Below are 56,057 nucleotides of genomic sequence, written 5' to 3'. Positions count from 1 at the left end.
CAAGGCGGCCGGCGAGCAGGCGGTGCGCGAAACGATTGCCGATGCTACCATCATCCGGCCCTCGATCGTGTTCGGGGCGGAAGACCAGTTCTTCAACCGCTTCGCCCAGATGGCGCGATTCTCGCCGGTCCTGCCGCTGATCGGCGGTGGCCGCACCCGCTTTCAGCCGGTCTATGTCGGCGACGTCGCCGAGGCGATCGCCGCGACGGTGGACGGCAAGGTGGCGGGTGGCCGCGTCTATGAACTCGGCGGGCCGGAGATCCTCACCTTCCGCGAGCTGATGGAAGAGATGCTCGCAGTGATCGCCCGCAAGCGCCGTTTCGTCACGATCCCGTTCGGCGCAGCCGCTTCGATGGCGCGGGTCATGCGGTTTCTGCCCGGCGCGCCGTTGACCGAGGACCAGGTCCGCCAGTTGCGGCACGACAATGTGGTCTCCGAGGAAGCCATCGCTGAGGGCCGCGACCTCGCCGCCTTCGGGCTGAAGGGGCATACGATCGACGCGATCCTGCCGACCTATCTCGTCCGGTTTCGCCCGGAGGGCCAGTTCACCACGCCGCAACCGCAGGCCGGCGGCCTGACGCCGGACGAAAGAGAATTCGTCTGAGCGGATCGCGCAAGGCCTGGACGCCAGCCGGCGTCCAGGCTCTTAATTCGCGCTCGATTACGATGAAATAGGATCGATTCCAGCAGGTCAGCGGGGAATGCGGGCGGAAAACCGGTTCTCACTTTTCCTCATTCCTCATTCCTCATTCCTCATTCCTCATTCCGCGTTAGCCGATCGCCACAATCGCCACGATACCGGCCAGACCCACCGCGATGCGCCACCAGGCGAAGGGCGCAAAGCCGTGCCGCGAGACGAAGTCGAGCAGGCCGCGGACGACGACGAGCGCCGACAGGAACGCCATGACGAAGCCGATGGCGATCAGCCCGAAATCGTCGAGCGACAGAAGGTCCCGGTTCTTGATCAGATCGTAGGTGAATGCGCCGACCATGGTCGGCATGGCCAGGAAGAACGAGAATTCGGCCGCCGAGCGCTTGTCGGTGCCCATTAAAAGCGCGCCGGCGATGGTGGCGCCCGAGCGCGACGTGCCGGGGATCAGCGCCAAAGTCTGGAACAGGCCGATCTTCAGGCAGAGCGAGAGCGGATAGTCCATGACGTCGTGATAGCGCACGGTGAGCGGCATCCGGTCGACGACAAGCAGCAGGATGCCGCCGACGACGAGCGCCACGCAAATGACGATCGGCGTCTCGAACAGCACCGTCTTGATGAAGTCGTGCGCCAGGACGCCGGCGAAGGCCGCCGGCAGGAAGGCCAGCACGATACCGGCGACGAAGCGGCGGCTTCTCGGGCTCGACGGCAGCGTGATGAACAGCTGCCACAGCCGGGCGAAATAGACGGCGAGGATTGCCAGGATCGCGCCGAGCTGGATAAGCACCTCGAAGCTCCGGGCGGTCGACTGGAAGCCGAGGAAATGGCCGAGCAAAAGGATATGCCCGGTCGAGGAGACCGGAATGAACTCGGTGAGACCCTCGGTAATGCCGAGGATGACCGCATCAATGATGGTCCCGATTTCCATGAAAGCGTCGTCCTTGATGAATCTCTGATCTGCGCGGGAAGGCCGATGCGAAGCGTTCGATGCCGGTCCCGGTGAGAGACGCGCCTGGGCATCGAAACGCGACGCGGAACATGGCCCGCAGCGCTTTGACTCCGTTCGGCCGAGGATTGCAACATCTTGCAAGCCACACGGATGCTGCTATGTGGCCCGGAAACACCGAGGCGAGGTTGTTCAGGGTTCGTTGACGCGGACCTGCGACAATTCTGGTCAACGCGACCGTCCGATCTTCCGGCCGTGTGCTTCGATATCATCACGGTCCGGCGCCGCCAGCCGTGCCCGGCGACCCCACGTAAGAGCCCGACCCGTTTTCATGCTGAAGCTTCACCATCATCCGATGTCCGCCGCCTCGCGCTTCGTGCGGCTGGTGCTCGGCGAATACGGCGAGCGGGCCGAACTTCTGCCGGAGCGGACCTGGGAAAAGCGGCCGGAATTCCTCGCCCTCAATCCGGCGGCGACGCTTCCGGTGATGATCGAGGACAACGGCCCGCCGATCGTCGGCGCGACGGTGGTGGGCGAATATCTCGACGAGACGCGCGGCGTCTTCCAGCGCGATCGGCGGCTGTTGCCGGAAAAGCCGATCGAGCGGGCCGAGGCGCGCCGGCTGACCGAATGGTTCCTGTCCAAACTCGACGGCGAGGTGACGCGCTATCTGGTGCGCGAGCGGGTGCTCAAGCTGGAAATGAAGCCGCAAGAGGGCGGCGGTGCGCCCGACGCCGCGGCGATCCGCGCCGCGCGGGCCAATCTCAAGCACCATCTGCGCTATCTCGGCTGGCTGGCCGAAAGCCGTGACTGGCTGGCCGGGCCGAAGCTGTCCTACGCCGATCTGGCAGCGGCCGCCGCCCTGTCGATCCTCGACTATCTCGGCGAAGTCGCTTGGGATCAGGAGCCGGCGGCCAAGGACTGGTACATGCGGGTGAAATCCCGGCCGTCCTTCCGCCCGCTGCTCACAGAACGGGTGCGCGGCCTGCCGCCGGTACATCATTACGGCGAACTGGATTTCTGAGCCGCGCGGCGGTTTCCGCTGGCCGCAGGCTTTCGCTATAACTGACGCATGGTGGCCCCACCCCACAATTTGCCTGACCGCCTGAAATCCTTCATCCGGGACGACGCGCGCCGTCTCGGCTTCGACGCCGTCGGCATCGCGCCGGGCACCGGCGACGTTGCGGCCGGTCCGCGGCTCGACGACTTCCTCGCCCAGGGCCGCCACGGCACCATGGACTGGATGCCGGAGACGGCGGAACGGCGCCGCTCGGCGAGGGCGCTGTGGCCACAGGTGCGCTCGATTATCGTTCTGGGCCTGAGCTATGCGCCGGACGAGGACCCGCTGGCGATCCTGTCGCGGCCCGATCGCGGCGGGATTTCGGTCTATGCCCGCCACCGCGACTATCACGAACTGATCAAGGGTCGGCTGAAGGAACTGGCGTCACGGCTGATCGCCAAGGCCGGAGGCGCCGCCAGCGGCCACGACGCCAAGGTCTTCGTCGACACTGCGCCGGTGATGGAAAAGCCGCTCGGCGAGATCGCCGGACTCGGCTGGCAGGGCAAGCACACCAATCTGGTCAGCCGGGAACATGGCTCCTGGCTGTTCCTCGGATCGATCTTCACCACGCTCGAGCTTCCCGCCGACGCGCCGGGTCGAGACCTGTGCGGCTCGTGCCGCGCCTGCCAGGACGTCTGTCCGACCGACGCGTTCCCCACGCCCTATCAACTCGACGCGCGGCGCTGCATCTCCTACCTCACCATCGAAACCAAGGCGGTGATCCCGCGCGAGTTCCGCGCCGCGATGGGCAACCGCATCTATGGTTGCGACGACTGCCTCGCCGTCTGTCCCTGGAACAAGTTCGCGGCGAACGCCCGCGAGGCCAAGCTGATCGCGCGCGACGAATTGCGGGCGCCGCGCCTTGCGGAACTGCTCGCCCTCGACGATCCTGGCTTCCGGGCGCTGTTTTCCGGTTCGCCGGTGAAGCGGATCGGTCGCGACAAGTTCGTCTCCAACTGCCTGATCGCGGCCGGAAATTCCGGGAATCCGAATTTGGCTCCCATGGTCGGGGGACTGCTGCGGGACCCAGCGCCGCTGGTTCGGGCGATGGCGATCTGGGCGCTGGACCGTCTCGATCGTGCCGACGCCTTGCGTGAACGCGTCGGGGCGCTCGATAGCGAAGACAATCCGAACGTCAGGAGCGAATGGCATGCGCTGGGGCAGGAAGACGAGGCAGTCGGCCGAGACGGTGCGTGATGCCGCCGTTACGGCCGGCGAAACCGCGGTCAAGGCTGGCAGAATGAGCGTCGAGCAGGCCAGGCACTCGCTGCAATGGGCCGGCGACAGCCTGCCCGACGCGCTGCGCCGCCGCCAGGCGATCGGCGCTGGGGCGGTCGGGGCGCTGGCGATCTGCGCGCTCGCCGTCGGAGCGATCGCGGTCGGCGCCTTCGCGATCGGTCGGCTGTCGATCGGTCGGGCAAAGGTCGGGTCCGCCGATATCGGCCGTCTCAGGATCGGTCGGCTCGAGGTCGACGAGATCGTTCCGGCCGGCCGGCGTCATTCGCGTGTCAAAGGTCGAGCGGCATGACGGACATATCCGATCTATCTCGGATGCGGCTCTTCGTCTTCGGCCACGGCTATTCGGCTTCGCGCTTCGTCGAGACGTTCGACGCCAAGGCCTTCGACAGGAACACGGTCACCGGCGTTACAGTCCGCTCCAGGGACAAGGCGGCAAGCTTGGCCGCGCATGGCCTGAAGCCCTTCGTTTTCGACGGCGAGCATCCGGCGGACGGCATCGCCTCGACGCTCTATCGCGCCACCCACCTCCTGGTCTCGATCCCGCCCGGCCATGCCGCCCCGGCCGGCGCCTGCGTCGGCGGCGCCAACGCCCGGGCCGGCGATCCGGTGCTGCGCTGGTATGCCGACGAGATCGCCCATGGCAGCCCGAATTTGCAATGGATCGGCTATCTGTCGACGGTCGGCGTCTATGGCGACCATGACGGCGACTTGGTCGACGAGGACAGCGAGACCCGGCCGGTCTCCGAGCGCTCCAAGGCGCGGGTCGCGGCGGAGGATGCCTGGCGGGAGGTCGCGGAAACGCGCGGCGTGCCGTTGGCGATCCTCAGGCTTTCCGGCATTTACGGGCCGGGCCGCAACGGTTTCGTCAATCTGGCCAGGGGGACGGCCAAGCGGCTGGTGAAGCCCGGCCAGGTGTTCAACCGCATCCATGTCGACGATATCGCCGGGGCGTTGGCGCTGCTTGCCGGCCAGCGCCTCGGCGGTGTGTTCAACGTCAGCGACGACGAGCCGGCGCCACCACAGGACGTCGTCGCGCACGCCGCCGAACTCGCAGGCGTCGCGCCGCCGCCGGAAACCGGGTTCGACGAGGCCGAGTTGTCGCCGATGGCGCGCAGTTTCTACGGCGAGAACAAGCGGATTTCCAACGCCAAGATCAAGGCGGCGGGCTACGCCTTCCGCTATCCGACCTATCGCGAGGGCCTGGCGGGGTTGGTTGGGGATTACAAACAGGAAAAGGGCGGGTAAGGCGCTCGCCCGCGCCCGGTTTGATCCGCATCAAGGCGACGGTTGCTGGAAGGTTCATGGTTTGCGGATGGTACGGCGGAGCGCGCGCGTGCGAGCCGCCCGAGCCGGAAACACGGAGCAGCACAATGAGCAGGTACACAATCATTCCGGCGGCGGTCGCGGCCGTCGCCCTGATGCCGGGTATGGCCCTGGCGCAGCAGACGGAACCCTATCGATACGCCTATGGCCCGCATATGGGCTGGGATGGAGGCTGGTCCGGCATGATCTTCGGTCCTTTTTTCATGATCTTGTTCCTGGCCATCGTGATCGGCCTCATTGTCCTCCTGGTGCGCTGGCTCGGCGGCGGGGCGTGGCCGGCAATGCAGGCGCCCAATCAACAGGGCGGACGCTCGCCGCACGATATCCTCAAGGAGCGCTATGCGCGCGGCGAGATCGACAAGGACGATTTCGAGGAACGCAAGCGCACCCTCGGCGAGTGACCGAAGGCGCGCGGTCGACGGCGAACCGGCTCGGCGACGGCGGTCAGGCCGTTGTCGCGGGTTCTGGCGCCGCGCCCGGCTTCAGCGCGAACACGTCGGACGGCGAAAAATAGAGGTCGACGAGCGCGCCGCGCAGCGGCGGCGGCGCGGTCGGCCGGTTGAAGGTATCGGCGAGGATGATGCCGCCGGCGACCGACAGTTTCAGCCGCACCACCGAGCCGAGAAATTGCGTGTCCTCCACTCGTGCGCTCAGCCGGTTGATCCGTTCGGGCGAGGGTTCGAGCTTCACTGCCTCGGGCCGCAGCGCCAGCGTCACTGGGGCTCCCGCCGCGCCTTGCGGCGGTTCGGCCAGCGTCACCGACGTGCCGTTGACCGCGACCGTCGAACCGCTTTCCCTGACGCCGTCGAGAAGGCTGAGCGTGCCGACGAAACTCGCCACGAAACGGCTGGTCGGCCGATTGTAGATCTCGAAGGGCGCGCCGCATTGTTCGATGCGGCCGTCGCTCATCACGACGATCCGGTCGGAGATCGACAAGGCCTCTTCCTGATCGTGCGTGACGAAAATCGTGGTGATACCGAGCTCGCGCTGCAGCGCCCGGATTTCCTCGCGCAGCGACAGGCGGATTTGCGCGTCGAGCGCCGAAAGCGGCTCGTCGAGCAGCAAGACGCGCGGGCTCGGCGCCAGGGCACGTGCGAGCGCGACGCGCTGCTGCTGTCCGCCGGAGAGCTGGTAGGGATAGCGCTCGGCCAGATGCGGCAGCTTGATCAGCGCCAGCATTTCCGCGACACGGGGGCCGATCTCGGATTTCGGGCGGCCGGCGACCTTGAGGCCGAAGGCGACGTTGTCGGCGACCGAGAGGTTCGGAAACAGCGCATAGGCCTGGAACACCATGCCGATCCGCCGGCGGTTGGGCCGGGTGTCGGTCACGTCTTCGCCGTCGATCACGATGTTGCCGGCCGATGGCGTCTCGAAGCCGGCGATCATCCGCAGCATCGTCGTCTTGCCGCAACCGGACGGTCCGAGAAACGAGACGAACTCGCCGCGCTCGACGCCAAGGTCGAAATCGCGGACCACCGTAGTCGCTCCGAAGCGCTTCGAGACGTTCGAGATCTGGAGAAAGCTCATCGGGCGGCGCGCCTTCCCAATTTGAACAGCGATCGTCCCGAACGGGAGCGGCCGGGAGCCTGGCTGCCGACAACCTGGAGCATGGCCATGCACGCCCAGGTGACCGCGAAGGCGATCACCGCGAGCGCCGCCGGCTCATAGGCGCGGTTGGCTCCCATCAACGCGAGATAGGGGCCAAAGGCGGGCCGGTTGAGAAGGCTTGCCAGCACGAACTCGCCGATGACGATCGCGAAGGTCAGGAACGCGCCGGACAGGACCGCCGCGCGGACATTCGGCAGGATCACCTTGAACAGGATCGTCGGGCGCTTGGCGCCGAGGCTTTCGGCGGCCTCGGTCAGGGTCCGGATGTCGATCGCCGCCATGCCGGTATCGACCGCGCGGAACATGTAGGGCAGCGACAGGATGACATAGCCGAAGACAAGCAGGATGTTGGTGCCGAGGGCGCTGCCGGTGAAGGGCAGGAAGGACGACGAGTTGTAGAGCCGCAGATAGCCGAAGACGAGAACGATCGGCGGGATCACCAGCGGCAGCAGCGTGATGAACTCCACGAGAGGCCTCAGCCTGGGAAATTTCAGCCGCACCCAGTAGGCCGTCGGCACGACGAGAAGCGCGCCGAGGACGATCGTCGCCAGCGCCGCCACGACGGAGAAGACGAAGGTCTCGCGAAAACGCGGATCGTCGAAAACGACACGGTAGGCCTCGAAACTCCAGATTCCGCGCAGCATCGACAGCGAGAATTCGAACGTGGCGACCAGCGGCAGGAAGAAATACAGCGCGCCGACGGCGACGATGGCGAAGGGGGCGATCCGCGAATTTGTCATTGCCGCCACCGCTCGGCACGGGCGCGCAGCCACAGATAGAGAACATTGGAGCAGCCGGTGATGACGATCATGCCGAAGGCGAGCGCGTAGCCGAGATTGGGGTTGTAGAGGACATCGCCGCGGATCTGCGCGTAGAGCAGGATCGGCACGATGTTGAGCGAGGATCCGGTGAGTGCATAGGCGGTCGCGATCGCGCCGAAGGAATTGGCGAAGAGCAACAGGAAGCAGCCGAGGATCGAGGGCGCCAGCACGGGCAGCCCGACCATCCGCCAATATTGCCAGCGCGATGCCCCGAGTATCTCGGAGGCCTCGCTCCATTCCTTCTTCAACCCGTCGAGCGCCGGGGTGATGATCAGCACCATCAGCGGAATCTGAAAATACAGATAGGTGATGGTCAGGCCCCAGAACGACAACAGGTTGAAGCCCAGCGTGTAGATGTTGATACCGAACGTATCCTTGAGGAACAGTGTGACCAGGCCGAGCCGGCCGAGCGTCGCCAGGAAGGCGAAGGCGAGCGGGATGCCGGCGAAATTAGAGGCGACGCCCGCGAAGGTGACTACGGTCGGCCGGATCCCGCCCGGAAGGCCGCCGTGGACGATCGCGTAGGCGATGAAGAAGCCGACCAGCGCGCCGAACGCCGCCGAGGCCAGGCTGACCTGGATCGAGATCGCATAGGCCGCCATGATCTGCGGGGTGAACAGGCCGATGATATTGTCGAAGGTCAGCGCGCCGCTCGGGGTCTGAAAGGCGCCGAAGACCAGATAGACCGTCGGCCCGATCAGGAACAACAGCGCGAAGGCGAAGAATGGAACGATGCCGAGCCAGGCCAGCGAGCGCGGCGGTCGTCTGCGCGGCGGTCCCGCGGCGGGCGCCGTTCGCGAACCGGTCGTCCCTGCATCGACGATAGACGCCATGATCCCCCGCTGTCGTCCGTGTCGCGACCGGACGGACCGCCGGCGTCGCCGGCGATCCGAACATCGAGCGTGCTACTGGACGGTGGCGCCGACGACACTGTCCCACTCGCCGGTGATCGCCGCCTTGGCGGCGTTCTGGTCGTCGAGGCTCGGGAACTTCGCGGTATCGTAGGCCTCAGCCGGCGGCAGCTTGTCGAGGAGTTCCTGCGGGATCTTGCCGGCTTTCGACATCGCGTTGAACCGGATCGGATGACAATAGCCCTTCAGGTAGGTCAACTGGCCTTCGTCTGAGTAGAGATATTCCATCCACAGCTTGGCGGCGTTCGGATGCGGCGCGAAGGCGCTGATCGCCTGGACGTAGACGCCGGCGACGACGCCCGACTTCGGCACCACGACTTCCGTCGCGGGATTGCCCTTCAGCGTATCGCGCGAGGCGAGCGCGTTGTAATCCCAATGGATGAGCACAGGAGTCGTCCCCTGCGCCAGCGTCGCGGTCGAGCCGACGACCGGGACGAAATTGCCCGCTTCGTTCAGCTTCTTGAAGAAGTCGAGGCCGGCCTTGCCGACCGCCTCGCCGCCGCCGTCGGGCGTGGCCACGAGCCCGGCCGCGTAGACCGACTGGATCGCCTGGGCCGAGCTGCGCGGATCACCCGCCAGCGAGACCGCGTTGGCATATTCCGGCTTCATCAGATCGGCCCAGTCGGTGGGCACATTGTCGATGATGTCCTTGTTCACCTGGAAGGCGAGGACGCCGTAGTAGTCGCCGTACCAATGGCCGTCGGCATCCTTGGCGTCGTCCGGAATTTCGTCCCAGGTCGAGACCTTGTAGGGAGCCAGCAGGCCTTCGGCCATCGCGGACGGCCCGAACGACAGTCCGACATCGATGACGTCGGGCGCCTGCGGGCCGGTGTTGCCCTTGTTGGCCTTGATCGCCTCGATCTCGTCACCGGAGCCGGCATTGGGATTGAGCTCGTTGACCTCGAGGCCGTATTTGGCCTTGAAGCCTTCGATCATCTCGCCGTAATTGCACCAGTCGTGCGGCAGCGCGATGGTGGTGAGCTGGCCTTCCTTCTTGGCGGCCGCCACGAGCTCGTCCATCGACATCGCGGCGTCGCCGGACTGCGCGAGAGCCAGGCTGGTCGACAGCGACAGGACGGTGGCGAGCGCGGTGGTGCATGTTCGGGACGTCATCATGGGTAACCCTCTCAGAGAGCGTCGACACGGGCGTCGACGAAAACCAGTCGCTTCCCCAATGGGAGCGCCGGTGCGGTAACATCCGTCGATGACAGTCCGATGTCGCTGCACGGCAGGCTTCAGAAAGGCTCGACCGGTGATATTAGGCACGTCCTCGCCTCGCCATCAATCCGATTTGAAAATGGGGTCCGCGCCGCGGCAATGGTGCATGGCGGTCCGAGTGAGCGAACCGGCGGTCGTTTCGGCACGGCTAGGCGTTCTCGGCTCTGCTATCCGCACACCCATCGCGCTGTCCCGCCAGTGCTTGCGGTCCGCCATCGGATCGTCTGCCCAAGCTATCGCGATGGGTTGAGATCGTCGGTTCCGCCGGCCTCGGAGCGGATCCACTCGACCACGGCGTCCCTGGCGGGGTTCGGTTTCGCCGCGGCCGGATGGACGATGTGGTAGCCGCTTTGATCTTCGCTTTCGTCCCGCCACAGCATGACGAGTCGGCCCCGCGCGATCTCCTCCGCAACAAGCAGGAGCGGCGCCAGCGCGATGCCCTGTCCGTTCGCCGCCGCGTCCATGGCGAGCGATGTCTGATTGAATTGCATGATGCGATGGCGGGCCGTCGTCCCGCTCTGCTCGAACAGCGTTTCCCAGAAAATATGGCTGTCCTGGATCAGCCGATGCGCGGCAAAATCCTCGAACCGCTCGATCGGCGCGGCTGACTCCGCGTATCCGGGGCTACAGACCGCGCAGAGATCGAGCGGAGCCAGAAGCGTGCTGTGCGTGCCGCGTTCGAACGGGGGGTGCCCGTGACGGATGGAGATGTCGACGCCGTCGGGCTGGAAATCGGCGATCCGTTCGCTGGCGACGGTCCGCAGATCGATCTCGGGGTAGGCTTCTTCGAAGCGGCTCAGTCGCGGCACCAGCCATTTCGCCGCGAAGGAGGGCGTGACGCTCAGCGTAATGCGGGCGGTCTCGGGCCGCAGCTTCCCGGTGGCGTCATCGATGATCGCCAACGCCCGGAAGATGGGGCGATGATAGCTTTCTCCCGTCTCGGTCAGCGCGAGGCCGCGTGCCTTGCGGTGGAAGAGCGCCTGCCCGAGATCGGCCTCGAGCCGGCGCACCTGTTGCGCCACGGCTCCTTGCGTCAGGTTCAGTTCCTCCGCCGCGAGCCGGAAGTTCAGATGCCGCGCGGCGGCGTCGAACATCCGCAACGTGTTCAAATTCGGTGTTCGCACGGGGAGCGCCTCAGTTCAGGCAGTAGATTTTCTACAGTCTCGCGCGACGAGACATGATTGGTCAAGCCCCCGCCGGAGGTCCATTCTGGCGCCGGATAAAGACAACGGAGAACGGTCATGACCTCGAAAGTAGCCCTCATCACAGCCGGCGGCAGCGGCATGGGCGCCGACGCCGCGAAGCGCCTGGCCGCCGACGGCTACACCGTCGCGATCCTGTCGTCCTCGGGCAAAGGCGAGGCTCTCGCCGCCGACCTCGGCGGTGGCGGCGTTACCGGCTCGAACCGGTCGGTCGCGGATCTGCAACGGCTGGTGGATCTGGCGATGGACCGCTGGGGCCGCGTCGACGTGCTGGTCAACTCGGCCGGACACGGGCCGAAGGGGCCGGTGCTGGAGATCAGCGACGAGGACTGGCACACCGGCATGGAGGTCTATCTGCTCAATGTCGTGCGGCCGACCCGTCTCGTCGCGCCGATCATGGTGGCCCAGGGCGGGGGTTCGATCGTCAACATCTCGACCTTCGCAACTTTCGAGCCGGACCCGCTGTTTCCGACCTCGGGCGTGTTCCGGGCGGGGCTTGCCGCCTTCACCAAGCTGTTTGCCGACAAATACGCCGCCGACAATGTGCGGATGAACAATGTTCTGCCCGGCTTTATCGACAGCCTGCCCGAAACCGAGGACCGCCGCGCCCGCATTCCCATGGGCCGCTACGGCAAAGCGGGCGAGGTCTCGTCGCTGATCGCCTATCTCGCCTCCGAGGACGCCGCCTACATGACCGGCCAGAACATTCGCGTCGATGGCGGGCTGACCCGTGCTGTCTGACGCCGTCGCGGAACCGGCACCGCGCAACAACGGCCAGATCGCCTTTACGATCAAATGGGTTGCGTCGATCATCCAGATCATGGGCTATGCGGCGACGGCCTTCGGGTGGACGCCTTGGAACATCTATCTGTTTGTGGTCGGGCTCATCGGCTGGTTCGCGGTCGGTGTGCTGTGGAACGATCGGGCACTCATCCTGATCCACCTCGTCGCTCTCGGCGCGATGCTGGTGGGGCTTGCGAGCAGCTGAAAGTCGCCTGAAATCGGCTGATCGTCGCTCCGTCGCATCGACCTGACAAAAGCATGATCGCCGAATCAGGTTCGGCGACGGGGACGATGCGCAATTGCCGGCTCCCGCGCGTCTGGACATCGGGGGCATCGGCACGTTGTCATTGCCGCCCCGGCGATTATAGACTTCCCCGCGAGGAGAAAGCGCGCCGGGAGGAGCTTGGCGCGCTCCGGTATCAAGATGTTCGACGGGCACAATCCCTATCTGGTCGCCCTCTCGGTGGCGGTCGCGATTCTGGGCGGCTACACCGGCTTTAGCCTCGCGGCCCGGGTTCGTGGCGCGCCGGGGCTGACCCGCCGGCTGCTGCTGGCTGGCGCGGCCGTGTTCCTTGCCGTCGGCATCTGGACCATGCATTTCATCGGCATGCTGGCCGCGCCGCTTCCGCAGGCCGCCGGCTATCTCGTCCTGCCGACGATCGTCTCGTTTCTGATCTGCGCGCTGGTCGTCGGCGTTTCGCTGTTCTTCGTCAGCGTCGGTGAGCCGTCCGAAGGGCGGGTCATCGCCTCGGCGCTGTTGCTCGGCGCCGGTATCGTCTCGATGCACTATGTCGGGATTCACGGACTGGCGGGCGATTTCACCATCGAGCACGACCCCGTCATGGTCGGCCTCGCGGCGCTCATCGCGGTCGGCGCGGCCTATGGCGGCTTGCGGATCCTGATCGCCCGGCATGATGGCCGGCGGCTGGCGCTGAGTGCCGTCGCCTTCGGCCTCGCCGTCTCCGGCATGCACTATACGGCGATGTACGGGATGCGATTGCAGCCGCTCGATTCCCTGGACGGCGCGAGCCCCGTCGGACTGGTCGCCTCGGCCGAAGTTCTGGCGCTGATCGTCGCGCTGCTCTGTTTCGTCATCGCCGCGGGCTTCCTGCTGCTGCTGGTTCCCGAACCGCGCCAGCGCGCTGTCCATGCCTTTGCCCCGGCGGGCATCGGCGACGCGGCGTTTGTCGCCGACGCCCTCGGCGCGGGCGCCGCACATCCGCCGGCCGACACGCGGCCGTTGTTGCCGCCGGTGACGCGGCTGCCGGTCGAAGGGCCCGACGGCACGCATTTCATCGACGTGGCGGAGGTGCGCGGCGTGAAGGCCGACGCGCATTATACGCTGGTGCATGACGGCACCCGCGAGCGGATGTGCCCGTGGTCGATCTCCACGACCGAGGCGCGGCTCGACCCGGCCCAGTTCCTGCGGGTACATCGCAGCCACATCGTCGCGATCCCGCACGTGACCTCGGTGCGCCGGGCGGGAGATGGCGGCATCGTCGAACTCGACGGGCTGACGCCGCACCAGGTTCCGGTTAGCCGAGCCCGGATCGCGGAACTGAAGACGCGTCTCGGCCTCGCCCGACACGATGCCAGGCCGCAGCAGGCCGGAAATAGGTCATAAACGCTGACGCAGTTCATGCGCCGAAAACGGCATTTCGTGCGCAATCCGGGCGTTCGTGACACGTTGAGGCCGGCCGTCTTGCCGACGCGCGAACCGCGGAACAGCCTCGCCCCAAATGTCCGCGCCTATCGCGAAAAAGGACAAGGGGGGAACGATGATAACGGGTCAGTTCGACTATCACCGGCCAGCGACCGTTGCCGAAGCGGTCAAGCTGATGGCCTCACTGGGCGAGGACGCGAACCTTCTTGCCGGCGGCCACAGCCTGATCCCCATGATGAAGCTGCGGCTCGCCGCGCCCGAGCACCTCGTCGACCTGCACGGCATCGGCGCCTTGAAGGGCATTCGCCGCGAGGGCGACACGGTGGTGATCGGCGCGATGACGACCCAGCACGAACTGCTCGCCAACGACACCATCGCCGCATCGCTGCCAATCCTTCGCGAGACGGCGCTTTTGATCGCCGACCCGCAGGTGCGCTATCGCGGCACGATCGGCGGCAATGTGGCGAATGGCGATCCGGGCAACGACATGCCGGCGCTGATGATGACGCTGGGCGCGCGCTACCGGATCGAAGGGCCGAGTGGCACCCGCGAGGTCGCGGCGGCGGAATTTTATCAGGGCGCCTATGTGACCGCGCTGGAGCCGGGGGAGATCGTCACGGCGATCGCCATTCCGGCGCCGGCGGACGGCCACGGCTACGCCTATGAAAAGCTGAAACGCAAGGTCGGCGACTACGCGACGGCGGCCGCCGCCGTCATGCTGACGATGGACGGCGGCACGGTGGCGAGTTGCGCGATCGGGCTGACCAATTTGTCGGACACGCCATTGCTCGCCGACGAGGCGGCCGGGATCGTCATCGGCACCAACCTCGATGACGCGACGCTGAAAAAGGCTGCCGCCGCCGCCGAGGCGATCATGTCGCCCGCCGCCGATACGCGCGGTCCGGTCGAATACCGCAAACATGTCGGCGGCATCATGGTCGCGCGCGCGCTGACCCGCGCCGCCGGCCGCGCCGGCTGAGGGGGAAACCATGGCGAAGACTCACATCACGATGACGGTGAACGGCGAAGCGGTCGAAGGCCTCGTCGAGCCGCGCATGCTGCTCGTCCATTTCATCCGCGAGAATTTACAGCTCACCGGCACGCATATCGGTTGCGAGACCACCCATTGCGGCGCCTGCACCATCGATATCGACGGCATGTCGGTGAAGAGCTGCACTATGTTCGCGGTCCAGGCGGAAGGCGCCGCGATCACCACGATCGAGGGCGTGGCCAATGCCGACGGTACGCTGTCGGCCTTGCAGGAGGGCTTTAGGCAGATGCACGGTCTGCAATGCGGGTTCTGTACGCCGGGCATGATCCTGCGCGCCCAACGTCTGCTGCAGGAGAACCCGACGCCGAGCGAGGAGGAAATCCGCTTCGGCATCGCCGGCAATCTTTGCCGCTGCACTGGCTACCAGAACATCGTCAAGGCAATCCAGTACGCGAGCGCCAAGATCAACGGCACCGAATTTCAGGAGGCCGCGCAATGAACGACATGGCACCCACGCGGGAACAACGCGAAGCCAAGCTCGAAGGCATGGGCTGCAAGCGCAAGCGCGTCGAGGATGTGCGCTTCACCCAGGGCAGGGGCAATTATGTTGACGACCTGAAGCTGCCGGGCATGCTGCACGGCGATTTCGTGCGCTCGCCCTATCCGCATGCGCGGGTGCTCTCGATCAACACGGAGGCGGCGCTGAAGGTGCCGGGCGTGTTGGCCGTGCTGACCGCCGAGGATCTCAAGGGCGTCAATCTCGCCTGGATGCCGACACTCGCCGGCGACGTGCAGATGGTGCTGGCCGACGGCAAGGTGCTCTACCAGAACCAGGAAGTGGCCTTCGTCGTCGCCATCGACCGCTATGCGGCCGACGACGGCATCAACGCCGTCGAGGTCGAATACGAGCAACTCGACGTCGTCATCGATCCATTCACGGCGATGGCGCCGGACGCCCCGGTGCTGCGCGAGGATCTGGCCGGCAAGACCGAGGGCGCGCACGGGCCGCGCAAGCATCACAACCACGTCTTCGAGTGGACTGTCGGCGACCGGGAGCTGACCGACGCCGCCTTTGCCAACGCCGACGTGACGATCAAGGAGATGCTCTCCTATCACCGCACCCATCCCTCGCCGCTGGAGACCTGCCAGTGCGTCTGCTCTTTCGACAAGATCACCGGCGAGCTGTCGATCTGGGGCACCTTCCAGGCGCCGCACGTCATCCGCACGGTGGTGGCGCTGATCGCCAAGATTCCCGAACACAAGATCCATGTGATCGCGCCGGATATCGGCGGCGGCTTCGGTAACAAGGTCGGCGCCTATCCGGGCTATATCTGCGCCGCGGTCGCCACCATCGTCACCGGCAAGCCGGTGAAATGGGTCGAGGATCGCATCGAGAACCTGACCACGACGTCGTTTGCCCGCGACTACCACATGACCACGGAGATCGCCGCGACCAAGGAGGGCAAGGTCACCGGGCTTCGCGTCCATGTCCTCGCCGATCACGGCGCCTTCGACGCCTGCGCCGACCCGTCCAAATGGCCGGCCGGCTTCTTCAACATCGTCACCGGGTCCTATGATTTCCCGACGGCGCATGTGGCGGTCGACGGCATCTACACCAACAAGGCCCCAGGGGGCGTCGCCTATCGCTGCTCGTTCCGGGTGACGGAGGCCGCCTATTGCATCGAGCGCGGGATGGACATTCTCGCCCAGAAGCTCGGCATGGACCCGGCCGAACTGCGGTTGAAGAACTTCATCAAGCCGGAGCAGTTTCCCTATCATTCGGCGCTCGGCTGGGAATATGATTCCGGCGACTACCACACCGCCATGAAGAAGATGATGGAGGCGGTCGACTACGCCGGCCTGCGCAAGGAGCAGGCGGAAAAGCGCGAGGCCTTCAAGCGCGGCGAGACGCGCGAGATCATGGGCCTCGGCGTTTCCTTCTTCACCGAGATCGTCGGCGCCGGCCCGTCGAAGAACTGCGACATCCTCGGCATCGCCATGTTCGACAGCTGCGAGATCCGGATGCACCCGACCGGCGCCGGCATCGCCCGCGTCGGCTCCAAGAGCCAGGGCCAGGGCCACGAGACCACCTGGGCCCAGATCATCGCGACGGAAATCGGCATTCCCGCCGACGACATCATGGTCGAGGAGGGCAACACCGACACCGCGCCCTACGGTCTCGGCACCTACGGCTCGCGCTCGACCCCGGTGGCCGGCGCGGCGATCGCCATGGCGGCGCGCAAGATCAAGGCCAAGGCGCAGATGATCGCGGCCTACAAGCTCGAGGTCCATGAAGGCGATCTGGAATGGGACATCGATGGTTTCCGGGTGAAGGGGCTGCCGGAAAAGACCATGTCGATGAAGGACATCTGCTGGGCGGCCTATAATTCGGTGCCGCCGGGCATGGAGCCGGGGCTGGAGGCGGTCAGCTATTACGATCCGCCCAACATGACCTATCCCTTCGGCGCCTATATCTGCGTGATGGAGATCGACGTCGACACCGGCGTCTACAAGATCCGCCGCTTCTATGCGCTGGACGATTGCGGCACGCGGATCAATCCGATGATCATCGAGGGGCAGGTCCATGGCGGTCTGACCGAAGCCTTCGCCATCGCGATGGGTCAGGAAATCCGTTACGACGAAACGGGCAACGTCATCACCGGCTCGTTCATGGATTTCTTCATGCCGACCGCCGTCGAGACCCCGCATTGGGAGACCGATTTCACGGTCACGCCCTCGCCGCATCACCCGATCGGCGCCAAGGGTGTGGGCGAAAGCCCGAATGTCGGCGGCGTGCCGGCCTTCTCCAACGCCGTCAACGACGCCTTTTCGTTTCTGGGCTCGACGCATATCCAGATGCCGCATGATTTCTGGCGCAACTGGAAGGCGGCGAAAGACCTCGGCGCGCTCGGTTGAGCCTGTCGTGAGAGGGCAAAGCATGGCGGCGTCGCGCGTCACGATCGGCGCGCGGCCGGCGCCGCGGGGGAGACCGGAGCACCGGCCATGAGTCTGTCCCGCGACCAGATCGCCGAGCGCCTCGCTGGGGCGGGCTACATCGCCGACGGCGAACTGGCGGTGGCGATCTCGCTGATGGACCTTCTGAAGCGCCCGCTGCTTCTCGAAGGCGAGGCCGGCGTCGGCAAGACCGAGGTCGCCAAGGCGCTGGCGGCCGTGCATTCGGCCGAGCTGATCCGGCTGCAATGCTACGAGGGCCTCGACCAGTCGGCGGCGCTCTACGAATGGAACTACCAGCGGCAATTGCTGGCGATCCAGGCGCACCAGGTTGAAGCAGGCGGCAAGGCGGGCGAGATCGAGGACCAGATCTTCTCGGAAAAATACCTCCTGGAGCGCCCGCTTCTCGCCGCGATCCGCCGGGAAAAGCCGCCGATCCTGTTGATCGACGAGGTCGACCGCGCCGACGAGGAGTTCGAGGCGTTTCTGCTCGAGCTGCTGTCGGACTTCCAGGTGTCGATCCCCGAGCTCGGCACCATCACCGCCGTCTCGATTCCGCATGTCGTGCTGACCTCGAACGGCACGCGCGAGCTGTCGGACGCGCTGCGCCGGCGCTGCCTCTATCACTATGTCGACTACCCCGACGTCGATCGCGAGGCCCGCATCATCATGGCGCGGGTTGAGGGCGCCGGCGCCTCGCTGGCGCTGCAGATCGCGCGGATGGTCGAAAGCATCCGCAAGGAGGATCTGCGCAAGGTTCCCGGTGTCGCCGAGACGCTGGACTGGGCGGCGGCGCTGGTCGGCCTCGACGTGCGCGATCTCGCCGACCGGCCGGAGACGGTGCATGAAACGCTGATGTGCCTGTTGAAGACCCAAGAGGACAAGGCGCGGCTGTCGCGGGAAGTGACGGAGCGCCTGCTGGGGAAGGTGGCGTGAGCGCCGCCGGCCCCGCGCCGGCCCTGGTGCCGGGGGAGCCCGAGGCGTTGTCGGCGCTTGTCGCCGACAAGCTCGCGGCGTTCCTGCGCACCTTGCGCGACAATGCCTTTGCCGTCGGCCTCAGCGAGGGCCAGGACGCGGCGATGCTGCTGGCGTCCGGCTATGGCGACCGGCCCGGCCTACTGCGGGCGGCCTTCAAACATCTGTTCGCCGCGCGCAAGGCCGACTGGGAGGTCTTCGACGGCCTGTTCGACGCCTTCTGGCTCGGCAAGCGGGTGCGCTCGCGCTCGGCGATCTCCGGATCGACCCGGGCCGCCAACAGCCCATCGCTCAAGAATCTGCGCAACGACGCCGCCCATTCAGGCGGCGACACGGCGCCGGACCAGATGCCTGCCGGCGACGAGCCCGGCGAGGACCGCGACGGCGTCGGCCGCATGGAAGGCGCGTCACGGGCTGACAATCTCGCCGAAACCGATTTTCGCAAGATCGCCGATCCGGCGCAGATCGCGGCGGCCCACGACATCGCCGCGCGCCTGGCGCGGACCATGCGCACGCGCCTCACCCGCCGCGATCTTGCCCGCCGCCGCGGCTACCGGCTCGACCTTCGCCGCACCATCCACCGCAATATCAGCCATGGCGGGGTGCCGATCACCCTGGTGAAGCGCCGCCGCAAGGAGAAGCCGCTGCGGCTGGTCATGCTGCTCGACGCGTCGGGCTCGATGAGCCTCTACACCGGCGTCTTTCTTCGCTTCATCCACGGCGTTTTGGACGAGTTTCGCGAGGCCGACGCCTTCCTGTTCCATACAAGGCTCGCCCATGTCTCCGACGCGATGAAGGAGAGGAACCCCGTCCGCGCGCTCGACCGGCTGTCGATGATGGCGCAAGGCGCCGGCGGTGGCACGCGGATCGGCGAGAGCCTTCAGACCTTCAACCGCTGGCACGCGGCGCGGGTGATCCATTCGCGGACCTGCGTCATGATCGTTTCCGACGGCTACGAGACCGGCGACGCGGCGCTGCTTGGCCGGGAGATGGCGCGGCTTTCCCGGCGCTGCCGCCGGATCGTCTGGCTGAACCCGATGATCGGCTGGAAGGGCTACGCGCCGGAGGCCGCCGGCATCAAGGCGGCGCTGCCCCATGTCGACCTCTATGCCCCGGCGCACACGCTGCAGAGCCTTGCCGACCTCGAACCCTATCTGGCGAAACTGTGACGGACCCCTTGCGATGACCGCCCATGTCAACGTGATCGACCTGATATCCCGGCTGAAGGCGGCCGAGGAAGCCTTCGTTCTGGCGACCGTCGTGCGGACCGTTTCGGTGACCGCGGCCAAGGCCGGCGCCAAGGCGGTGATCCGTGCGGACGGCACCATCGCGGCTGGCTGGATCGGCGGCGGCTGCGCCCGTGGCGCGGTGCTGAAGGCGGCGCGCGAGGCGCTCGCCGACGGGGTGGCGCGGCTGGTCTCGGTGCAGCCCGAAAACCTACTCGCCGAACTCGGCGTCAGCCCCGGCGAAAGCCGCGAGGGCGTGCGCTTCGCCAAGAACATGTGCCCGAGCGAGGGCACCATGGACATCTTCATCGAGCCCGTGCTGCCGCAGCCCTCGCTGGTGATCCTTGGCGCCAGTCCCGTCGCGATGGCGCTGGCGAGCCAGGCGCGGCCGCTCGGCTTCCACGTCACCCTCGCGGCCCCGGTGGAGGATCGGCCGGGCGCGCCGGACGCCGACCGCGTGGCAGACTGCTTTGCGGTCGATGGCCTGCAAGAGGCGCGGCGCTTCGTCGTCGTCTCGACGCAAGGTCGGGGCGACAAGGCGGCGCTGACAGCCGCGCTGGGGATCGCGGCCGACACCCACGCCTTCGTCGGCAGTCGGCGCAAGATGGCGGCGCTGCGCCAGACGCTGGCCGCCGAAGGCGCCGACCCGGCGGCGCTCGCTCGGGTCAAGGCGCCGGCGGGTCTCGATCTGGGCGCAATCACGCCGGAGGAGATCGCCCTGTCGATCCTCGCCGAGATCGTTCAGGCCCGCCGCCGTGGCCAACGCGAGGGCGGGGGATAGGGGCCGGCAGGGCGGCGTGGCCGCAGAGCCGGCGGCCTGATCTATTCGCCCCTCATGTGAACTTCTTGAACATCGCGGTTTCGTCGAGCAGGCCTTCGAGCTCGTTCATCCGCCGCCGCGCGGTGTCCCAGTGGATCGCCTGGATGCCGGCCAGCAGGGCCTCCACCATGTAGGTCAGGACGACGGTCGAATCCCAGGCCGACGGTACCTCGATCCGGGCATGAAAGCCGTGCGCCGCGTGGGTGGTGATCGGCGATCCCCACTGGTCGGTCATCAACACGATGGTCACGCCGCGCGCGCGGGCCATCTTGGCGAGACTCAGGAGTTCGCGCTCATAGCGCCTGATGTCGAAGATCAGGAGAACGTCGCCCTCCTTCATGCTCAACACGCTGTGCGGCCAGATATTGGCGTTGGGCGGCAACAGATGCGCGCCGTCGCGGATGACCTGGAGCAGGCTGAAGAAATAGTCGGCCAGCGAACGGGTGACACGGCCGCCGACGACGAACACCGCGCGATCGGGGTCCGCCAGAAGGGCCGTCGCGGCGTCGAAGGTTTCGACGTTCATCCGCTGCAGTGTCTTGCGCAGATTGTCGGATACCGCCTCGGCGAAGCGGTTGAGGATATGGGCGTGCGGCAGCTCGTCGGTCCAGTGCTCGCGCCTGGCGACGGGATCGGAAATCATCATCTTCAGTTCGCCGCGCAGGCTCGCCTGAAAATGCGTGAAGCCGTCGAAGCCGAGCTTGCGCGCCATGCGCAGCACCGTCGGCGTCGAAACGCCGGAGCTTTCCGATAGGGCGGTGATGCTGCCGAGCCCCGAAATCGGATAGTCCTCGAGGATGGCGTCGGCCAGCTGCCGCTCGGCGCGGGTCAGATCGGGAAACGCGGCGCGGATCAGCTCCGCGACCGTCCGGTCATCGCTCGTCGTCATAGAAAAGCTCCCCGTTCATCCGCGCCGGCCTCGTAACATGGCGCCAGCCCGCCGCCGAATTTCGCGGCCGGGCGCGCTTGACATGGTAGGTAACTCTGTAATGATCGTTTCAGAGCCAGTCGAGAGGTAACGCCTTGTCCGAAGGGAGTGCAACACCGAAGGAGCCGTCCGCCGGCTCGCGCGCTCAAACGGTCGAGGTGATCAATCCGGACGGGGCCGGCACCATTCTTCTGGTCTGCGAACATGCCTCGAACGCGATTCCCGCCGAGTTCGGCGATCTCGGCATCGGTGCGGCGACCAAAGCCAGCCACGCCGCCTGGGACCCGGGAGCATTGGCGGTGGCACGGCATCTGTCGGAGACGTTCGACGCACCGCTCGTCGCGCAAAAGGTGTCGCGGCTCGTCTATGACTGCAACCGGCCGCCGGAGGCCGAGGATTCGATTCCCGCGCGCAGTGAAGTCCACGAGATTCCCGGCAATACTGGGCTGATCGCGGCGGCGCGCTCCGACCGGGTCGAACGCTTCTATCGGCCGTTCGAGAGCGCATTGGCAAAGGCCGTCGCGCGGCATCGCGCCACCCATGCCAACCCCGTCCTTTTGACGATCCATTCCTTCACCCCGGTCTATGCCGGAGAGCGCCGGTCCGTGGAAATCGGCATCCTGCACGACAGCGACCAGCGCCTCGCCGATGCCATCCTGGAGGCGGCCGATGGCTCGCTCGACATGCGCCGCAACGAGCCATACGGTCCGGCTGACGGGGTCATGCATACGCTGGCGACCCACGCGGTTCCGCATGGGATGGCCAATGCGATGATCGAGATCCGCAACGACCTGATCGCCACGCCCGGGGACGTGGTCGAGATTGCCAGCAGCCTGGCAGCCTGGGTATCGCGCGCCCAAGCCTCGCTCTCGGCCGGCGCGTCGAAAGGGGCAGCGGCATGAAGCGGCTGGCCGCCTATGTCCGGTTCATCGACCGCGTGAACGGTTGGGTGGGTCTCGTCACGATGTATTCGATCTTCGGGATGATCGGCATCCTGTTTTATTCGACGATCACCAAGACCTTCTTCCTGCCATCGCTGTGGACGCTGGAGATGGCCCAGTTCGCGATGGTGGCCTATTTCCTGGTCGGCGGTGGATACTCGCTCAAGATGGGCGCCCATGTCCGCATGGACCTGGCTTACGGGCGCTGGAGCCCACGCGCACAGGCGGCGACCGACGCGGTCACGATCCTTCTCCTGATCTTCTACCTCGGCATCCTCCTCTACGGGGGCCTCTCATCCACGGCCTATGCGCTGGAATATGGCGAGCGGAGCTATTCGTCCTGGCGGCCCTACATGGCGCCGATCAAGATCGTCATGGTCTGCGGCATCGTGCTGATGCTGCTTCAAGCCATCGCCATGCTGATCCGCAACGTCGCCGAGGCACGGGGAATCGTGCTGCCCGGGGTCGAGCGGCTGCCGCGGGAAGACGAGGTCGACCACCCGCGCGACCGGGAACCGGACGAAGCCGAGCGGGGGGCATCCTCGTGAGCTACGAGATGATCGCCATCCTCATGTTCGCCAGCATGATGGTGATGCTGCTGACCGGCCAGCGCGTCTTCGGCGTCATCGGCGGCGTCGCGGTCGTGACCGCGCTGTTTCTCTATGGCGACGGCGGCTCGGAGATGGGTTTCTCGGCCGTGATGAAGCTGATGAAATGGTATCCGCTGCTCACGCTGCCGCTGTTCATCTTCATGGGCTACATGCTGTCGGAGAGCGGCATCGCCGACGATCTCTACCACATGTTCCACGTCTGGATGGGCGGCACGGCCGGCGGCCTCGCCATCGGGACGATCGGGCTGATGGTGATGATCTCGGCCATGAACGGGCTCTCCGTCGCCGGCATGGCGATCGGCGCGACGATCGCGCTGCCCGAACTGTTGCGGCGCGGCTACGACAAGGTCATGGTGACGGGGGTGATCCAGGCGGGATCGTCCCTGGGCATCCTGGTGCCGCCGAGCGTCGTCCTCGTCCTTTACGGCATGATCGCGCGCCAGCCGGTCGGCCAGCTCTGGCTCGCCGGCGTGTTTCCGGGGCTGATGATCGCGGCGATGTTCGTCGTCTATATCTACCTCCGCTGCCGGGTGAACCCGGAGCTGGGTCCCGCCCTGCCGCTGGAAGAGCGGGAGGGCATCACCCGCGCGGAAAAGATCGGTCTGCTCAAGGCCGGCATCCTGCCGCTGTTCATCTTCTTCGCCATGACCGGCCTTTTCGTCATGGGCGTCACCAGCCTGGTGGAAAGCTCCGCCGTCGGCGCGGTGGCGGCGATGATCGCGGCCCTGGTCAAGCGTCGGTTGACCCTCCATGTGCTGCACGAGACGGTGCGAAAGACGCTCCTCATCTCCTGCATGTTCTTCTGGATCATCATGGCGGCGCTCGCCTTCGGCAGCATCTTCGACGGTGTCGGCGCGTCTCGAGCGCTGGACAGCTTCTTCACCGAGGATCTGGGGCTTGGGCCCTGGCAGATCCTCATCATGATGCAGATCTCCTACATTCTGCTTGGCATGTTCCTCGACGACACGGCCATGCTGGTCATCGTCGCGCCGCTCTACATTCCGCTTGTCGGCGCCCTCGGTTTCGACCTCGTCTGGTACGGCGTCCTCTACACGATCACCTGCCAGATCGCCTATATGACGCCGCCCTTCGGCTACAATCTCTTCCTGATGCGGGCGATGGCGCCGCCCGAAATCACGCTGTCCGACATCTACCGCTCGGTCTGGCCGTTCGTCGGCATCATGATCGTCGGCCTCGGCATCGTCACCGCCTTTCCGCAGATCGCGCTGTGGCTGCCGGAATACGCCTATTCCAATGGTCGCTGACCAAGCTGGTCGGCAAAACAAGCGGGCGGCAAAGCCCGTGCAACCGGCCTGACCGGGCCGCAACAGAAGGAAGCGACGACATGACGAACAGACGCGATTTCCTCAAGAAGGCGGGCGTTGTCACGGCGGCGGCCGGTGCCTCGACCCTCGCCGCCCCGGCCGTTCATGCCCAAAGCGCGCCGATCCGCTGGCGGTTGCAGACCTATGCCGGCCCTGCGCTCGCCGAATTCGTCGTCAAGGGCATGGTCGACGACTTCAACAAGGCGGCCAATGGCCAGATGGAGATCGAGCTGTTCTTCGCCGATCAGCTCGTGCCGACGGGCGAACTGTTCCGCGCCATGCAGCGCGGCACCATCGACATGGTCCAGTCGGACGACGATTCGATCGCCGCGCCGGTCGATATCTCGGTGTTCGGCGGCTATTTTCCCTTCGGCACCCGCTACAGCCTCGACGTGCCGGTGCTGTTCGAGCAATACGGGCTGAAAGAGATCTGGGAAGAGGCCTATGGCGAGGTCGAGGGCGTCAAATGGCTCTCCGCCGGCTCCTGGGATCCCTGCAACTTCGCCACCAAGGAGCCGATCAACAGCCTCGCGGATCTGAAGGGCAAGCGGATCTTCACCTTCCCGACGGCCGGCCGCTTCCTTACCCGCTTCGGCATCGTGCCGGTGACGCTGCCCTGGGAAGACGTCGAGGTGGCGCTGCAGACCGGCGAACTCGACGGCATCGCCTGGTCCGGTATCACCGAGGACTACACCGTCGGCTGGGCCGACGTGACCGAATACTTCCTCACCAACAACATCTCCGGCGCCTGGTGCGGCTCGTTCTTCGCCAACCAGGAGAAGTATGATGAGCTGCCGGAGCACCTGAAGATGCTGTTGAAGCTGGCGATGGATTCCTCCCACTACTTCCGCCAGCAATGGTATTGGGGCGGCGAAGCCAAGCTGCGTGTCAACGGCGACAAACTGAAGCTGACCACCATCCCGGAAGAGGAATGGGCGACGGTGGAAGCCGAGGCGTTCAAGTTCTGGGACGAGATCGCCGCGACCAGCGAGCGCACGGCGCGTGTGGTGAAGATCTTCCGCGAGTACAACGACGTGATGGCGAAAGCCGGCAAGCCTTACCGCTACAGCTAGAATTGAGCTGATCGAACCTCACCCAGCCGCGGCGCCACGATCGGCGCCGCGGCTCCCTCACTCCAGCTGCGACGTGTCTCACCGATGCCCGGCAAACTGACCTTCGACGAACTGAAACAGGCCGTTCAGAGCGGCGAGATCGACACCGTCCTGGTGGTCCAGGTGGACATGCAGGGGCGGCTGATGGGCAAGCGTTTCCACGCCGCGTTCTTCGTCGAGAGCGCCTGGGAAGAGACCCATGGCTGCAACTATCTCCTCGCCACCGACATGGAGATGAACACGGTGGAGGGATACGAGGCAACGAGCTGGGCGGCGGGATATGGCGACTACGTCATGCGGCCGGACCTGTCGACGCTGCGCCGGGTGCCCTGGCTGGAAGCAACGGCGCTGGTCCTCTGCGACGTGGAGGATCATGACGCCGACGGGCCGGTCGCCCATTCGCCCCGTGCCGTCCTGAAGCGCCAGATCGCGCGGCTGGAGGCGATCGGGCTGCGGCCGACAATGGCCTCGGAGCTCGAATTCTTCCTGTTCGAGGACAGTTTCGCGGCCGCCGAGCGGGCCGGCTACCGCGATCTTTCCCTCGTCAGCGCCTATAACGAGGACTATCACATCCTCCAGACGACCAAGGAAGAGGAGGTGATGCGCGCCGTCCGCAACGGGCTCTACGGCGCCGGCATCCCGGTCGAATGCTCGAAGGGCGAGGCCTCGGCGGGCCAGGAAGAGATCAACGTCAAATACGATCACGCGCTGACCGCCGCCGACAATCACGTCATCGTCAAGAACGGCGTCAAGGAGATCGCCTGGGCCAAGGGCCGCGCGGCGACCTTCATGGCGAAGTGGAACGACAGCTCCGCCGGCTCGTCCAGCCATGTCCACCAGTCCCTGCAGACCTTGGGCGGCGAGCCCGCCTTTTATGACGCCGAGGCCGAGCACGGCATGTCGGAACTGATGCGGCACTATCTGGCCGGGCTGCTGAAATACGCCGACGACGTCACGCTGCTGCTCGCGCCGAACGTCAATTCCTACAAGCGCTTCGTCGCCGGCACCTTCGCGCCGACCATGGCCGTGTGGAGCCTCGACAACCGCACCGCCGGCTATCGCCTGTGCGGCGCTGGTACCAAGGGCGTCAGGGTCGAGTGCCGGGTCGGCGGCTCGGATCTCAATCCCTATCTCGCTTTCGCCGGCCAGATCGCCGCCGGCATCGCCGGGATCGAGGAAAAGCTGGCGCTGGAGCCGGCCTTCGAGGGTGATGCCTACGGCGCGCGGGAGGGGATGCGGCACGTCCCGTCGACGCTTCGCGCCGCCACCGAGGCTTTCGACCAATCCGCGATGCTGAGACAGGCCCTGGGCGACGACGTCGTCGCCCATTATGTGCATGCCGCCCGGTGGGAGCAGCGCGAATATGATTCCCATGTGACCGACTGGGAAGTCCGGCGCGGCTTCGAGCGCTCCTGAGAGGTTGTGATGAGCGAATTGACCTGTATCTCTCCGATCGACGGCAGCGTCTTGGTCCGTCGGGACACCGAGGACGCGGCGGCGCTGGCGCCACGCCTTGCGGCCGCGCGGGCGGCGCAGAAGGATTGGGCGGTTCGACCGCTTGCCGAGCGTGTCGCGATCGTCGACCGGGCGATTGCGGCGCTGGAGGCGATGAACGACGAGATCGTTCCCGAACTCGCCCGGATGATGGGCCGGCCGGTGCGCTACGGCGGCGAGATCGGCGGCGTGAAGGAGCGTGCCTTCCACATGACCGCGCTGGCGAAGGACGCGCTGGAGCCGACGGTGATCGAGGATTCCGACGCCTTTCGCCGCTTCATCGCCTATGAACCCCTCGGCCTCGTACTGGTCGTCGCGCCTTGGAACTACCCGTATCTGACCGCGGTCAACACGATCGTGCCGGCGCTGGCCGCCGGCAACGCGGTGGTGCTGAAGCATTCGACGCAGACGATCCTCGCCGGCGAACGCTTCGCCGCCGCGTTCTGCGCCGCCGGCCTGCCGGACGGGCTGTTCCAGGCGATCCACGTCACCCATGAGACGACCGCCGAGCTTCTTCGCGCTCGCGCCTTCGACTTCGTCAATTTCACCGGGTCGGTCGGCGGCGGACGGGCGATCGAGCGCGCCGCGGCGGGCACTTTCACCGGCGTCGGGCTGGAACTCGGCGGCAAGGATCCGGGCTATGTCCGCGAAGACGCCGATCTCGACGCGGCGGTGGAGACGCTGATCGACGGCGCGATGTTCAACTCCGGCCAATGCTGCTGCGGGATCGAGCGGATCTACGTCGCGGACGCGCTCTTCGACGCCTTCGTCGAGAAGGCGGTCAAGATCGTGGAAGCCTATCGTCTCGGCGATCCGCTCGACCCGGAAACAACGCTCGGGCCGATGGCCAACATCCGCTTCGCACGCGAGGTCCGGGCCCAGGTGAAGGAAGCGATCGATGCCGGCGCCAGGGCGCTGATCGATCCGGCGCTGTTTCCGGCCGACACGGGCGACACCGCCTATCTCGCCCCGCAGATCCTGATCGATGTCGACCATTCCATGCGCGTCATGCGCGACGAGAGCTTCGGCCCCGTCGTCGGCATCATGCGGGTATCGTCGGACGCGGAGGCGATCTCTTTGATGAACGATTCGCCCTTCGGACTGACCGCCTCGCTGTGGACGCGGGACGCTGACGCGGCGGAGCGGATCGGCCGTCAGATCGAGACCGGGACGATCTACATGAACCGCTGCGACTATCTCGACCCGGCGCTCTGCTGGACCGGCTGCAAGGACACCGGCCGTGGCGCGGCGCTGTCGACGCTCGGCTATCGCAGCGTGACCCGCCCGAAATCCTATCATCTGAAGAAAGCCTGACCCATGAAGCTCTGGGGCAATTGGTCGTATCCCACCGCCATCCGTTTCGGCGCCGGACGCATCGCGGAACTCGCCGACGCCTGCGCGGCCGCCGGCATCGCGCGCCCGCTGCTGATCACCGACAGGGGCCTGGCCAAGCTGCCGGTCACCGCCCGCGCGCTCGACCTGATGCAGGAGGCGGGGCTGGGACGGGCGATGTTCGCCGATGTCGATCCGAACCCGAACGGCGCAAATCTCGACGCCGGGGTGAAGGCCTATCGCGACGGCGGCCATGACGGTGTCATCGCCTTCGGCGGCGGCTCGGGTCTCGATCTCGGCAAGCTCGTCGCGCTGATGGCCGGGCAGTCGATCCCGGTCTGGGACCTGGAGGACATCGGCGACTGGTGGACGCGGGCGAATGCCGACGCGATCGCCCCGATCGTCGCGGTGCCGACGACCGCGGGAACTGGATCGGAGGTCGGCCGCGCGGGAGTCCTGACTGACGCGGCGACCGAGACCAAGAAGATCATCTTCCATCCGAAGCTGATGCCCCAGGTCGTCATCTGCGATCCCGAGCTCACCATCGGGATGCCGCCGGCGATCACCGCCGGCACCGGCATGGATGCCTTCGCCCATTGCCTGGAGGCCTATTGCTCGCCGCATTTCCATCCGATGAGCCAGGGGATCGCCCTGGAGGGTCTGCGGCTGGTCAAGGAGTATCTGCCGCGCGCCTTTCGCGACGGCTCCGACATCGAGGCCCGCGCCCAGATGATGAGCGCTGCCGCGATGGGCGCGACCGCCTTCCAGAAGGGTCTCGGCGCCATCCATGCGATCTCGCATCCGATCGGCGCCCTCCATCACACCCATCACGGCACCACCAACGCCGTCGTCATGCGGCCGGTGCTTGCCTTCAACCGCGAGGCGATCGAAGCGCGGATCGAACGGGCGGCGGCCTATCTCGGCATCGCCGGCGGCTTCGAGGGGTTCGACGCCTTCGTCGGCGAACTCACCGGTGAGCTTGGCATCCCCGCCAACTTGACGGCGTTGGGCGTCGTCGATCCCGACATCGATCGCCTGACCGAGATGGCGCTGCGCGATCCCAGCACCGGCGGCAATCCGGTCGCGATGACGGCCGAGAACACCCGCGACCTGATCCGCGCCTGTCTGTGAGGCGATGCGTGGCATCGGGCCCCGCCGCACCCAAGCGACGCAACTCGACTTCGACGCCGGCATGGCTTAGGCAGTGGCCGCGAAATCCCGGCGCGTGGATGCGCGTCGAGAGCCGCGGTCTTGTGCCCACGCTTTCCGAGAGACGATGATGCTCCACACGATTTCAGGCTTCGATCGCATTGGCGAAGAGAACGCCTTCGCCGTGCTCGCGCGCGCCACCGCGCTCAGCGCCACGGGCAAGGACATCATCAATCTCGGCATCGGCCAGCCGGATTTTCGCACCCCGGACCATATCGTCGAAGCGGCAATCAAGGCGCTGCGCGACGGCCACCACGGCTATACGCCGGCAACCGGGCTGCTGGCGACACGCGAGGCGGTGGCGCGGCGAACGCTGACGACGACCGGCGTCGAGGTGTCGCCGGAGAGCATCGTGATCCTGCCGGGCGGCAAGCCGACCATGTATGCCGCGATCGTCATGTTCGGCGAGGCGGGCGCCGAGATTCTTTATCCCGATCCGGGATTTCCGATCTATCGTTCGATGATCGAATATACCGGCGCGACGCCGGTGCCGGTCCCGGTGCGCGAGAAGAATGGCTTTGCCTTCTCGGCCGACGAAACCCTGTCGCTGATCACCCCCCGGACGCGGCTCCTGATCCTGAATTCCCCCGCCAATCCGACCGGCGGCGTCACGCCGCGGGCCGAGATCGAGAAACTGGTGAAGGGGCTCGCCGATCATCCGGACGTGGCGATCCTGTCGGACGAGATCTACGATGTCATGACCTATGACGGCGAGGAACATTGCTCGCTGCTGACCTTTCCCGAACTGCGCGATCGGCTGATCGTGCTGAACGGATGGTCGAAGACCTGGGCGATGACTGGCTGGCGCATGGGCTGGTCGATCTGGCCCGACCAGCTCTACGACAAGATCCGCAAGCTCGCGGTCAATTGCTGGTCTTGCGTCAACGCGCCGAGCCAGTTCGCCGGGATCGCGGCGATCGACGGGCCGCAGGACGATGTCGCGGCGATGATGGCCGCGTTCGACCGCCGCCGCCGGGTCGTCGTCGACGGGCTGAACGCCCTGCCGGGCGTGACCTGCGCGACGCCGAAGGGCGCGTTCTATGCCTTCCCGAACATTGCCGGGACCGGCTGGAAGGCCAAGAAGCTGGCGTCCGCGCTGCTCGAGGAGACCGGAGTCGCGCTGATCGGCGGCCCCGATTTCGGTATTCTCGGCGAGGGCTATGTGCGGCTGTCCTACGCCAATTCCGAGGACAACATCCGCAAGGCGCTGGCGCGGGTCGATGGATTTCTTCGTTCTAACGCCAGGTCCTGATCGCTTCCCCTCAGTTCGCGCGAAATGCGAGCGGAAAGCCGGTCCGCACCTTTCTTCATCCCGTTTTAGACGCGGTCGGCCATGTCTTCCCGTATGCGGCGTCGCGATATCGCGGGTTGATCGATGGGAGGCCATTGCTTGCCGGAAATCGCGGCGTAGACGGTCTGCATATGCTGGACCGTCGCCATGGCGGCGGCGGCCTGATCGCGCGCCTCAAGGGCGCGAAGAATGGCCCGGTGCTCGATGCGATAGCGGTCCCGCAGGTCCGGGTTGAACGACGCCCGCTTCAGCCTGTCCCATTCCGCCGTGCTGCGCATGGTCCGCATCATCTCCATCACCATCGTGAAGACCGCGTTCTGGGTCGCGTCGGCCAAGGCCCGGTGAAAGGCGATGTCCCATTCCTCGAAGGCCTCGAATCCGTCGGCGGATTCAGAGCGAACGAGGCACAGCTCCAGCCGTTCCAGATCCTCCTTGCGCGCCCGCAAGGCCGCTTCGCGCGCGATGGCGGGCTCCAGAACCAGACGGGCCTCCATGAGCTCGATCGGCGAGGCGTTTTCGGCGGGTGCCTTCGAAGCCTCGGGCGGCGCGCTGACGAAGGTGCCGCGTCCGACATGTCGGACGATCGCTCCCTCCATCTCAAGGCGCGCCAAGGCCTTGCGCAAGGTCGCCCGATTGATCCCCAGCCGATCGGCGAGCGCGCGCTCCGTCGGCAGCCTGACGCCGGGAGCCAGGCCGTCGTCGCGCAAAAGCCGCCGGAGTTCGTCCAGCGCCAGATCGGCGGAGCCTCGCTTGGAATCGAAACCTTGCATTGCGTCTTTCATTGGTTGACAATACCAAACCAAGAATATACCAGAATGCCGTAAAGGTCAACCAATAAGGCCTCGGATAGAAACGAGAACGATGCGGCTTACCGCGTTTACCAGGGAGGTTACACGATGAAATTCACCACACATCCGTCTCGCCGCAAGTTTCTTGCCGGCACGGCGGCCGGTGCCGCGGCGCTGTCGCTCGGTCTCGGCCGCTCGGCCTTCGCCCAGGATTATCCCGCCGGCAACATGGAAATCACCATCCCGACCGGAGAAGGTGGCGGCGCTGATCGCGATTCCCGCGCTTTCGTCCAGGTCTGGAACACATATCTGAAAACCAACTTCGAATTCGGCTACTACCCCGGCGCCGCGGGGCAGGTCGGCTATGAATTCTTCATGCAGAAAGAGCCGAACGCCTACAATTTGCTGTTCTCGAACCTCGGTCCCGAGGTCATCATGCTGACGCTGCAGAATGTCGGCATCGATATCGGCAAGGATCTGGTCTACATCCGGCGTACCAGCACCGAACCAATGGCGGTCTGGGTAGGCGCGGATTCGCCGTTTGAATCGCTCGAGCAGCTTGTCGAGGAAGGCAAGAAGCGGCCAGTGAGCATTTCGGTCAGCCGTCTGCCCCATCCGGCCTCGATCGGCATGCTGGCGCTCGGCGAGGCGACCGGCGCCCAGTTCAACCTGATCCCGTTCGGCGGCGGCAATCCGACGGCGATGGCGGCGATCACCGGCGAGGTCGACGCCTCGGCCTTGCCGCTGGCCAACCCGATCGCGCTCGGCGATCAGGCCCGCATTCTCGGCATCTTCGCCAATAAGAACACCGTTCCCGAGGCGTCCGGAAACGCCCCGACCGTGAACGGGGCGCTTGGAACCGAGTTGCCGGAACTGTTCAGTTCGCGCGCCTGGGCGGTCCACGCCGCGGCGCTCGAGCAATATCCCGAGCGGGTCGAGTTGCTGAAGTCCACCATCGACCAGACCATGGCGGATCCTGCCTATGTCGAGGCGGTGAAGGCGGCCGGCGTCCCGCCCGAGTTCATCACGCCGGGTGACCAGGAAACGGCGATGGCGGAGGCCGCGGCCACCCGCGAACTGGCGGAGCGCTACCGCGATCTTTTGACGGGCAAGTAATCCCACCTCGGGCAAGAAGACTTTTGCCTGATGGGGGCGGTCGTGCGGCCGCCCCCTATCCCATCCGGTCGCAAGCAGGATCTCGCCGATGTTGGATCGCGAAACCAGGAAACCAGTCGGGGCTGATCTCATCATCCCCATCGCCGCGGGCGCCTACGCCATCTATTACGTGCTGTCCGTCCGGAGCTTTCCCTGGCAGGCGCAGATGAGCGGCATGATCCTCGCCGGGCTGATGCTGCTGCTCGTCCTGATCTACATGGCGCGAGTCGCGATCGGCCTTCGCCGCGGCCGTTATTCGATGGGTTTCGGCGACTTCTTCGGGGCGCCGGCTTCGCGCGCCAGTCGGGCGATCTTCGTCGCGCTGATCGTCGCGTATATTTTCGCGGTTCCCTATCTCGGCTTCACCCTCACGACCTTCGCCTTTCTGGCGCTCTCGTTTCACGTCGCCGGCGCGCGCCCGGTCGGGCGCGCCTTGCTGACGGCCGGCCTTGCCGCCCTCGGCGGTTGGTTCTTCTTCATCGTTCTCTTGAATACCCGATTCCCCAAGGGTCCGTTCGAGCAGCTCATGGGAGCCATCTTCTGATGGAATTCGACGCCGCCTTTATCACGGGCCTGTTCCTGCATTCCTTCAGCCTCTGGTGGGTGATCATTCCCGCCGTGCTGATCGGCATCGTCATGGGGGCGATCCCCGGTTTCGCCGCGCACAACACGATCATCATCCTGTTGCCGCTGACGCTTGCCCTCGATGTGGAAGTGGCGCTGGTGTTCATGGTGGCGCTCTACAGCGCCTCGCATCTCGGCGGCGGGATTCCGGCGATCCTGCTCAACATCCCCGGCACCGGCGGGGCCGCTGCGACGACGCTCGACGGCTACCAGATGACCAAGAATGGTCAGGCCAGCAAGGCGCTCGCCGTCTGTTTCGTGGCGTCGGTGATGGGCGGGCTGATCAGTTCGATCGTGACGCTGTTCGCGCTGCCGGCGCTGTCGCGCGTCGGCTACTACGTCCACAGCGTCGAGATGGTCGTGATCATGCTGTTCGGCCTTGCGCTGATCGCCTCCATCGCTGCCCAGGACATGTTGAAGGGCCTGATCGCCGGCGCTTTCGGATTGATGCTCGGGGCGATGGGTGCGGACCACATCTACGCGACGCCGCGCGGCACCTTCGGCTTTCTCGAGCTCTTCGACGGCGTGCCGCTGGTGCCCGCCTTGATCGGCCTGTTCGCCATCTCCGAAGCCCTTGTCATGCTCGAGCAGAAATGGCTCGTCGACACCAAGGGGACGGTCGCCGTGCCGGCCACAACCTGGGCGAACAGCCTGAGCGAGACCCTGCAGGCCTTCCGCAAATGGTGGTTGATCACCTGGACCAGCCTGCTCGGGCTGGTGATCGGCGTGCTTCCGGGCGCCGGCGCCTCGATCGCGGCCTTCGTCGCCTACCAGCAGGCCCGGCTGTTCTCCAAAACGCCGGAACGGTTCGGCACCGGCTTTTCCGACGGCGTCGCGGCGCCCGAGGCCGCCAATAACGGCGTGACCACCGGGACGCTGGTGCCGCTGCTCGCCATCGGCGTGCCGGGCGGCAGCACGGCGGCGGTGATGATGGTCGTGCTGCAGTTCCACGGCTTTCCGTTCGGCCCGCGGCTCTTCGTGGAGGCCCCGGAACTGGCCTATGGCGTCATAACGGCGATGGCGGTGTCCTACGTCTTCATGTTCCTCACCATCGTCCCGATGGTTCGCTACATGTCGCGGATCACCGTCGTCTCGACCATGTATCTCGCACCGATGATCGTCGCATTCACGCTGGTCGGCGCCTTCGTCCCGCGTGGATTCCTGTTCGATATGGGCATCGCCTTCGCCTTCGGCATCATCGGCTATGTGGCGCGCAAGACCGGCTATCACGTCGCGGCCATTTTGATCGGGGTGATCCTCGGCCCGCTGATCGAGCGCTCCTTCATCCTGGCCATGCGGATTTCCGGAAACGACCCGATGGTGATGTTCTCCTCCACGATCGGCAACATCCTCTGGGTGCTGCTGCTCCTGAGCCTGCTGCTGCCGGTCGTCACCGGGCGGTGGCGCGACCGGCGGGCCAGGGCGGCGGGACCATCGGCGGGAGCCGGTCGATGAGCCCCGCGGATCAGCCGCTTTCGCACCGGGTGCGTCAGATCGCGATGCTCGACATTCCCGGTGGTGGCCAGGTCGTGGTCGACGGCGATCATGTCTTCATCGGGCACATGAAACCGCCCTACGGCACCTCGATCGTCGACGTCTCGGACCGCAGAAATCCGAAGGTCGTGGCGGACATCCGGCTGGAGACGGACGCCTCGCACACCCACAAGCTGCGCGTCGTCGGCGACCTGATGATCACCAATGTCGAGCAGAACGACCGCCACTTCAAACGCCGCGCCAAGGGCATCGCCGCTGCGGAAATCGCGCTGCGCGACGAACTCGGCCGTGACCCGGGCGAGGCGGAGGTGGCGGCGCGGGTCGGCGTCGCGCCCGGCGACATGCCGCGGCTGCGCAAGGCCGCGAACGAGAGCTACGACGAGGGCGGCTTCAAGATCTGGGATATCTCCGACCGGACCAAGCCGTCCCTCCTCGCCTACGAGCGCACCCATGGCGTCGGCGTCCACCGTTTCGATGCCGACGCACGTTACGCCTACATCTCGACCGAGATGGAGGGCTATGTCGGCAATATCCTGGTCGTCTACGACCTTGCCGAGCCCGCCCGGCCGCGCGAGGTCGCGCGCTGGGCGCTGCCCGGCCAGCACGTAGCCGGCGGCGAGACGCCACATTGGCAGGGCCTGAAGAACCGCCTCCACCACGCCATGCGATGCGGCGACGAGCTGTGGGCGGCGGTCTGGAACGCCGGGATCCGGGTCATCGACGCGACCGACATCACCAAGCTAAAAACCATCGGGGCCTATGACTACCATCCGGCGATTCCTGAGCCGACCCATACTGTCATGCCGTTCGAGAACCCGATCGGTGGCCGGCGCATCGCCGCGGCGATCGACGAGGAGCACGACCATCTACATGGCCGGCTGCACGGTTTCCTCTGGCTGTTCGACGCGAGCGACCTGAGCGATCTCAAGCCGCTGTCGATCTTCAGCCTGGGCGAGCACGCCTCACCCTACAGCCAATCGCCCGGCCGGTTCGGCGCGCATCAGTTCCACGAGCGGCTCGATACGACCCTGATCTACGCCACCTGGTTTTCCGGCGGCCTGCGGATCATCGACGCCAAGGACCCCACCTTGCCGGAGGAGGTCGGCTTCTTCATCCCCGAACCACTCGGCGGCGAGCCGAGCCCCCAGTCGAACGACGTCGCGGTCGGCGAGGACGGCATCATCTACCTGCTCGATCGCAATCGCGGCCTGCATATTCTGGAATTCCAGGGCGCGTGAGGGTCTTGAACGAAGGATCGGAGGCGACATGAAAACCCGGAAGCTGGGCGAACAGGGACTGACCGTCTCGGCCATCGGCCTCGGCTGCATGTCGATGACCGATATCTACGGTCCGGCGGATCGAGAGGAGTCGATCGCGACGATCCACCACGCGCTGGATCGCGGCGTCGACTTCATCGACACCTCCGACATGTACGCCAACGGCCGCAACGAAGAGCTGCTGGGCGCGGCGCTGGAAGGCCGGCGGAAAGAAGCCGTCCTGGCCACGAAATTCGGCAATCTGCGGCTGCCTGACGGCAAGACCGGGGTGAACGGCACGCCGGAATATGCGCATGCCGCCTGCGAGAAGAGCCTGCAACGACTCGGAACCGAGGTGATCGACCTCTACTACCTGCACCGCGTCGATCCGAACGTGCCGATCGAGGACACGGTCGGGGCGATGGCGCGGCTGATCGAGGCGGGCAAGGTACGCTTCATCGGGCTTTCGGAGGCCGGTGCGTCGACGATCCGCCGCGCCCATGCGGTTCATCCGCTCAGCGCGGTGCAGACTGAATATTCTCTGTGGACCCGCGACGTGGAAACGGAAATCCTGCCGACCTGCCGCGAACTCGGCATCGGCTTCGTACCCTATTCGCCGCTCGGGCGGGGGTTCTTGACCGGCGCAATCGGCGGCGAGGCCGATCTGGCGGAGAAAGACCGGCGCCGCGACATGCCGCGCTTCACCGGCGACAACTTGGCGCAAAATCTTCGGCTGCTTGAGAGCCTGCGGGCCTGCGCTGACGCCCATGGCGCGACGCCGGCGCAAGTGGCGCTGGCGTGGCTGCTTTCGCGCGGCGACGACATCGTGCCGATTCCCGGCACCAAACGACCGCAGCGTGTGGACGAGAACGCCGCTTCGCTCGACCTTGTTCTCACCGACGCCGAACGCGCCCAGCTCGACGCGGCCTTCCCGCCCGGCGCGGCGGCGGGCCTGCGCTATCCGGAACCACAGATGAAGCGCCTCGGCATCTGAGCCAACCCATTATCGCCAACAATCAGGACCGAAACATGCAGGACGACATTCGCGCCACGACAAAGACCGAAGGCAAGGCACACCGCACGACATCGCAGGGCCAGGAGGTTTTCATCTGGGAGAAGCCGAGCGTGGCCGATGGCCCCGTCCGGGGCACCATCCTGTTCGTGCACGGCTCGTCGATGGCTAGCCAGCCGACCTTCGACCTGCAGGTCGAAGGCATGCCGGAAGCCTCGGTCATGGACTGGTTCGCCAGCCGTGGCTTCAACACCTGGTGCTTTGATTGCCGCGGCTATGGCCGCTCCTACAAGGGCGAGGACGTCTTGGCGACGATCGCCGACGGCGCCGACGACGCCAAGGCGGTCTCCGACTACATCATCGCGCGCGGCGAGAGCGGGCCGCTCTTTGCCTATGGTATTTCCTCCGGCGCGCTTCGCGCCGCGACGTTCGCCGAACGCCATCCCGACCGTGTCAGTCGCCTGGCGCTCGATGCGATGGTCTGGACCGGCGAGGACAGCCCGACGCTGGAGCAGCGGCGCAAGAAGATCGACGATTGGCGCGGCACCGTCCGCCGTCCGGTCAACCAGGAATTCATGTGGTCGATCTTCACTCGCGACCACCCGGGCACCGTGCATGACAGCTTCGCCCAGCCCTTCATCGATCAGGTGCTGGCGCTCGACGATTCGATGCCGAACGGCACCTATATCGACATGTGCACCCGGCTGCCGCTGGTCGATCCGGAAAAGCTCGAGGCGGCGACGATCGTCATGCGCGGCGAGTTCGACGGCATCGCCGGCGTCGACGACCTGCTCGCCTTCTTCAAGCGCTTGCCGAACGCCGACAAGGAGTTCGCGGTGATGAAGGGCATCTCGCATGCGTCCTTTACCCAGAAGAACTTCCTGATGGCCTATCAGATCCTGCATGGCTTCTTCACCCGGCCGGCATCGGACTATCGCGGCTGAATCGCCCGCGAAAAAGCAGACACTGGACTGGAGAGGAAGCCCGGCAGGATGAAGTTCATACGGTATGCGAAGAACGGCGAATCCCGGATCGGAGTCGTCGAGGATCAGATGGTGCGGGCGATCGAGCCGGCCGTCTCCGACATGGTGGAACTGATCGAACATTACGATCGACTGCGCGGCGAAATCCGCGCCGTCGGCGAACCGATGCCGCTCGACAGCCTGACGATCGAAGCGCCGATCCCGGCGCCGCGCCGTAACATCTTTTGCGTCGGCAAGAATTATCACGCCCACGCCAAGGAATTTGCCCAGAGCGGCTTTGAGGCCGGCGCGGTGGCGGGAGCGGAGGTCGACGAATTTCCGGCCGTCTTCACCAAGCCCGCCTCATGCGTGGTGGGAACGGGCGACGTCGTGCAACTGCATGGTGACGTCACGCAGTCGGTCGATTACGAGATCGAACTCGCCCTGGTGATCGGCAAGGGCGGCCGCAACATCCCCAAGGCCAAGGCTTACGAGCACATCTGGGGCTATATGATCGTCAACGATGTGACGGCGCGCGACCGCCAGAAACAGCACAAGCAGTGGTTCCTCGGCAAGGCGCTCGACACCTTCTGCCCGATGGGGCCGTGGATCGCCACCGCCGACGAGGTCGACCCGGAGAACCTCGATCTGGAAACCCGGGTTAATGGCGAGGTCCGGCAAAAGGCGAATACCAGCGACCTGATCTTCGACATCCCCAGCCTCGTCGAGACGATTTCGGCCGGCCTGACCCTGGTGCCCGGCGACATCATCGCCACCGGCACGCCGGTCGGCGTCGGGATCGGCTTCAAGCCGCCGCGGTTTCTCAAGCCGGGCGATGTCGTGCGCATGAGCATTACGGGGCTCGGCACGCTCGAAAACAGCTTCCAGTAGGTTCGAGGGCGCAGCTGATACTGAGCGGACCGCTCGCCCTCATCGGGCTCGCCGTGCTGGTTCTCGGCACGTCGTTCCTGAGCGGTGTGTTCGGCATCGCCGGCGGCATGGTGCTGATGGGCGGCCTGCTGTTCCTGTTGCCCGTCCCTGCGGCGATGATCCTGCACGGCGTCACGCAGCTGGCGGCCAATGGCTGGCGGGCGGTGCTGTGGTGGCGCTATATCGATTTTCGGGTCGTGGCGCGGTTCGCCGCCGGATCGGCGGCGGCGCTGGCGCTGTTCTCGTTTCTCTTGATCGTGCCGGATCGCGCCACCGTGCTGATCAGCCTCGGGTTGGTGCCGTTCATGGCTTTCGCGCTGCCCGAGCGCTACGCGCCCCATGCCCGGCGGCGCGGCGCCGCCGAATTTGCCGGCTTCGTCGGCACCGGCCTGCAATTCGTCTCGGGCGTATCAGGCCCGCTCCTCGACGCGTTTCTCGTCCGCATGCCGGTGGATCGCCGCATCATCGTGGCCAGCAAGTCGGCTTGCCAGGTCATGGCCCACGGCATGAAGCTGGTCTATTTCGGCGTCATCGTGACGGCGGGGGGCGATGCGGTCTCCGGCTGGCTGTTGCTGATGGGCGCGGGCTTGGCGGTGGTCGGCACCTCGCTGGCCCGCACCGTCCTCGATCGGATCACCGATCGCCAGTATCGAACCTGGACCAAGACCATCGTGCTGGGGATCGGCGCGGTCTATCTCGTCCAAGGGCTCGCGATTCTGCTCAGCCCGGCATAGCGACTCAGGTGTCCAGCCTCGTCTGTGGGTCGAGAATGCCAGCGGGGTTGCACGTCATGGTTGGTGCCGCCTGTTCCGAAAGGAAGTGAGCCGCGCCGGGGATGCCATGGCTGGACTATGCGGCATCGGCCGGTCGCGCCTGCCTGTGTCGCAGGACTGCGCCCAAGACGGCGAGGACGAGCGTCCCCACAATGAGCAGCAGGGCGGCCGCGGCAACGGCGGGGCTGATATTCTCGCGGATCGTCGAGAACATCTGGCGAGCCAGCGTGCGCTGGTTGGGCCCGGCGACGAACAGGGTCAGGATCACCTCGTCGAGAGACGTGGCGAAGGCGAAAACCGCGCCCGAAACGACGCCGGGGAGGGCGAGCGGCAAGGTGATCTCGCGAAACGTTCGCGTCCGCGAGGCGCCGAGGCTCGATGCGGCGCGCTCGATCGCCGGGTCGATGCCGGCGAGCGAGGCCGAAACGGTGACCACGACGAAGGGCACGCACAGGACGGAATGGGCGACGATGACGCCGAGATAGCTGCTGGCCAGCCCGACTTTGACAAACAGGATCTGCATCCCGACGCCGAGAACCACCGGTGGCACCACCATCGGAAGGATGAAGCCGGTGCGCAAAAGCCCGGCCAGCGGAATCCGATCGCCGCGCAGGCCAAGCGCGGCGAGGGTGCCGATGCTGGTCGACAGGACGGTGGCGCTGGTCGCGATGATCAGGCTGTTGACGATCGACCGGCTCCAGGTCTCGTTGGCGACGAGTTCCCTGAACCACCGGTCGGAAAAGCCGTTGATCGGATAGGAAAGGAAGATGCTGTCGGTGAAGGCGAGCGGCAGGATCGCCAGGATCGGCGCGATCAGGAAGAACACCACCGCGGCGCCGTAGATCGTGCGCAGGATACGCCCGGTCATACGCCGAACCCCGGCGGTGTGCGGGAAAAGCGGCCATAGACGGCGTAGAGAACGAGGGTCGCCGCAAGCAGGATGATGCCGAGTGCCGCGGCCATCCCCCAGTTGGCCGTGCCGGTCGCATAGAACGCGATGACCGACGAGATCATCTGATCCTCCGCTCCGCCGACCAGCGCCGGCGTGATGTAATAACCAAGCGCCACCATGAAGACGAGCAGCGAACCGGACATCAGACCCGGAAGCACGAGGGGAAAGAGAACGTGCCGGAACGCCCGGAGCGGGTTCGCGCCGAGCGTGGCCGCCGCCGGCATCAGGTTCGACGGGATTGTCAGCAGCACGCTGTAGATCGGCAGGACCATGAACGGCAAGAGCACATGGGTCATGGCGATCACGACGCCCGCGCGATTGAAGATCAGCGGCAGCGGATGGTCGATCAGACCGATGGTCTGGAGGAAACCATTCACCAGCCCGTTGTTCTGCAGGAGCACCACCCACGCCGCGGTGCGCACCAGCAGCGAGGTCCAGAGCGGCAGCAGCACCGCGAGGAGGAGGAGGGTTCGCACCCAACCGCCGGCGCCGGCGATCAGCATGGCGTAAGGCAGTCCGATGGCGGCGCACAGCGCCGTGACGCTTGCCGCGATGACGAAGGTTCGCACCATGATGACGCGGTTGGCCGAAGCGGCCTCGCCGACTTGCTGGATTTCGCCGTCGGCGTCGCGTTGAAGATCGACGGCGGCAAGGAGATTGCGATCCGTATAGGGCGGCACGGCCCTGGCGAAGCCGCGCCATACCGCCGGATCGCCCCATTGGGCGTCGATCGCGGTGAGGTCCAACGGCGCGTCGGCGTTCTGGCGAACGGTACGATAGGTCTTGGTGATCAGCGAACGAAACCCCGGCACCGCACTGTTGAGGCGGCGCACGGCGTCGCCGAGGACGCTGCGATCCTCGATCACGCGCAGGTCGGTCGCCACCGCCGTCTGGATCGCCGCGTCCGGCGGCACCGCGCCATCCCAGGACGAGAGCGCCGCCGCCGTCGCCGGAAACGCCTTGCCGACGGCATCGTCGCTGACGGCAGTCGTCAGCATCGTGGCCAGCGGCCAGAAGAAGAACACGCCGAGAAACAGCACGAGCGGCAGGACAAGGGCAGCCGATCTCAACCCCGCCGCGTTCATGCGTCGACCAACGCGCAATCGTCCGGAGCGAAGGAGGCATAGCGGCGAGCGCCGGTCGGGACATCGGCGCGGCTGCGGTCCCGGCGCCCGACCAGCGACACGCCATCGCCCTCGAGCCGCAACCGGATGTGGTCGCCCTGGTACACGCTGTCGGCGACTTCGACGGGAATGGCGTTCGCGGCGCCGGGGTCGTCCGAAACGGCGATTCGTTCCGGCCGGACACAGACGAGCAGCCGTTGCCCCGCGGCGAGATCGCGGTCGGTCCGTGCCAGGAGCGTTCGTCCATCCCCAGCGGACAGCCGCGCCACGCCTTTCTCCAACGACACCACCGTCCCTTCCAGCACATTGGTCTCGCCGATGAACTCGGCGACGAAACGGGTCTGCGGACGGTCGTATATCTCCTCCGGCGGGCCGATCTGCTCAATGCGGCCCGACTCGAAGACCGCGATGCGGTCGGACATCGTCAGCGCCTCGGACTGATCGTGCGTCACGAAGACGATGGTCAGCCCAAGCGAGCGGTGCAGGTCCCGCAGTTCGAGCTGCATTTGCTCGCGCAACTGCTTGTCGAGCGCGCCGAGCGGCTCATCCATCAGCACCACCTTCGGCTCGTAGACCATGGCGCGGGCAAGCGCCACGCGCTGCTGCTGGCCTCCCGACAGTTGCGCGGGTCGCCGGGCGCCGAGTTTGCCGAGTTGGACCATGTCGAGCGAACGCGTGACGCGCTCGCTGATCTCGGCCTTGCGCACCCCACGCATGCGCAAGGGAAAGGCGACGTTCTCGGAAACCGTCATATGCGGAAAGAGCGCATAACTCTGGAAGACCACGCCGAGATCGCGCTTGTGCGCGGGTACGCCTTGAATCTCGCGTCCGTCGAGTCGAATCCTGCCCTGCGTCGGCGCGACGAAGCCGGCGAGCATCATCAGGATCGTTGTCTTGCCCGACCCCGAAGGCCCGAGCAGGCTGAGAAATTCGCCCCGCCGGATCGTCAGATCGAGATTGTCGACCACGGTCTGCGCGCCAAACGCCTTCGAGATGTTCTCGAACCTGATAAACGCGTCCATTGCATACCTTCGAGCCCGCATACCCGCAACGCTCCGACCCGGCGGATCTCGCCGGATCGGAGCCACTTGATCCCACAGCTTACTGTGCGAGCCAGGCGTCGAAGCGCTTGGTCAGTGTCTCGACATTGTCGGTCCAGAAGCCGGCATCGAGGGGGACGGCATTCTCGATATTCTGCGCTGTCGTCGGAAGATCGGCCTGCAAATCGGCCGGCACTTGCGCCGCCGCCTCTTTGTTCGGCAAGCCATAGGCGATGTATTCGGGCAGCTTCGACTGGTTCTCCGGCGCGCTGGCGAAGGCGATGAAATCCATCGCCTCTTCGGCGTTGGGGCTGTCCTTGAGGATGACCCAGCTGTCGACCGCATAGATGCTGCCGTTCCACACGACCTCAAAGTTCGTGCCCTCGTCCTTGTTGATGCCCGAAATGCGCCCGTTATAGGCGGTCGTCATCGCCACCTCGCCCGAGGCGAGCAACTGCAACGGCTGGGCGCCCGACTCCCACCAGACGATGTTCGGCTTCAACGCGTCGAGCTTGGCGAAGGCCCTGTCGACGCCCTCCGGCGTGGCGAGAACTGAATAGACCTCCGCCGGCGCGACACCGTCGGCCATCAATGCGAATTCGAGCGAGTATTTGGGTCCGCGTCGCAGGCCACGTTTGCCGGGAATTTTCTCCACGTCCCAGAAATCTGCCCAGGAGGTCGGCGCTGTCGTCAGCTTGCTGGCGTCGTAGCTGATCGCAGTCGACCAGACGATCGCTCCGACGCCGCAGTCGCTGACCGCCGCGTCGATGAATTTGTCGCGCCCACCGAGCGCCTCCCAGTCGATCGGCTCGTACATGCCGTCGAAACAGCCGAGTTCGAGTTCCTCGGACTCGACCTGAACCACGTCCCAGTTGGGTACGCCCGCCTGCGTCTTCGCCGCGATCACGCCGATGCCGCCATCCCAGCTCTCGTCGAGAACCGGCTTGCCGATCTTCTGCGAGAATGGCTCGAAATAGATCTTCTTCTGGGCGTCCTGGTAGCTGCCGCCCCAGGAGACAACGGTCAGGTCCCGCGCCTGCGCCCCGGCGGATGCAAAAAATATCAGGCTTCCAAGCGCGGCGGCGGCAGCGCGTGGCAGATTGGTCGTGCTCATTGAATTCCCCCCATTTCGGAACTGGTTTGAAATGGGATCACGCTTTGCCTGCCAGCACAATATGCATTCTCGGATTGGGAACGTCCGGGCGGGTTTCCCGACGGATAATTGCCGGTTGCAGGTGGCGAAAGTTACCCTCGGCGGCTGTAGAGGAATTGGAAACCGAGCCGTCCCTTCTGGGGTGCCGACGGTCCTTTACCGGACGTTTGACGACGCCAAGGATGGCTCGGATGCGAGAAAAGGCCGGGACGGCCCGGCCACTTCGATTGCTTGGCGGATCGTTTCAACGGGGTGATCCGAACCAGAGGCTTGGCTGCGCCGCTCAGCCCTTGCGGGCTGCGGCGATGGCCGCCTTCATGTCGTTCGGCGCGACCACACCGGGATAGATGGCGGTTCCGATGACGTATGCCGGCGTCCCCGGAAAGCCGAAGGTCTCGGCCTGCGTGCTGTTTCGCTGCAGCATGGAATTGATCCGGTCCTTGTCCCGATCATAGGCCGCATTGAGCTTGGGCACCGAAAAGCCCGCCTTGGTCAGGATCGTCTCGATCATGTCGGGCGTCAGCTTGCCCTTGGTCGCCATCAAGGCGGCCATTGCCTTGGCGTGGCCCGAGCCGGCGGCGAGCGTCAGGCGCGCCGCATAGAGCGAGGGGGGGCCGAAGATCGGCCAGTCCTTCATGACGAAGCGGACGTTGCCGTCTTCCTGCACCACCCGCATGTCGTCCGGATGGGCCTTTTTGCAGTAGGGGCACTGGTAATCGAAATATTCCACGATGGTCACGTCGCCTTTCGGGTTGCCGAGGACGGGAACCTGCGGATCGAACAGCACGGCCTCCTTCGACATCGGATCGACCTCGGCAAAGGCCGTCCGGGACAAAAATGGCGTACCGGCGAGGACAGCGGAGGCGACGATCAGCTTGCGGCGGGAGATGGATGGAATGGTCATGGCGGGAGTTCCTTTTTGGTTGGGCAATCAGATCACGACGATCCGCGTATCCTTCGGGACACGGCTGTTGAGATCGATAACGTCCTGGTTTAGCATCCGGATGCAGCCGGAGGAGACGGCCTTGCCGATCGACCATTCCTGATTGGTACCGTGGATGCGGTAGAGCGTGTCCTTGCCGTCCTTGTAGAGATACAGGGCCCGGGCTCCGAGGGGGTTGTCGATGCCGCCGTCCATGCCGTCGCGCAGGGCGCCGCCATATTTGTCGGGCTCGCGCTTGATCATGTCCTGGGTCGGCGTCCAGTGCGGCCATGCCGCCTTGCGCTTGATGACGCCGCTGCCGGTGAACTCCAGGCCCGCCTTGCCGACGCCGACGCCGTAGCGCATGGCCTTGCCGTTCTCCATGACGAGATAGAGGAAGCGGGCGCGGGGATCGACGACGATCGTTCCCGCCGGCTCTGTCGTTTCGTAGTCGACCACCTGGCGAATGTTGCGCGGGTCCATGTTTTTCGGATCGACAGCCGGAATCTGCCAGCCGTCGTCGGTCACCGCGCCATACATCCGGTTGACGCGCGGGTCGACGGGCGGCTTGGGCGCGGCATAGGCCAGTTGCTGGGTCGGCTGAGACGATGTCGAGCAGGCGGCCAGCGTGAATGTCGCCAGCGCGATGGCGCTGATGCGCAGAAGAGTTGCAGACAAATCGAAAGACCTTTTGGTTGGCATGGGTGATCGGCTTTGACGCGGCGGCGGTGAATCCGCATCCGACGCCGCAATTCGCCGCTGGGGGGCTGCGGCGCGTGCCGGGGCCGACAGGCGATTACACGGACCCCGGAGTCTCGCTTCCGTCGAGCACCACGACGCGGGTGCCGACCGGAGTCCTCTGTTCAAGGTCGATGACATCCTGGTTGACCATCCGGATGCAGCCAGACGACACGGATTGACCGATCGTCCAGGGCTCGTTGGTCCCGTGGACGCGGTAGAGCGTGTCTTGGCCATTCCGGTAAAGGTACATGGCCCGCGCGCCGAGCGGATTTCCAAGGCCACCTGAGACACCGCCCGCATGCGGGCCGTACCGCTCGGGGTCGCGCCGGATCATGTTGGCCGTCGGCGTCCATCCCGGCCAGCTCGCCTTCCGGGCGATGGTGGCCGTGCCCGAAAAGGTGTAGCCCGCCTTGCCGACGCCGACGCCGTAGCGCATGGCCTTGCCGTTCTCCATCACCAGATAGAGAAAGTGGTTCTTTGGATCGACGACGATGGTGCCGGCCGGTTCCTTGGTGTCGAAATCGACGACCTGCCGGATATTGCGCTGCTCCACGACGTCCGGCTGGATCGCCGGAATCGCCCAACCCTGATCGACAACGCCGCCGTAGTAGCGCGAGATACGCGGATCGTCGTTGGAGCTGCCCGCATATCCGAGGGCGACGCGCGAAGGATTGCTCGTCGTCGAGCAGGCGGAGAGAAGCGCCGCCGCGCCGAGGAGGCTTCCTCGAATGGCGATGGTCCATCCGGACATGTCAGTCATCCTTCTTTGCGATGTCGGAAAGGGTCGAGGCCAGGATTTCCCGCGAGATTTCACCGAAATGCATCGTTTGAAGGGTTCCCGTCTTGTCGAGAAACAGGGTCGCGGGATAGCCGGCGACGCTGTAGTGGCGGGCGAAACTGTTGGCCTGGTCGAGCAGGACGTTGTCGATCTGCACCCCGGTCTGTTCGAGATAGCGGCGGACCGTATCCGCGCCTTCGCCCTGATTGGCGAAGACGAAGAAAGCATCCCCGCGCTCCTTGGCCATTTGCGCCATCATCGGCATTTCCCGACGGCAGGGCGGACACCAGCTGGCCCAGAGATTGAGCACCACGGGTTTGCCCTCGAAGTCGGACAGGCGCGCTTCGCCGCCATCGAGCGTGGCGAAGGCGGTCATCGGAGCGGCGACCGCGCTGGTCGTGGCGGTCAGTTGCCAGGCGGTGTTCCAGATGACGAACGCGGCCGCCAACGTTCCAAATGACCAGGCGCGCAGTTTCGCGCCGCGGCAGGCGTAGAGGGTGTAAAGGGCCGCGGCCGCGATGGCGGCAATCCAGGAAAATCCGCCCTCCTGAACAGCGAAGATCCGTAGCGGGGCCTCCGCGAAACTATCCCAGTTCGCGGCGACATGGCCGAGCCGCGCCGCCACGAAGCCGACGACGACCACGGCCAGCGACCAGTTGCCGATGCGCGGGTCGATCCGGCCCGCCACGATCGCCGCGATCCCGAGAAAGGCGACGATGGCGAGGATCGCGGCCAGCCGGTCACCGGCGAAGACGAGGGGGCCGAGGCTGATGGCCGTCATATCAGCTACCCTCCGCCAGGCGGGCCGCGGCGAGAAAACCGCTGGCCGTGATATCGCCGATCAGCCGGGAACCGGGCACCTCGCGCGCTTGGTTGTCGACAAAGAGCATGGTGGGCGGACCGACGACGTCCAACTCCTTCATCAGCGCGGTCCGGGCGGGATCGTCCTCGGTGAGGTCCAGTTCGAGCAACTGGAATCCGGCAAGCTCGGCTCTGACGGTCGGGTCGCCGAAGACGTTCCGTTCGATGACCTTGCAGGTCACGCACCATTCGGCGGTGGTGTAGATGAGCGACGGACGGTCGGCCGCGCGAACCAACGCTGCCATGTCCGCCGAATCCCGCACTTTGCGGAAGATCGGCTTTTCGCTTGGTGCCGCCGGTCCGGCCGTAGCCAGACTTGCCAGCGGGCGCAGCGGATCGTCCGCCCCGGCGGCGGCGCCGACGGCCAGAATCGCGCCATAGAGCATCGCGGCGAAGCCGCCGGCCTTGGCCAGCCGCTGCGGAACGCCGGCTTCGCTGCCGAGGACGTCCAACGCGCCGAGGAACACGCCGGCACCCAGAAGCAGCGCCGACCAGAGGCCGAGCGTGGCTGTCGGCGGCAGGATCCGCGACATCATCCAGATCGCCAGGCCGAGAAAGGCGAAGCCGAAGGCGCGCGTGACCAGCACCATCCAGCGGCCGGCTTTCGGCAGCGCCCTTGACCCGATCGTGCCGAAGACGATCAGGGGAATGCCCTGGCCAAGCCCGAGCGCGGACAGTGCGACCGCGCCGAGGCCGACATCGCCCGTCTGGGCGATATAAAGAAGACCGCCGGCGAGGGGGGCCGTTACGCAAGGGCCGACGATGAGCGCCGAGGTGAATCCGAGCGCGGCGCTGGACGAGAGGCTTCCGCGCGATCCCGGCGCCTTTCGGGCGATCGCGTTTGTCCAGGCGGCGGGAAGCCGCAGCTCGAACAGGCCGAACATCGACAGTGCCAGAACGACGAAGATTGCCGAGACGAACAGGATCGCGGCCTTTGATTGCAGCGCGATCTGTAGATTCTGGCCGGACCATGCCGCAGCGACGCCGAGAAGCCCGAACGCTGCGGCCATCGCTCCGACATAGGTCGCGGAGACCACGAAGCCGCGACCGGCCGACAGCCGCTCGCCGCCACGGCTGAGTTGACCCGCCAGGATCGGATACATGGGCAAGACGCAAGGCGTGAACGCCAGTCCGAGACCGAGGACGAAGAACATCGCAACCACCCATGCCGCGCCGCCATCGGCGAGCAGATCGGCGACGAAACCGCGGTTCGATCGGTCGATCGCGATGCCGGGCGTGCCCGCCGACGGTTGCGGAAGGTTGCTGATCGTCGTGGCCACCGGCGTCCCGGCCTGCGGGGCGGAGGAGGCCGGGGCGTTGGCGGTGGCAACGCTCGTTTCGTCGCCCGCCGCGGACACCGACGGACGTTTCCAGACGCTTTCGCCCCGGACGAGGCGGTTCAACGCGTCCTCGGCCTTGCCGGGTGTCGTCGGTTGCACCGACAGCGCCGCGAGATCGAACGTCTTCGTCTGCGGCCGGTAGCAGATGCCGTCGTCCTGGCAGCCCTGGTAGCTGACGGTTACGGCCGGTGCATCACCGAGATCGGCGATGGCGGCCGGCTCGGCGGAGGCCTCGGCCGAGCGATGGTACACCTCCATCCGACCGAAATAGGGATCGTCCTTCGACTCTCCGGCCGGGGTCGTCATCGGGACATTGCGGCCATCGGTCGTTTGCGCCGCGATGCGATCACGATAGAGATAATAGCCGTCGGTGATCTCCCATCGCAGCTCGAGCCCTCCGGCCGGGGTCTTGTTCGCGGAGAACGCGAACGCCGTGTCCACCGGCAGCGGCGCCGTCTGGGCAAGAGCCGATGCCAGAGGCAGAAAAAGCCAAAGCGAAAAGAAGATCGTCATCGATCTCATGGGCGACCCCTCATTGCGTCGTTGCGGGGGTGAGATCGCCTGCCCAGCTTAAGGCAGCCTTAAGCTGGGCAGGCGAGCAGGGAAAACGACGCCACGTTCAGATCGAGAAGGACGACGCATGCGCATTCTGATCGTCGAGGACGACGAGATCCTCGGCAACGGCCTGACGGTCGGCCTCCAGATGAACGGCTTCACCGCCGATCTGGCGACGTGTCGCGGCGATGCGGACGCCGCGTTGCGGTCGGGTGGCTTCGATGCGATTGTCCTCGATGTCATGCTGCCGGACGGGTCCGGCCACGAATTGCTGGCGACGATACGCGGGCGCGGCGACGCGACGCCCGTTCTCTTGCTGACGGCGCTCGATACCGTTGCCGATCGTGTCGAGGGGCTCGATGGCGGGGCCGACGATCATCTCGGCAAGCCGTTCGATCTCGACGAGGTCGCAGCGCGGTTGCGGGCGCTGGTTCGACGCGCCAGCAATCGCCCGACGGCCCATCTGGAATGGGACGGCGTGCGCCTCAATCCGGCCAAGATGCTCGCCACGCGCGGCGGCGAGGACGTGCGTCTTTCGCGCCGCGAGTTCAAGCTTCTGCATGCGCTCATGGAACGGCCCGGCACGATCCTGTCCAAGGCCCAGCTGGAAGAGAAGCTCTACGGTTTTCAGGAAGGCGTCGAAAGCAATGCGGTCGAGGTCCATATCCATAATCTGAGGGCCAAGTTCGGCAGAAGCGTCGTCGAGACGGTGCGCGGTGTCGGCTACCGGCTGCGGGAGGCCGGTCGATGATGCGATCTCTCAAGGGCAGGCTGTTCATCATCCTGGTCGTGATGACGGGGCTCGTTTGGCTGTCGGCGACGGCGTGGATCTATCTCAACACGCGGGCCGAAGTGGAGCGGGTTCTGGATGCCCGGCTCATGGAGGCCGCGCGGATGGTATCGTCGCTGATCGACAGCCAGGAGATCGACGTCGCGACGGCCACCCTTGAGCCTCCCGTCATCGCCGTCGATCCGCGCAGTCCTTACGAGCGGCAATTGACCTGTCAGATCTGGTCGCTGACCGGTTCGCTGATCGGGCGTTCCGACGGCGCACCGAACCAGCGCCTCTCCGACCATGCCGATGGATTCGCCGAACGGGTCATCGATGGGCGGGCCTGGCGTGTCTACGCGGTCACCAACACCAAGCTTGGCGTTCAGGTGCTGGTCGGTGACAATCTCGATATAAGGGCACGGCTGGTCCGCGACGTGGTCAAGGGCCTGCTCCTGCCGATGGTGCCGATCGTACCGACCCTCGCGGCGTTGATCTGGTTCGGGGTGGGCCGCGGCATGCGCCCCCTCGACCGGTTGGCCGCGGGACTGGCGCAACGCGAGGCGGAGAACCTGCATCCGATTGACGCCGACCACGCGGCCACGGAGATTCGACCGGTTGTTGCGGCGCTCAACGGCCTCTTTGGACGTGTTCAGGAGGCACGGGAGCGCGAGCGGCATTTCCTGACTTACGCCGCCCATGAACTGCGCACACCGCTCGCGGGACTGAAAACGCAAGCCGAAATCTCGCTGAAGACCGATCAGGAGGTGGTGCGGACCGCCGCGCTCAAGCAGATTGTCACGGCGGTGGATCGGACCTCGCGTCTGGTTCAGCAGTTGCTCGAGACGGCGGAGGCGGAGGCGGCTGCTGCCAGTGCCCGCTCGGGGACGATCCCGTTGTCCCGCTTCCTGCGCGATACGGTCTCCGACCTGGTCGGGCGGATCGAGGCGATGGGCGGGCGGCTGGTTTTCGACGCCTCCCTCGACGGCGTCGAGATTATCTCGAAGGAGATTTTGCTGGCCCTGGCCGTGCGCAATCTCGTTGAGAACGCCGTCAACCATTCGCCGAAAGGCGGCGCCGTCGTTCTGCGATGGTCGCCCGAGAACGCCATTGTGGTCGAGGACGAGGGGGCCGGAATGCCGCCCGGTGAGATCGAGCGCGCCACCGACCGGTTCTTTCGCGGCGCCAACCGCTCATCTGTCGGCAGCGGCCTCGGTCTCTCCATTGCCAAGCTTTGCGCCGAAAAGCTGGGTGGCGAACTCGAGCTCACCAACCGGGCGCCGTGCGGATTCCGCGCGGCGTTGCGGTTGGCATAGATATCAAAAGGTTGGTGCGCACATTCCAGATGAGACCAAGACGGTCAGACCAATCTACGCCATCATTCTCGCTGATCGACCGGATCCGCGTCAAGCGGTTCGGGCGCAATGCTGCCGGTAACAGGGCCCTGCGCCGCCGGCTTTCGTAATCAGACGAATGTCCTGGATGGGGTCGGAAGCTGCTGAAGCACCTGCTAGGCCTCAGCGTCCGCTCTACCTTGGTCACATCAATCTACGAGATCCCAGTCTCTCCCGCGCCGTATTCGAACGCTCGATTTAGCGTGCCCTCGAATGCCACAGCATGCAGTCCCGTCCCATGCCGCTTCAGCCAATTCTTGCCGTGATCCATGTTGGGGCAAAGCTCGCGGCAGAGTGCCCAGAAGGCCGGGCCGTGGTTCATCTCGCGAAAATGCGCCACCTCATGGGCGACCAGATAATCGAGCACCTCCGGCGGGGCCATGACGATCCGCCAGGAAAACGCCAGCCGCCGATCGATGGTGCAGGAGCCCCAGCGGCTCTTCGTGTCCTTCAGCGCCATCGCCCGTGGACGCAGACCCACGGTGGCCGCGTGGCGGTCGACGCAAGCTTGCAGATCATGACGCGCCTCGCGCTTCAGCGCCTCGACGACGCGGCGGGAAAAATGCTCGGGCGCGCCGCCGACGAAGAGATGCGCCGCGCCGTCCACCGCCTCGAAGCGGCTGGCGCGGCGCTCCGATGCCTGGATCAGCCGCAATTCGGCGCCCCGAAACGGGATGGTCGCGCCATCCACAGCGACGATCCGGTCGGGCGCCCGCGCGATGCGTTCCTCCACCCAGCCGCGATGCCGCTCGATAAATTCCGCAATGGCCCGCGCCGGCACCTTTTTCGGCGCCGTCACGACGATTCCGGTTCCGCCAGGGGCAAGCCGCAGGATCAGCCGTTTGGCGCGCGGATTGCGGCGCACGGTGACCGGGACCGGGCCGGCGGCAAGGTCCAGACGCTCGGGGATGGCGGGCGTGTTCGCGTTCCGCCGGGAAAAGAAAAGCGACATCGGCAAGATGAACCGTTCTTCGAAGCAGCCCATCGNCCGGGCCGGCGGCAAGGTCCAGACGCTCGGGGATGGCGGGCGTGTTCGCGTTCCGCCGGGAAAAGAAAAGCGACATCGGCAAGATGAACCGTTCTTCGAAGCAGCCCATCGCCGCGATTCGAACCCCACCCTATAGCGGAGCCCGCCGACACGCGACAAAAAGACGGCGGCGTTCGGGAGAACGCCGCCGTCGCATCATGAACTACGCCTGGCCGGTCAGGCGGGCTGACCGTCGATGGTCTGGCCGCCGGTCTTGTTGTGACGATCGGCCATGAAGCGGTCGAACTCCTGCTGGTCCTTGGCCCGGCGCAACTCGCGGGCATAGGATTCGAACTCGGCCGCCGCTTCATTCAACTTGCGGCGCTCCTGGTCGAGGCGGGACAGCTCCTTTTCACGCCAGTCGTCGAAGGCGACGTTGCCGGTGCGGGTCTCGGCGAAGGGGTTGACCGCGCCCGTGCGCTTCAGTCCGCCGAAGAAACGGTCGGTCGTACGGTTGACGTCCCGCCGGAAGCTCTCCAAACGATCACCCCAGAGAATGTAGGCGAGCATCGCCAGGCCGAGGGGCCAGTAAATCATGAAACCGACCACCATCAATGCTATGGTCGCGGGCGTCCAGGCCGGACGGATCAAGGCTTGCGAAGTCATCGCAGACTGTTCCTTTCGAGAATGGCCGCGACGCGCAAGCATCGCGGGGGCTTCGACAATTCGATGCGGTAGTATTCAGATGGTGAGGGTCACTCGCCCGTTCAATTGCCTGCCAGCGAAAATCGGTATCGGGCAGCGCGAAAACCGTTGGCCGGACATAACGAACCCGGCTCCCGACGCCCCTCGGTGGGAGGGTATCATTGGCCTCCATCGGCCGTTGGCGGCGGCGGGAAAGCGGATGAATTGAGCGTCCTTGCCGCCGGTTTCGGGCTGTTCTGGGGCGCCTTCCTGGCCGCGACCATCCTGCCTGGCGCGTCCGAGCTCATGCTGATCGGGTTGATCGCCAAAGGCATCGCCGACCCATGGCTGCTGGTCCTTGTAGCGGGCACCGGCAACACCTTGGGCTCGGTCGTGAACTGGCTCTGCGGCCGGTTCATGCTGCGCTACCAGGAGCGTCGCTGGTTTCCGGTGAAGCCGAAGCAGTTGGAGGCGGCGACGCGCTTCTTCAATCGCTATGGGGTCTGGACGCTGCTGTTCGCCTGGTCACCGCTCGGCGGCGACGCCCTGACGGTCATCGCCGGGACGTTGCGGGTGCCGCTCGTCCCGTTCATCGTGTTGGTCGCGATCGGCAAATTCGCCCGCTACGTGGTGGTAGCGGGTGCGACGCTCGCCTGGCCGGGGCTTTGAGAAGCCGGCCGCCCGTCGCACGCGAGGGCCAGAGATATCCCCCCCGCCTTGTTGTCGCTCGCCACAGACCTCGACTGGCATCATCGCGCTCTAACGGGCATTCTTCGCGTCATGGAGCTGACGGCACCCATCGACGCCTATTGCGAGCGGATCGACACGGGCTTCTGGGCCGAACCGCTCAACGCCTTGTCGAATCTCGCGTTCTTCGCCGCCGCGGCGCTCGGGCTCTGGTACTGGCGACGGGGGCCGGCGCGAGATCGGCCGAGCCTCTATCTCATCTGTCTCGTCGCGATCATCGGAACCGGCTCGTTTCTGTTCCACACCTTCGCGAACCGATGGTCGAGTTTCGCCGACGTCATCCCCATCGCGCTGTTCATCTTTGCCTATTTCGGCCTCGCACTCTGCCGCTTCGTGGGTTTGTCCCCGATGGCGGCATTTGTCGGAACACTCGCCTTCGTCGCAGCCTCCCTGGCGGCCGAACCGCTGCTCGCTTCGCAGCTCGGATCGTCGGCCGGCTACGTTGCCGGGCTTTTCGCACTGTACGCCATTGGCGGCTATCTCGTGGCGCGGGACCATCCTGAGGGCTGGCCGGTGTTCGCCGCCGGCGGGGTCTTTACCGTCTCGCTCGCATTCCGGATGGTCGACCTGCCGCTCTGCCCGGATTGGCCGCACGGAACCCACTTCCTCTGGCACACGCTCAATGCGGCAACGCTGGGACTTTTGCTCGTCGCGGCAGTCCGCGGCGCGACGCCCGAACCACGATGAAGTCGAACCGATTCCAGCAAGTGAGCGCTTAGTGAGCGCCGAATGCGAGCGATACGCCGATGATCGAAGCTCGCCCGCCGCCAATGCCGGCATTGCTCAGCTGGACGCCCCGGCAACGGGCCGTCTTCAAAAAAAATGGCCGGACGCCTCCCCCGAAGCATCCGGCCGTGGCGGTCCCCCGCCTTGTAGAACTGTCGCGCCGCGATCGCGCGGCTGGTCAGGTGCCGGCGTAACCCGCCGCCATCCGCTCCTTGCCCTGCCTGACCACCACGCGGGCATCCATGGGAACGCGCTCGTAGAGGTCGAGGATGTCCTGATTCATCAGACGGATACAGCCCGACGAGGCGGCCGTGCCGATCGTCCACCATTCCGGCGTTCCATGCAGGCGGAACAGCGTGTCCTTGCCACCCTGGTAAAGGTAGAGGGCGCGGGCACCGAGCGGGTTGGTCAGGCCCGGGTCCATGCCGTTGCGGTAAGGCTCAAGCTCAGGTTTGCGGTCGATCATCTCGCCCGGCGGAAACCATTTCGGCCAGGATCGCTTGGCGCGAATGTTCGCTTCACCCGCCCAGGAGAAGCCGGCGCGACCGACGCCGATGCCGTAGCGCATCGCCATGCCGTCGGCTTCGACCACATACAGGAACCGGTTCGGGGTATCGACGACGACCGTGCCCGACTCGTACTGGCGGCCTTCCTCGAAAGACACGCGCTGACGCAGATATTGCGGATCGATCTTGTCGGTTGGAATCGCGGGCAGGGCAAAGCCTTCGTCGACCACGGCGCCATAGCCGAGTTTCGTCGTCGCGCCGGCACTGCCTTCGGTCGGCAGGGAATCGGGCGCCGTATAGGCGGCCACCTGTGCATTGCCCGACGGCGTCAGCGACGCGCGCTCGGACGTCGCGCACCCCGCCATGGTCGCGACCGACAGCAGAGCAGCGCCTGCAAGGATAATCTGTCTCATCTTCATAACGAACGCCAAGTTGGGTGCGATGGATGAAGCGGTCGCTGTGCGAACCGCGCGGGTCTGATTGCCGACCATCTGAAGCCGTCTCTTCGTTAAGCCGCACAATTTGTTGAAGCAATGACCCTATTTGGCACGCGGATGGTTAATAAGCGCTTTGTTGCCGCCATGTGACAGTTGACGGAGCCGGCGGCCGCGACATCTCCTTAGCGTCGAGATGATCGAAGCCATCAACGAGGACGTCTCATGAATATCGGGGAAGCATCCCGGTTGTCGGGTCTGCCGCCGAAGACGGTCCGTTATTATGAGGAAGTGGGGCTGATAAAGCCGGCCAGGGCATCAAATGGCTACCGCTACTACCGCGATCGGGACGTGCACATGCTGCGTTTTCTGCAGCGCTCGCGCTCATTGGGCTTTACCATAGAAGAGGCGCGGCGGCTGCTGTCGCTCTACGAGGATTCCAATCGCAAGAGCAAGGATGTCAAACGCCTCGCCAGTTCGCGGATCGCGGAGATCGACCGCAAGATCGCGGAACTGAAGTCGCTGAAACGCGCGCTCGCGGATCTCGCCGAGCAATGCCATGGCGATCAGGCCCCCGACTGCCCCATCCTCGACGAGATTGCAGGAACCATCCGGGCGGAGGCGTAGATTCCGTTTAGAGCGTCAGGCGATTAATCTGCAACATAGCCAGCGGCCTTGAGGTAGTTCCAACATTCTTCGGGCTCGAACAGGTCGCAGATGTTGCCGACTGCACGCCAGAG

The 56,057-nt window shown here is 65.7% G+C and carries 56 protein-coding genes (1 of these 56 running past the window's edge); 36 read left to right on the top strand and 20 right to left on the bottom strand.

The window, feature by feature from the left end; all coding sequences use genetic code 11:
- A protein-coding gene (locus tag VSX60_RS14975; RefSeq protein WP_327625045.1) for a complex I NDUFA9 subunit family protein crosses the window boundary here: on the top strand, positions 1 to 604 show its 3' portion. The gene continues 401 nt to the left of window position 1, outside the view; only the last 604 of its 1,005 coding nucleotides appear in the window; its start codon lies beyond the left edge, outside the window; its stop codon occupies positions 602 to 604.
- Positions 605 to 770: 166 nt separating this feature from the next.
- Here VSX60_RS14975 and VSX60_RS14970 read toward each other — a convergent pair whose 3' ends face one another.
- Positions 771 to 1,577: an undecaprenyl-diphosphate phosphatase gene (locus VSX60_RS14970; RefSeq protein WP_327625044.1), complete on the bottom strand. Its 807-nt coding sequence runs from the start codon at positions 1,575 to 1,577 to the stop codon at positions 771 to 773.
- 349 nt (positions 1,578 to 1,926) lie between these two features.
- Between VSX60_RS14970 and VSX60_RS14965 the strand changes: the two genes are divergently transcribed.
- From VSX60_RS14965 to VSX60_RS14945, 5 genes are all read left to right on the top strand, one after another.
- Positions 1,927 to 2,619 carry a glutathione S-transferase family protein gene (locus tag VSX60_RS14965; protein WP_327625043.1) on the top strand — a complete coding sequence of 231 codons (693 nt, stop codon included), beginning with the start codon at positions 1,927 to 1,929 and terminating at the stop codon, positions 2,617 to 2,619.
- Positions 2,620 to 2,670: 51 nt separating this feature from the next.
- Positions 2,671 to 3,852 (top strand): tRNA epoxyqueuosine(34) reductase QueG, encoded by a 1,182-nt coding sequence (gene queG / locus VSX60_RS14960; protein ID WP_327625040.1) that lies wholly within the window; start codon positions 2,671 to 2,673, stop codon positions 3,850 to 3,852.
- Entirely contained in the window at positions 3,806 to 4,183 is a 378-nt protein-coding gene (locus VSX60_RS14955; RefSeq protein ID WP_327625038.1) for a hypothetical protein, read from the top strand. Before queG ends, VSX60_RS14955 begins: the two co-directional genes overlap by 47 nt.
- Before the next feature lie 23 nt (positions 4,184 to 4,206).
- Positions 4,207 to 5,139, top strand: coding sequence for an SDR family oxidoreductase (locus VSX60_RS14950; protein WP_327625049.1), 933 nt, complete (start codon positions 4,207 to 4,209; stop codon positions 5,137 to 5,139).
- A gap of 125 nt (positions 5,140 to 5,264) precedes the next feature.
- The gene (locus VSX60_RS14945; RefSeq protein ID WP_327625036.1) at positions 5,265 to 5,618 is read left to right on the top strand and encodes an SHOCT domain-containing protein; all 354 of its coding nucleotides are present in this window, start codon (positions 5,265 to 5,267) and stop codon (positions 5,616 to 5,618) included.
- Positions 5,619 to 5,661: 43 nt separating this feature from the next.
- On the opposite strand, the gene VSX60_RS14940 is transcribed toward VSX60_RS14945, so the two are convergent.
- From VSX60_RS14940 to VSX60_RS14920, 5 genes are all read right to left on the bottom strand, one after another.
- Entirely contained in the window at positions 5,662 to 6,744 is a 1,083-nt protein-coding gene (locus VSX60_RS14940; RefSeq protein WP_327625035.1) for an ABC transporter ATP-binding protein, read from the bottom strand.
- Positions 6,741 to 7,565 (bottom strand): ABC transporter permease, encoded by an 825-nt coding sequence (locus VSX60_RS14935; protein WP_327625034.1) that lies wholly within the window; start codon positions 7,563 to 7,565, stop codon positions 6,741 to 6,743. Before VSX60_RS14935 ends, VSX60_RS14940 begins: the two co-directional genes overlap by 4 nt.
- Positions 7,562 to 8,479: an ABC transporter permease gene (locus tag VSX60_RS14930; protein ID WP_327625033.1), complete on the bottom strand. Its 918-nt coding sequence runs from the start codon at positions 8,477 to 8,479 to the stop codon at positions 7,562 to 7,564. The genes VSX60_RS14935 and VSX60_RS14930 overlap by 4 nt, the downstream gene beginning before the upstream one ends.
- Before the next feature lie 72 nt (positions 8,480 to 8,551).
- Positions 8,552 to 9,670, bottom strand: a complete 1,119-nt coding sequence (locus tag VSX60_RS14925; protein ID WP_327625031.1) for an ABC transporter substrate-binding protein — start codon at positions 9,668 to 9,670, stop codon at positions 8,552 to 8,554.
- Between the two features lie 338 nt (positions 9,671 to 10,008).
- The gene (locus VSX60_RS14920) at positions 10,009 to 10,899 is read right to left on the bottom strand and encodes a LysR substrate-binding domain-containing protein (RefSeq protein WP_327625030.1); all 891 of its coding nucleotides are present in this window, start codon (positions 10,897 to 10,899) and stop codon (positions 10,009 to 10,011) included.
- 117 nt (positions 10,900 to 11,016) lie between these two features.
- Here VSX60_RS14920 and VSX60_RS14915 point away from each other — a divergent pair, with 117 nt between their 5' ends.
- The 9 genes from VSX60_RS14915 to VSX60_RS14875 all read left to right on the top strand — a co-directional run bounded on the left by VSX60_RS14915 (position 11,017) and on the right by VSX60_RS14875 (position 20,348).
- Positions 11,017 to 11,718 carry an SDR family oxidoreductase gene (locus tag VSX60_RS14915; protein WP_327625028.1) on the top strand — a complete coding sequence of 234 codons (702 nt, stop codon included), beginning with the start codon at positions 11,017 to 11,019 and terminating at the stop codon, positions 11,716 to 11,718.
- Complete coding sequence (locus VSX60_RS14910) at positions 11,708 to 11,965, top strand: DUF6552 family protein (protein WP_327625027.1); 258 nt, start codon at positions 11,708 to 11,710, stop codon at positions 11,963 to 11,965. The genes VSX60_RS14915 and VSX60_RS14910 overlap by 11 nt, the downstream gene beginning before the upstream one ends.
- Before the next feature lie 219 nt (positions 11,966 to 12,184).
- Complete coding sequence (locus VSX60_RS14905) at positions 12,185 to 13,384, top strand: MHYT domain-containing protein (RefSeq protein WP_327625048.1); 1,200 nt, start codon at positions 12,185 to 12,187, stop codon at positions 13,382 to 13,384.
- A 154-nt stretch (positions 13,385 to 13,538) separates the two neighbouring features.
- The gene (locus VSX60_RS14900; protein ID WP_327625026.1) at positions 13,539 to 14,402 is read left to right on the top strand and encodes an FAD binding domain-containing protein; all 864 of its coding nucleotides are present in this window, start codon (positions 13,539 to 13,541) and stop codon (positions 14,400 to 14,402) included.
- A gap of 10 nt (positions 14,403 to 14,412) precedes the next feature.
- Positions 14,413 to 14,913, top strand: a complete 501-nt coding sequence (locus VSX60_RS14895; RefSeq protein WP_327625025.1) for a (2Fe-2S)-binding protein — start codon at positions 14,413 to 14,415, stop codon at positions 14,911 to 14,913.
- The gene (locus tag VSX60_RS14890) at positions 14,910 to 17,330 is read left to right on the top strand and encodes an aerobic carbon-monoxide dehydrogenase large subunit (protein WP_327625023.1); all 2,421 of its coding nucleotides are present in this window, start codon (positions 14,910 to 14,912) and stop codon (positions 17,328 to 17,330) included. The genes VSX60_RS14895 and VSX60_RS14890 overlap by 4 nt, the downstream gene beginning before the upstream one ends.
- Before the next feature lie 87 nt (positions 17,331 to 17,417).
- Complete coding sequence (locus VSX60_RS14885; RefSeq protein WP_327625021.1) at positions 17,418 to 18,302, top strand: AAA family ATPase; 885 nt, start codon at positions 17,418 to 17,420, stop codon at positions 18,300 to 18,302.
- Positions 18,299 to 19,510 carry a vWA domain-containing protein gene (locus tag VSX60_RS14880; protein ID WP_327625020.1) on the top strand — a complete coding sequence of 404 codons (1,212 nt, stop codon included), beginning with the start codon at positions 18,299 to 18,301 and terminating at the stop codon, positions 19,508 to 19,510. Before VSX60_RS14885 ends, VSX60_RS14880 begins: the two co-directional genes overlap by 4 nt.
- A gap of 13 nt (positions 19,511 to 19,523) precedes the next feature.
- Positions 19,524 to 20,348 carry an XdhC family protein gene (locus tag VSX60_RS14875; protein ID WP_327625019.1) on the top strand — a complete coding sequence of 275 codons (825 nt, stop codon included), beginning with the start codon at positions 19,524 to 19,526 and terminating at the stop codon, positions 20,346 to 20,348.
- A 52-nt stretch (positions 20,349 to 20,400) separates the two neighbouring features.
- On the opposite strand, the gene VSX60_RS14870 is transcribed toward VSX60_RS14875, so the two are convergent.
- Positions 20,401 to 21,276, bottom strand: coding sequence for a MurR/RpiR family transcriptional regulator (locus VSX60_RS14870; protein ID WP_327625018.1), 876 nt, complete (start codon positions 21,274 to 21,276; stop codon positions 20,401 to 20,403).
- Between the two features lie 134 nt (positions 21,277 to 21,410).
- On the opposite strand from VSX60_RS14870, the gene VSX60_RS14865 reads away from it, so the two are divergent.
- The 8 genes from VSX60_RS14865 to VSX60_RS14830 all read left to right on the top strand — a co-directional run bounded on the left by VSX60_RS14865 (position 21,411) and on the right by VSX60_RS14830 (position 30,591).
- Complete coding sequence (locus VSX60_RS14865; RefSeq protein ID WP_327625017.1) at positions 21,411 to 22,217, top strand: N-formylglutamate amidohydrolase; 807 nt, start codon at positions 21,411 to 21,413, stop codon at positions 22,215 to 22,217.
- On the top strand, positions 22,214 to 22,804 hold the full coding sequence (locus VSX60_RS14860) for a TRAP transporter small permease subunit (protein WP_327625016.1): 591 nt from the start codon (positions 22,214 to 22,216) through the stop codon (positions 22,802 to 22,804). The genes VSX60_RS14865 and VSX60_RS14860 overlap by 4 nt, the downstream gene beginning before the upstream one ends.
- A complete protein-coding gene (locus tag VSX60_RS14855; protein WP_327625015.1) occupies positions 22,801 to 24,132 on the top strand; it encodes a TRAP transporter large permease in 1,332 nt (443 codons plus the stop codon). The genes VSX60_RS14860 and VSX60_RS14855 overlap by 4 nt, the downstream gene beginning before the upstream one ends.
- Positions 24,133 to 24,212: 80 nt before the next feature.
- Positions 24,213 to 25,265 carry a TRAP transporter substrate-binding protein gene (locus tag VSX60_RS14850; protein WP_327625014.1) on the top strand — a complete coding sequence of 351 codons (1,053 nt, stop codon included), beginning with the start codon at positions 24,213 to 24,215 and terminating at the stop codon, positions 25,263 to 25,265.
- An 84-nt stretch (positions 25,266 to 25,349) separates the two neighbouring features.
- Entirely contained in the window at positions 25,350 to 26,720 is a 1,371-nt protein-coding gene (locus tag VSX60_RS14845; protein WP_327625013.1) for a glutamine synthetase family protein, read from the top strand.
- Between the two features lie 9 nt (positions 26,721 to 26,729).
- Positions 26,730 to 28,112, top strand: coding sequence for an aldehyde dehydrogenase family protein (locus VSX60_RS14840; RefSeq protein WP_327625012.1), 1,383 nt, complete (start codon positions 26,730 to 26,732; stop codon positions 28,110 to 28,112).
- 3 nt (positions 28,113 to 28,115) lie between these two features.
- Positions 28,116 to 29,261, top strand: coding sequence for an iron-containing alcohol dehydrogenase (locus tag VSX60_RS14835; protein ID WP_327625011.1), 1,146 nt, complete (start codon positions 28,116 to 28,118; stop codon positions 29,259 to 29,261).
- 148 nt (positions 29,262 to 29,409) lie between these two features.
- The gene (locus tag VSX60_RS14830) at positions 29,410 to 30,591 is read left to right on the top strand and encodes a pyridoxal phosphate-dependent aminotransferase (protein WP_327625047.1); all 1,182 of its coding nucleotides are present in this window, start codon (positions 29,410 to 29,412) and stop codon (positions 30,589 to 30,591) included.
- A 65-nt stretch (positions 30,592 to 30,656) separates the two neighbouring features.
- Here VSX60_RS14830 and VSX60_RS14825 read toward each other — a convergent pair whose 3' ends face one another.
- The gene (locus tag VSX60_RS14825) at positions 30,657 to 31,400 is read right to left on the bottom strand and encodes a FadR/GntR family transcriptional regulator (RefSeq protein ID WP_327625010.1); all 744 of its coding nucleotides are present in this window, start codon (positions 31,398 to 31,400) and stop codon (positions 30,657 to 30,659) included.
- Positions 31,401 to 31,526: 126 nt separating this feature from the next.
- Here VSX60_RS14825 and VSX60_RS14820 point away from each other — a divergent pair, with 126 nt between their 5' ends.
- The 8 genes from VSX60_RS14820 to VSX60_RS14785 all read left to right on the top strand — a co-directional run bounded on the left by VSX60_RS14820 (position 31,527) and on the right by VSX60_RS14785 (position 39,585).
- Positions 31,527 to 32,534, top strand: a complete 1,008-nt coding sequence (locus tag VSX60_RS14820; RefSeq protein WP_327625009.1) for a tripartite tricarboxylate transporter substrate-binding protein — start codon at positions 31,527 to 31,529, stop codon at positions 32,532 to 32,534.
- 88 nt (positions 32,535 to 32,622) lie between these two features.
- Positions 32,623 to 33,117, top strand: coding sequence for a tripartite tricarboxylate transporter TctB family protein (locus VSX60_RS14815; protein ID WP_327625008.1), 495 nt, complete (start codon positions 32,623 to 32,625; stop codon positions 33,115 to 33,117).
- The gene (locus tag VSX60_RS14810; protein WP_327625007.1) at positions 33,117 to 34,652 is read left to right on the top strand and encodes a tripartite tricarboxylate transporter permease; all 1,536 of its coding nucleotides are present in this window, start codon (positions 33,117 to 33,119) and stop codon (positions 34,650 to 34,652) included. The genes VSX60_RS14815 and VSX60_RS14810 overlap by 1 nt, the downstream gene beginning before the upstream one ends.
- Positions 34,649 to 35,929, top strand: coding sequence for an RNA polymerase subunit sigma-70 (locus VSX60_RS14805; protein ID WP_327625006.1), 1,281 nt, complete (start codon positions 34,649 to 34,651; stop codon positions 35,927 to 35,929). Before VSX60_RS14810 ends, VSX60_RS14805 begins: the two co-directional genes overlap by 4 nt.
- A gap of 28 nt (positions 35,930 to 35,957) precedes the next feature.
- A complete protein-coding gene (locus VSX60_RS14800; RefSeq protein WP_327625005.1) occupies positions 35,958 to 36,941 on the top strand; it encodes an aldo/keto reductase in 984 nt (327 codons plus the stop codon).
- Positions 36,942 to 36,976: 35 nt separating this feature from the next.
- Complete coding sequence (locus VSX60_RS14795) at positions 36,977 to 37,903, top strand: alpha/beta hydrolase (protein WP_327625004.1); 927 nt, start codon at positions 36,977 to 36,979, stop codon at positions 37,901 to 37,903.
- A gap of 48 nt (positions 37,904 to 37,951) precedes the next feature.
- Positions 37,952 to 38,812 carry a fumarylacetoacetate hydrolase family protein gene (locus tag VSX60_RS14790; protein ID WP_327625003.1) on the top strand — a complete coding sequence of 287 codons (861 nt, stop codon included), beginning with the start codon at positions 37,952 to 37,954 and terminating at the stop codon, positions 38,810 to 38,812.
- Between the two features lie 53 nt (positions 38,813 to 38,865).
- Positions 38,866 to 39,585 carry a TSUP family transporter gene (locus tag VSX60_RS14785; protein ID WP_327625002.1) on the top strand — a complete coding sequence of 240 codons (720 nt, stop codon included), beginning with the start codon at positions 38,866 to 38,868 and terminating at the stop codon, positions 39,583 to 39,585.
- A 115-nt stretch (positions 39,586 to 39,700) separates the two neighbouring features.
- On the opposite strand, the gene VSX60_RS14780 is transcribed toward VSX60_RS14785, so the two are convergent.
- The 9 genes from VSX60_RS14780 to dsbD all read right to left on the bottom strand — a co-directional run bounded on the left by VSX60_RS14780 (position 39,701) and on the right by dsbD (position 49,057).
- Complete coding sequence (locus VSX60_RS14780) at positions 39,701 to 40,492, bottom strand: ABC transporter permease (RefSeq protein WP_327625001.1); 792 nt, start codon at positions 40,490 to 40,492, stop codon at positions 39,701 to 39,703.
- Positions 40,489 to 41,661 carry an ABC transporter permease gene (locus VSX60_RS14775; protein WP_327625000.1) on the bottom strand — a complete coding sequence of 391 codons (1,173 nt, stop codon included), beginning with the start codon at positions 41,659 to 41,661 and terminating at the stop codon, positions 40,489 to 40,491. The genes VSX60_RS14780 and VSX60_RS14775 overlap by 4 nt, the downstream gene beginning before the upstream one ends.
- On the bottom strand, positions 41,658 to 42,722 hold the full coding sequence (locus VSX60_RS14770) for an ABC transporter ATP-binding protein (protein WP_327624999.1): 1,065 nt from the start codon (positions 42,720 to 42,722) through the stop codon (positions 41,658 to 41,660). The genes VSX60_RS14775 and VSX60_RS14770 overlap by 4 nt, the downstream gene beginning before the upstream one ends.
- Positions 42,723 to 42,801: 79 nt before the next feature.
- Positions 42,802 to 43,854: an ABC transporter substrate-binding protein gene (locus tag VSX60_RS14765; RefSeq protein WP_327624998.1), complete on the bottom strand. Its 1,053-nt coding sequence runs from the start codon at positions 43,852 to 43,854 to the stop codon at positions 42,802 to 42,804.
- 322 nt (positions 43,855 to 44,176) lie between these two features.
- Positions 44,177 to 44,797: a DsbA family protein gene (locus VSX60_RS14760; RefSeq protein WP_327624997.1), complete on the bottom strand. Its 621-nt coding sequence runs from the start codon at positions 44,795 to 44,797 to the stop codon at positions 44,177 to 44,179.
- 27 nt (positions 44,798 to 44,824) lie between these two features.
- The gene (locus VSX60_RS14755) at positions 44,825 to 45,493 is read right to left on the bottom strand and encodes a L,D-transpeptidase (protein ID WP_442873106.1); all 669 of its coding nucleotides are present in this window, start codon (positions 45,491 to 45,493) and stop codon (positions 44,825 to 44,827) included.
- Between the two features lie 118 nt (positions 45,494 to 45,611).
- Positions 45,612 to 46,307, bottom strand: coding sequence for a L,D-transpeptidase (locus VSX60_RS14750; protein ID WP_327624995.1), 696 nt, complete (start codon positions 46,305 to 46,307; stop codon positions 45,612 to 45,614).
- Between the two features lies 1 nt (position 46,308).
- Positions 46,309 to 47,115 (bottom strand): TlpA family protein disulfide reductase, encoded by an 807-nt coding sequence (locus VSX60_RS14745; RefSeq protein WP_327624993.1) that lies wholly within the window; start codon positions 47,113 to 47,115, stop codon positions 46,309 to 46,311.
- A gap of 1 nt (position 47,116) precedes the next feature.
- Entirely contained in the window at positions 47,117 to 49,057 is a 1,941-nt protein-coding gene (gene dsbD / locus VSX60_RS14740; RefSeq protein WP_327624992.1) for a protein-disulfide reductase DsbD, read from the bottom strand.
- 118 nt (positions 49,058 to 49,175) lie between these two features.
- Between dsbD and VSX60_RS14735 the strand changes: the two genes are divergently transcribed.
- Together VSX60_RS14735 and VSX60_RS14730 are read left to right on the top strand one after the other, a co-directional pair.
- On the top strand, positions 49,176 to 49,841 hold the full coding sequence (locus VSX60_RS14735; protein ID WP_327624991.1) for a response regulator transcription factor: 666 nt from the start codon (positions 49,176 to 49,178) through the stop codon (positions 49,839 to 49,841).
- Entirely contained in the window at positions 49,838 to 51,175 is a 1,338-nt protein-coding gene (locus VSX60_RS14730; RefSeq protein WP_327624990.1) for an ATP-binding protein, read from the top strand. The genes VSX60_RS14735 and VSX60_RS14730 overlap by 4 nt, the downstream gene beginning before the upstream one ends.
- A gap of 232 nt (positions 51,176 to 51,407) precedes the next feature.
- On the opposite strand, the gene VSX60_RS14725 is transcribed toward VSX60_RS14730, so the two are convergent.
- Together VSX60_RS14725 and VSX60_RS14720 are read right to left on the bottom strand one after the other, a co-directional pair.
- Positions 51,408 to 52,205 (bottom strand): M48 family metallopeptidase, encoded by a 798-nt coding sequence (locus VSX60_RS14725; RefSeq protein ID WP_327624989.1) that lies wholly within the window; start codon positions 52,203 to 52,205, stop codon positions 51,408 to 51,410.
- Positions 52,206 to 52,457: 252 nt separating this feature from the next.
- Entirely contained in the window at positions 52,458 to 52,886 is a 429-nt protein-coding gene (locus VSX60_RS14720; protein WP_327624988.1) for a DUF2852 domain-containing protein, read from the bottom strand.
- Positions 52,887 to 53,129: 243 nt separating this feature from the next.
- Here VSX60_RS14720 and VSX60_RS14715 point away from each other — a divergent pair, with 243 nt between their 5' ends.
- Positions 53,130 to 53,573, top strand: coding sequence for a YqaA family protein (locus VSX60_RS14715; protein WP_327624987.1), 444 nt, complete (start codon positions 53,130 to 53,132; stop codon positions 53,571 to 53,573).
- A gap of 111 nt (positions 53,574 to 53,684) precedes the next feature.
- Entirely contained in the window at positions 53,685 to 54,338 is a 654-nt protein-coding gene (locus tag VSX60_RS14710) for a ceramidase domain-containing protein (protein ID WP_327624986.1), read from the top strand.
- A 217-nt stretch (positions 54,339 to 54,555) separates the two neighbouring features.
- Here the strand turns inward: VSX60_RS14710 and VSX60_RS14705 are convergent, their stop codons facing one another.
- On the bottom strand, positions 54,556 to 55,302 hold the full coding sequence (locus VSX60_RS14705; protein WP_442873105.1) for a L,D-transpeptidase: 747 nt from the start codon (positions 55,300 to 55,302) through the stop codon (positions 54,556 to 54,558).
- Between the two features lie 240 nt (positions 55,303 to 55,542).
- Between VSX60_RS14705 and cueR the strand changes: the two genes are divergently transcribed.
- Positions 55,543 to 55,944, top strand: a complete 402-nt coding sequence (gene cueR, locus VSX60_RS14700) for a Cu(I)-responsive transcriptional regulator (protein WP_327624984.1) — start codon at positions 55,543 to 55,545, stop codon at positions 55,942 to 55,944.
- Positions 55,945 to 56,057 lie beyond the last annotated feature (113 nt).

The sequence above is a fragment of the Aurantimonas sp. A3-2-R12 genome, assembly GCF_036016755.1.
Lineage (GTDB): Bacteria > Pseudomonadota > Alphaproteobacteria > Rhizobiales > Rhizobiaceae > Aurantimonas > Aurantimonas coralicida_A.
Note: the sequence above shows the minus strand (reverse complement) of the source record. Positions and strands in the feature narration are given on the sequence as shown.

Bases quoted from the DNA above. Each gene is read 5' to 3' on its own strand.
- VSX60_RS14970 (WP_327625044.1), bottom strand. From the start codon at position 1,577: ATGGAAATCGGGACCATCATTGATGCGGTCATCCTCGGCATTACCGAG.
- VSX60_RS14965 (WP_327625043.1), top strand. From the start codon at position 1,927: ATGCTGAAGCTTCACCATCATCCGATGTCCGCCGCCTCGCGCTTCGTG.
- VSX60_RS14955 (WP_327625038.1), top strand. From the start codon at position 3,806: ATGCGCTGGGGCAGGAAGACGAGGCAGTCGGCCGAGACGGTGCGTGAT.
- VSX60_RS14950 (WP_327625049.1), top strand. From the start codon at position 4,207: ATGCGGCTCTTCGTCTTCGGCCACGGCTATTCGGCTTCGCGCTTCGTC.
- VSX60_RS14945 (WP_327625036.1), top strand. From the start codon at position 5,265: ATGAGCAGGTACACAATCATTCCGGCGGCGGTCGCGGCCGTCGCCCTG.
- VSX60_RS14940 (WP_327625035.1), bottom strand. From the start codon at position 6,744: ATGAGCTTTCTCCAGATCTCGAACGTCTCGAAGCGCTTCGGAGCGACT.
- VSX60_RS14935 (WP_327625034.1), bottom strand. From the start codon at position 7,565: ATGACAAATTCGCGGATCGCCCCCTTCGCCATCGTCGCCGTCGGCGCG.
- VSX60_RS14930 (WP_327625033.1), bottom strand. From the start codon at position 8,479: ATGGCGTCTATCGTCGATGCAGGGACGACCGGTTCGCGAACGGCGCCC.
- VSX60_RS14925 (WP_327625031.1), bottom strand. From the start codon at position 9,670: ATGACGTCCCGAACATGCACCACCGCGCTCGCCACCGTCCTGTCGCTG.
- VSX60_RS14915 (WP_327625028.1), top strand. From the start codon at position 11,017: ATGACCTCGAAAGTAGCCCTCATCACAGCCGGCGGCAGCGGCATGGGC.
- VSX60_RS14905 (WP_327625048.1), top strand. From the start codon at position 12,185: ATGTTCGACGGGCACAATCCCTATCTGGTCGCCCTCTCGGTGGCGGTC.
- VSX60_RS14900 (WP_327625026.1), top strand. From the start codon at position 13,539: ATGATAACGGGTCAGTTCGACTATCACCGGCCAGCGACCGTTGCCGAA.
- VSX60_RS14895 (WP_327625025.1), top strand. From the start codon at position 14,413: ATGGCGAAGACTCACATCACGATGACGGTGAACGGCGAAGCGGTCGAA.
- VSX60_RS14890 (WP_327625023.1), top strand. From the start codon at position 14,910: ATGAACGACATGGCACCCACGCGGGAACAACGCGAAGCCAAGCTCGAA.
- VSX60_RS14885 (WP_327625021.1), top strand. From the start codon at position 17,418: ATGAGTCTGTCCCGCGACCAGATCGCCGAGCGCCTCGCTGGGGCGGGC.
- VSX60_RS14875 (WP_327625019.1), top strand. From the start codon at position 19,524: ATGACCGCCCATGTCAACGTGATCGACCTGATATCCCGGCTGAAGGCG.
- VSX60_RS14870 (WP_327625018.1), bottom strand. From the start codon at position 21,276: ATGACGACGAGCGATGACCGGACGGTCGCGGAGCTGATCCGCGCCGCG.
- VSX60_RS14860 (WP_327625016.1), top strand. From the start codon at position 22,214: ATGAAGCGGCTGGCCGCCTATGTCCGGTTCATCGACCGCGTGAACGGT.
- VSX60_RS14850 (WP_327625014.1), top strand. From the start codon at position 24,213: ATGACGAACAGACGCGATTTCCTCAAGAAGGCGGGCGTTGTCACGGCG.
- VSX60_RS14845 (WP_327625013.1), top strand. From the start codon at position 25,350: ATGCCCGGCAAACTGACCTTCGACGAACTGAAACAGGCCGTTCAGAGC.
- VSX60_RS14840 (WP_327625012.1), top strand. From the start codon at position 26,730: ATGAGCGAATTGACCTGTATCTCTCCGATCGACGGCAGCGTCTTGGTC.
- VSX60_RS14835 (WP_327625011.1), top strand. From the start codon at position 28,116: ATGAAGCTCTGGGGCAATTGGTCGTATCCCACCGCCATCCGTTTCGGC.
- VSX60_RS14830 (WP_327625047.1), top strand. From the start codon at position 29,410: ATGCTCCACACGATTTCAGGCTTCGATCGCATTGGCGAAGAGAACGCC.
- VSX60_RS14825 (WP_327625010.1), bottom strand. From the start codon at position 31,400: ATGCAAGGTTTCGATTCCAAGCGAGGCTCCGCCGATCTGGCGCTGGAC.
- VSX60_RS14820 (WP_327625009.1), top strand. From the start codon at position 31,527: ATGAAATTCACCACACATCCGTCTCGCCGCAAGTTTCTTGCCGGCACG.
- VSX60_RS14815 (WP_327625008.1), top strand. From the start codon at position 32,623: ATGTTGGATCGCGAAACCAGGAAACCAGTCGGGGCTGATCTCATCATC.
- VSX60_RS14810 (WP_327625007.1), top strand. From the start codon at position 33,117: ATGGAATTCGACGCCGCCTTTATCACGGGCCTGTTCCTGCATTCCTTC.
- VSX60_RS14805 (WP_327625006.1), top strand. From the start codon at position 34,649: ATGAGCCCCGCGGATCAGCCGCTTTCGCACCGGGTGCGTCAGATCGCG.
- VSX60_RS14800 (WP_327625005.1), top strand. From the start codon at position 35,958: ATGAAAACCCGGAAGCTGGGCGAACAGGGACTGACCGTCTCGGCCATC.
- VSX60_RS14795 (WP_327625004.1), top strand. From the start codon at position 36,977: ATGCAGGACGACATTCGCGCCACGACAAAGACCGAAGGCAAGGCACAC.
- VSX60_RS14790 (WP_327625003.1), top strand. From the start codon at position 37,952: ATGAAGTTCATACGGTATGCGAAGAACGGCGAATCCCGGATCGGAGTC.
- VSX60_RS14780 (WP_327625001.1), bottom strand. From the start codon at position 40,492: ATGACCGGGCGTATCCTGCGCACGATCTACGGCGCCGCGGTGGTGTTC.
- VSX60_RS14775 (WP_327625000.1), bottom strand. From the start codon at position 41,661: ATGAACGCGGCGGGGTTGAGATCGGCTGCCCTTGTCCTGCCGCTCGTG.
- VSX60_RS14770 (WP_327624999.1), bottom strand. From the start codon at position 42,722: ATGGACGCGTTTATCAGGTTCGAGAACATCTCGAAGGCGTTTGGCGCG.
- VSX60_RS14765 (WP_327624998.1), bottom strand. From the start codon at position 43,854: ATGAGCACGACCAATCTGCCACGCGCTGCCGCCGCCGCGCTTGGAAGC.
- VSX60_RS14760 (WP_327624997.1), bottom strand. From the start codon at position 44,797: ATGACCATTCCATCCATCTCCCGCCGCAAGCTGATCGTCGCCTCCGCT.
- VSX60_RS14750 (WP_327624995.1), bottom strand. From the start codon at position 46,307: ATGTCCGGATGGACCATCGCCATTCGAGGAAGCCTCCTCGGCGCGGCG.
- VSX60_RS14745 (WP_327624993.1), bottom strand. From the start codon at position 47,115: ATGACGGCCATCAGCCTCGGCCCCCTCGTCTTCGCCGGTGACCGGCTG.
- dsbD (WP_327624992.1), bottom strand. From the start codon at position 49,057: ATGAGATCGATGACGATCTTCTTTTCGCTTTGGCTTTTTCTGCCTCTG.
- VSX60_RS14735 (WP_327624991.1), top strand. From the start codon at position 49,176: ATGCGCATTCTGATCGTCGAGGACGACGAGATCCTCGGCAACGGCCTG.
- VSX60_RS14730 (WP_327624990.1), top strand. From the start codon at position 49,838: ATGATGCGATCTCTCAAGGGCAGGCTGTTCATCATCCTGGTCGTGATG.
- VSX60_RS14725 (WP_327624989.1), bottom strand. From the start codon at position 52,205: ATGTCGCTTTTCTTTTCCCGGCGGAACGCGAACACGCCCGCCATCCCC.
- VSX60_RS14720 (WP_327624988.1), bottom strand. From the start codon at position 52,886: ATGACTTCGCAAGCCTTGATCCGTCCGGCCTGGACGCCCGCGACCATA.
- VSX60_RS14710 (WP_327624986.1), top strand. From the start codon at position 53,685: ATGGAGCTGACGGCACCCATCGACGCCTATTGCGAGCGGATCGACACG.
- VSX60_RS14705 (WP_442873105.1), bottom strand. From the start codon at position 55,302: ATGAAGATGAGACAGATTATCCTTGCAGGCGCTGCTCTGCTGTCGGTC.
- cueR (WP_327624984.1), top strand. From the start codon at position 55,543: ATGAATATCGGGGAAGCATCCCGGTTGTCGGGTCTGCCGCCGAAGACG.